The organism is Streptosporangium sp. CA-135522 (assembly GCF_050949235.1).
In the GTDB taxonomy this organism is placed as follows: Bacteria; Actinomycetota; Actinomycetes; order Streptosporangiales; family Streptosporangiaceae; genus Streptosporangium.
In genome coordinates this window covers 8,225,893-8,281,603 of record NZ_CP192026.1, presented here as the reverse complement: position 1 = coordinate 8,281,603, position 55,711 = coordinate 8,225,893, and the positions used below count along the sequence as shown (strand labels likewise).

Genomic DNA, 55,711 nt, shown 5'->3' with positions numbered 1-55,711 from the left:
CCTCGGCCGACGGGCACTCCGGCATGGCCGTTCATACCTGCCATCACCTGTCAGATACGGCGGGCAGTATGAACCCGTGGACACCCTCACGACGCGGCGACTCAACCGCGCGACCCTGGCCCGTCAGATGCTCCTCGCGCGGGAGAAGACCGACGTCGTCACGGCGGTGGAACGGATCGGCGGCATGCAGGCGCAGGAGGCCAGGCACCCGTTCACCGGTCTGTGGGCGCGGGTGGCGGACTTCCGGCGCGAGGACCTGCACCGGGCACTGCACGACCGCGTCATCGTGCGGGCCACCATGATGCGGGCCACCCTGCACCTGATGAGCGCGGCCGACTACACGGCGTTCCGCCCGACGCTGCGGCCGGCGCTCACCGCCGCGGTGTCCGGACGCGCCGACCTGTTCGCCGGCCTGGACCTCGACCGGCTGCTGCCCGTCGCCCGCGCGCTCCTGCGGGAACGCCCCCGCGACTTCACCACGCTGCGCGGCCTCTTGCAACAGGAGTTTCCCGAGGCCAACGATCGCGGGCTCGGCTACGCCGTCCGAACCCAGCTTCCCCTGGTCATGGTCCCCACCGAGGACCGCTGGGGATTCCCGCCGACGGCGGATTTCGCCGCCGCGGACGCATGGCTGGGCTCGGAACCGGCGGGCGAGCCGGTGGAGGAACTGGTGCTGCGCTATCTGGCGGCCTTCGGGCCCGCCACCGCCGCCGACGCGCAGACCTGGTCCGGGATCAAGGGGCTGCGCGCCGTACTGGACGGCCTGCGGCCGAGGCTGCGCGTCTTCCGCGACGAGCGGGGGCGCGAGCTCTTCGACCTTCCCGACGCCCCGCGCCCGGACGAGGACGTCCCGGCCCCCGCCCGCCTCCTGCCGGATTTCGACAGTCTGGTGCTCGCACACGCCGACCGCACCCGGCTGATGGCCGAGGAGTATCGCGGACGCGTCACCACCAAGAACCTCCGCGTACGGGCCACATTCCTCTGGGACGGCTTCGTACGCGGCACCTGGCAGGTGGAGCGCCGGCGCAAGGCCGCCGTCCTGCGGATGACCCCGTTCGAGCCACTCGGCGCAGGCGCCGTCGCCGAGCTGACCCGGGAGGCCGACGCCCTGCTGCGGTTCGCCGAACCGGACGCCGCCACCTGGGACGTCGAGATCGAAGCTCTCTGACGGCGGGGGACACTTCTGCGGCCCCTCCCGGATCCGGGCGTCACCCGTGACAGGGAGGGGCCGCGGGACGGGGTCCGGACGTCCTGCGCGTGCGGTCCGGCCCGCTAGACGTCGTCGCTGAGGTCGCCCTCGCCCGCCGTCGTCTGCTCTTCGGCCCAGTCGAGAAGCCGCTCGGCGGTCTGGAAGCGCCGGTCGGCGCTGGAGTCGCCCAGGAGGACGCCGATCATCAGATGGCCGTCGCGGTCGGCGGCGAATGACAGGCAGTAGCCTGCGGCCCGGGTGTAGCCCGTCTTGACGCCCAGGGCGCCGGGCGCCTTGCCGAGCAGCTTGTTGCTGTTGGTCCAGGTGTGGGCTCGATGCAGGTTCGACTTTCGCACGACGTGGCGCCGGGTGGAGGCGATGGTCCGCAACACCGGATCGCGGAGCGCGACCTCGGCCAGCTTGGCCTGGTCCAGCGCGGTGGAGTAGCCGGGAGTGGGCTTGGGCAACCCGTCGGGGTTGGCGTAACGGGTGCCGGTCAGGCTCAGGGCGCGGGCGGCGGCGTTCATCTTGGCCACGAACCTGCTGTCGCCCGGCCCGTAGACGCGGGCCAGCGCGTGGGTGGCGTCCGCTCCGGAGGGAAGCATCACCCCGTAGAGCAACTCCCTGACGGTCAGGCGTTCACCGGCGCGCAGCCCGGCGGCGGTGCCGTCGTTCGTCGTCGCGTGCCGTACGTCCCCCGCGTTGATCGTCACGACGTCGTCCAGCCCGGCCTCCCGCAGCACGACGTAGGCGGTCATGACCTTCGTGAGACTGGCCACCGGCAGTCGCCGGGTCGCCTGCTTGCTGAAGTGGACCGTTCCGGTGCCGGCGTCGAACAGGTAGGCGGCGCGTTCGGGCACCGCCGGAGCGGCCCGGTGAGCGGTCCGGCGAGCGACCTGGTGAGCGACCTGGTGAGCGACCTGGTGAGCGGTCCGGTCAGTGGCTCGCTGGGCGAGTGCGGTGCCCTGCCGGGCACCCTGCTGGGCATGCGCGGGCGGGATGAATCCCGTGGCCATGGTGACCAGTGCGGCGCAGGTGATGAGGCGGATTCCCCCGATGTGCATGAGAGACATGGTGACAGAGTCGACCGTCGATATGCGGAGGTTGGTGCTTTGGTCATGGAAACGTTGACATCGACGCCGTAGGTCGGAGATCCGGGCTTAAACCGGCCTTACCGGATCTGCCGCCGGACCGCCGGACCGCCGGACCGCCGGGTCGCCGGGTCGCTGGACTGCTGAGCCGCCGAGTCGCTGGACCGCCGGGTCGCTGAGCTGCCGGGCCGCCGGGCCGCGCGGAGAGGAGGTCACACGCTGGTGAACTCGTCCCGCGCGCGCTGTGCGATCCGGCGGCGGCGGCGCCACCGGACGACGGTGACGATCACGACGAGCGCCACCACGGCGACCGTGCCAGCCAGGAGCGGCGACTCGGCGGCCAGCTTCAGCCAGCCCCAGATCACCGAGTAGAGGCCGAAGGAGGTCACCGGAACCCAGGTCAGGCAGCCGAGCGCGCTGGCCGCGGCGTACCAGGGATAGGAGATCCGCAGCACCCCGGCCACCCAGGGCAGTGTGTGCCGCAGGCCGGGCACCCAGAAGCAGGCGTAGACGGCGAGTGCGCCCCACTTCCTGACGGCGTTCTCGACCTTGAGGATGTTCGCCTGGCCGATCTTCCTGCCCAGGCGCGAGGCGTAGATCCTGGGACCCAGCTTGTAGCCGATCCAGTAGTAGACCTGGAACACACCGAACAGCGCGATCCCGCCGAGGAGGACCCAGAGCCACAGCGGCATGCCCAGGACGGAGGCGGACGCGGGATCGGGGATGCCCGCCGCAAAGGATCGCACCTTGAACACCACCGCCACGTCTGTTTGTCTGCTCGCCTTTGATATTAGGCCAGGCTTACCTGATTCGGCACCGTGCCCCTGCAAGCGGTCGTCAAGCAGAGATCAACCGTCGCGGCGTACACCTATGGACAACGAGGAAAGGTGTCTGTCATGAGTCCGCGAAGCAGTCTGGCGCCGGTGGTGGCGAGTGGAACCGCGAGCGCTGTGAAACTGCTGATCGCCACGCTGGCCTTCACCGGCGCCTACGTGGGGGTGGAGGCGTCTCACTCCTCCTCCGTCCAGGCCCCGGCGGATGCGGGCACGCGGACAGGGAGCCTGCCCTCAGAGCCGGCGCAGGTCAGCACGGCGCAGGTCAGTACGGCGCAGGTCAGTACGGCGCAGGTCAGTACGGCGCAGGTCAGTACGGCGCAGGTCAGTACGGCGCAGGCACCGGCCGCCGGCCGGATCGCCGTCAGCGCGCTCACCGCGCCGCGACCGTGCGACAAGCCGTACCTGCTCCGAAGCGTGATCGACAATCCCCGTCCCAAGCGTGCCGTCTCCTACAGTTGGCGTCTGCAGCGCTGGAGCGTCACCGGCCGGAGCTGGCGGACCTACCTCATCGTGAACGCCGGCTTCGCCGGCCCGAGCCAGGCCGCCGAATGGCGGCCGAGCGTGGTCGACAACCCCGGGTGGTACCAGGCCGAGCTGTCCGTCTCCGGCGGCACCCGGCTGCGTAGCGAGCGCTTCCTCGTCAGCTGCTGAGCGAGCGCTGCGCCGCCTCGACCCAGCGTGCCACGCCGACCCGCCGCGCCACCGAGAGCGCCTTCTCGTAGTGGGGTCTCACCGCGTCGGTGAAACCCAGCCGCAGGGCCAGGTCGCCGAGGGTCAGCGCGACCGGCCACAGCGCCACCACGCCGGTGCCGGCCCCCGCGATCCGCTCGGCGAACGGCTTCAGCGTGTCGTAGGCCTCGATCATCCGCTCCCGGTCGTCCAGCAGCATGCCGGCCAGGGCCCGCCAGATCATCGCCAGCTCGTAGAGGAAGTCGGGACGCACCGGGGTCTTCACCGCGATGACCGCCCGCGCGTCGCGCACGTGCCCGGCCGAGGCCAGCGCCACCGCGTAGGCGTCGAGGGTCCACTTGGCCCCGCGCTGGTGGGCCTCGGCCAGGGGCTCCACCATGTCGGCCGCCCGGCCGTTGACCAGGTGCAGGCAGAACGTGGTGATCAGCGGCAGGTCCTGGCGACCCTCCAGCATCCCGGCCCGGGCCGTCAGCCGGGCGGCGTCGCGGTAGGCGCGCTCCGCACCGGCGAAGTCACCGGCGATCATCAGGCGTTGCCCGGCGTACCACGCCCCGACGGCCGCCGGCGCGGGCAGGCCGTACTGCCTGGCGAGCCGTTCGGCGGCGGCGACGTGTGCGTCGGCCTCGGCGAACGCGCCCGAGGCGGCCGCGCACTCCATCAGCACGAGATGGGCCAGCGCCTGGACCGAGACCTGACCGGTCGTCTTGCCGACCTCCAGCAGCTCCCGGCCGATGACCTCGCGCTCACCGACCGGGGTGATGCCGTAGGACTGGCGTAGCCTGCCGCTCAGCGCGGTCGCCAGCAGTGCGGGGTCACCGCTGCGCCGGGCCAGCTCCTCGGCCTCCAGCGAGGCCTGCTCGCCCCGCGGGGTGGCCGACCCCTCCAGCTCCAGCGCGAGCGTGGCCAGCAGGCTCGCCCGCAGTGACTGCTCGGCGGCGGGCAGCTCGACCAACGCCTTCTCGGCGACGTCGACGATCTCCCACGCGGTGCGGGTGAAGTCGCGCGCCATGCCCTTGTGCGGCACCGCCAGCGAGGCCGCCACCCGGGCGGTGAGCTCCAGGTTGCCCAGCGGCAGGGCCGCGTCCATCGCCTCCCGCCGCCGTCTGCGGGCCGCGGCCATGTCGCCGCACAGCGCCAGCGCCTTGATCAGGCTCAGGGTCAGCAGCAGGCGTTCCCTGGTGCTGTCGGGGGTGTGGGTGATGCCGGAACGGTCGAAGGCGGCGATGGCCTGCTCCCACAGCGAGGCGGCCTCACGGTGGGCGAAACGACGCTCGGCCTGCTCGGCGGCCAGCCCGGCGTAATGCACCGCCTTGATGGCCGTCTCCGCGGTGCCCGCCGCGTCGTAGTGGTGGGCGAGCGCGGCCACGTCACCGGGATTCCTGCGCTCGATCACCGCGGCCACCGCGGCGTGCAGCCGGGAACGGCGCAGCCGGGAGGCGTCGGAGTAGAGGGTGTCGCGGACCAGATCGTGGTCGAAGCGGAGCATGCCGGGGCCCGGCTCGGTGACCAGCCCGGCCAGCAGCGCCGCCTCCACCGCGTCCACCACGGCGTCCTCGTCGCCCGTCACGTCCACCAGCACGTCCACGTCGACGTCACGGCCGATCACCGCGGCCTGCAGCAGGATCTGCTGGGCCGCCGCAGGCAGCCGGGAGATGCGCCGCCGCAGCACGTCACGGACGCCGGAGGGCACCCCGGAGATCACCTCGGCGGCCGTCGCGCGGTCGCTGACCGCCTCGGCGTCGAGCAGGCGCACGGTCTCCCGGACGAAGAAGGGATTGCCGCCGGTGCGCTCGACGATGCTGTTGACCGCGTCCTCGTCCACTTCGCGCACGCAGGTCGCCCGGACCAGCTCGGCCACCGCCTTGGGATCGAGGCCGGTCAGGCCCACCCGGACCGGTCCGAGGCGGGCCAGTGCCGCCAGCACGTCGGCCTGCTGGTCGCTGAGCTCGCTGTCACGGCAGGTCACCACCAATAGCACCCGGCTGGTGGCCAGCAGGCTCGGCAGCGCGCGCAGCAGCGCGAGGGTCTGGTCGTCGGCCCAGTGCAGGTCCTCCAGCGTCAGCAGGATCGGGGTGTCCCGGGCGACGGCCGCCAGGTAGCCGCCCACCGCCCGGTGCAGCCGGAAGCCGCCGGAGGCCTGGTCGTCGTCGGGGGCGGGGGCCGCGTCGTCCAGCAGCGGGGCGAGCAGCGGGGCGTACTCCCCGGGCCCGGCCGCGTTCACCAGGGTGCGCAGGATCTCCACCCAGGCCCAGCCGGGCGGGGTGGCGCTGCTGTCGGGGCAGGCGCCGGAGGAGGTGCCCCAGCCGTCGTCGGAGAGTCGTCTGGTGAGCTGGCGCACCAGCGTGGTCTTGCCCGCGCCCGCGTCGCCGCTGATCACCGCGACCGTGAAGCGGCCGGTCCGCGCCGCGGCCGTGGTCAACCGGCTCAGCTCGGCGTCCCGGCCGATGAACGGCTCGGGCTCCAGCGGCGGCAGCTCCACCGGCGCCACCGCGGGCCGGGGCGGCCAGGTGTCGGCGGGCACCGGGGGACGCTGGCGACCGGCCGGCGGGACCGCGAGTTGCAGGCCGGGATCCTGGGCCAGGATGTCGGACTCCAGCTTGCGCAGCGCCGGCCCCGGGTCGATGCCCAGCTCGTCGGCGAGGATCGTGCGGGCCTTGCGCAGCGCGGCCAGCGCGTCGCCCTGCCGTCCGCAGCGGTACAGGCCGAGGGCGAGCAGCCGCCAGCCCTCCTCGCGCAGCGGGTGCTCGGTGGTCAGCGCCTCCAGGTCGGGCACCGCCTCCGACGCCATGCCCAGGCGCAGGCCGCTGTCGGCGTGCCGCTCACGGGCCACCAGGCGCAGCTCGGCCAGCCGGTTGACCTCGGCCTCGGCCCACGGCTGGTCGGCGAAGTCGGAATACGGAGTGCCCCGCCACAGTCCCAGGGCCTTCTCCAGGCGTGTCCGCGCCGAGGCGGGATCGTCGCCCTCCAGATGCTCTCCGGCGGTGCGGACCAGCGACTCGAAGCGCAGGGCGTCCACCTGGTCGGGGGAGACCCGTAGCGCGTAGCCGGAGGCGACCGTCACCAGCAGCCGGTTGGGACCTCCGCGCGGACGGCCCGGTTCGAGGACCCGTCGCAGGCGCGAGATGTAGACCTGCAGGCCCGACTGCGCGCCCTTGGCGGCGTCGTCGGCCCACAGGTCGTAGAGGAGGGAGTCGACGGGCACGACCTGCCCGCGCGCCACCAGCAATCGGGCGAGGACGGCACGCTGCCGTAACCCGCCTAGGTCGAGCTCGTCCTCACCGGAGTGCGCCTCGACTGGACCGAGAACCCGGAACGCCACCATGTCAGCCGCCACGCTATGCGGGCCTTCGAATCGCGCACAAGGTATTTCCCAATCTAGCGGCCGATCGACTCCTTCACGGGGGCCGAGGCGGCGTTCTCACGCCGGCGCAGAAGCGCCCACGCACCGAGCGCCAGGCCGCCGAAGGGGATTTCGATAGTGTAGGTCCAGAAGCCGAAAAGCAGCGCAGCGGCGGTCGCGGAGTCGAGCGGCGCACCGAAGAAGACCAGCGCGCCGACGGTCCCGGCCTCCATGATCCCGGTTCCGCTCGGGGTCACCACGGCGGTGGTCAGCACCCTGGACAGGGCGAACACCGCGATCGTCTGCGCCAGCCCCGGATAGGCGCCGGTGGCCTGCAGGCAGCAGACCAGCAGCAGCCACTGCAGGCCGAGAAAGAAGATCATGCCCAGCGTCATTCCGGGCCAGCGGTGCCGTACGACCTCGGAGGTGTCGGCGCGCAGCTTCTCCAGCGCCCGCGAGAGGGCGTGCTCGGCCGGGCGGACGCCACGGGGGAGCGCCCGCGCGACGGCGTCGAGGGCGCGGCCGAGCAACGCGGCGGCGCGGTCCCAGTAGAGCGCGGCGGCCACCACGGCGACCAGGGCCAGGATGGACAGCGAGCCGACCCAGCCCGCGTTGGTCACCGCCGGGCTGAGCCGCTGCCCGCTGACCAGCAGGGCCACGATGCCCGCGGCGGGCAGGACGAATCGGAAAAGCGTGTTCCAGATGCCGCTGGCGAGGGTGGAGACCACGACGGCCCGCAGGGTGAAGCCCCAGCCCTTGGTCATCGCGATCGTCATCGCCACCCCGGCCGCGCCGCCGAAGGGCAGGAGGTTGCTCACCGCGCTGCCGGCCGCGTTCAGCGTCAGAGCCTGCAGATGGGTGAGTCCGGGCAGGGAGGCGGTCAGCACGAACGTGTAGGCCAGCAGGCTCGCCAGCCAGACGACGGTCATCAGCGCGACCATCTGCCAGCTCAGCTTGGAGAACTGGGCGCCGATCTGCGACCAGGAGACGTGCTTGCCGGTCAGCGCCTCCACGATCTGCGGCAGGAAACGCACGAGCGTGGCGGCCAGCGCCAGCGACGCGACCGACAGCCCGACCTGGACCCATTTGTTCTTCATGTAACCCCCTCGACCCAGTGTGCCGGTCCCCGGCTCATCCTTTGGGAGGAACTGCGAAGGGGTGCCTCAGCCTCGTGCCGGGCGGCAGACCGCGCCGAACGTACCACTCGGTGCCGAAAACGAGACGGTAGAGAGGATGCGGGATCTTGAGCATCGCGCCCAGCGTGCGGGTGTCGGCGCCGGTGGCCTGGGACGCGTGAGCGGTCATGCTCGCCCGCTTCTGACGGGCGAAGCGCCGCACGCCGACCCGGTGGGTGATCACCTCACCCGGAGAGTAGGCCCGCTCGAAGCCCCGCACGTCCAGCTGGGGGTAGAACCTGCGGATCAGGCGTAGCGCTTTGAGCAAGGGGTCGCGGTTGACCGTGGCCTCCAGCACGATCGGGGTGCCGGCGATCTCGGCGGCCCGGCCGCCGACCCGGTGCACCTGGACGTGGTCGGGGTGCCCGTAGCCGCCGGCGGGATCGTACGTCGTCAGCAGGTCGGCCTCCTCCTCGGTGAGGATCGCGGCGAGCCGCCGGGCGGCCTCCTCCGCGTCGGCGTCGATGAACGCGTTGTCCGGCCGGTCCTCGGCCACCCCGCCACCGGGCGCCAGCCCGGAATCTCCGTAGCCGAGGTTCACCACCCGGGCGCAGCCGAGCGCCGCCGCCGACTTGTACAGCTCGGCGATGCGCGCGGCGCCCAGCGCCTCGCCGGGTTCGAGGTCGGCCTGACCGCGTTCCCCGGAGGTCGCCACGACGAGGACCACCCGGTGCCCTTCGGCGGCGAGCATCGCCATGGTGCCCGCGGTCAGCAGGGCTTCGTCATCGGGATGGGCATGGAAGAACACGGCTGTCCTGACGGTCTTGATCGCCCTCACTCCGTTCGCGCGGCTCGGGCCCGCCCCCGCGGGCACGCAGGCATGATCTCACGCGGGGCTACGCTGGCACGGTGAGGATCCTCCACGTCAGTGACTGTTACCTGCCGCGCCTCGGCGGGATCGAGGTGCAGGTCGGCGATCTGATCCGGATGCAGAGGGAAGCGGATCACGAGGTCGAGGTGGCGACCGCGACCCCGGGAGAGCCCCTGCCCGGGGTGCACCGGATCGTCGCGAAACTCCCCTTCGACCTGCCCGTTCATCCCTTCGGGGTGGGTCACCTGCTGCGGTTGATGCGGGCACGGCACCCCGATGTGGTGCACGTGCACACCGGCGCGGTCTCGCCGTTCGCCTGGATGGGCGTCCGCGCCGCCGTGCGCCTGGGACTGCCCGTGGTGGTGACCGTGCACAGCATGTGGGATCCCGTCACCCGGGGGGTCTACCGGGGATTGCGGCTGTTGTTCGAGTGGCATCGCTGGGGCCTGGTGGGCACGGCGGTGAGCGAGGCCGCGGCACTGCCGATCCGGGCGGTGGCCGGCCGCCGGGTGCCGGTGCACGTGGTCTCCAACGGCCTAGACGTCTCCGGCTGGCGTTCCCCGGATCCGGCACGGCAGGAGCCTCGCGGCGGTTCCGGCGGTTCCGGCGGTCCTGACGGGGTTGACGGGGTTGACGGCGGGGCCGTGCACGTCGTGGCGGTGGGACGGCTGGCGCCCCGCAAGCAGCCCGTCCGGCTGCTCAGGCTGCTGAAGGAGGCCCGTGCCCAGGTGCCCCAGGAGACGCCGCTGCGGGCCACCATCGTCGGGGACGGCCCGGCGCGCGCGCAGATGGAGCGCTACCTGCGGGCCAACGGGATGAGCGGCTGGGTCTCGATGCCCGGCCGCTACAGCCGCGAGCGGATCCGCGAGCTGCTCGCCTCGGCGGACGTGTTCGTCGCCCCCGCCCCCCGCGAGTCCTTCGGGCTGGCGGCGCTGGAGGCCAGGGCGGCGGGGGTTCCGGTGGTGGCGCGCGCCCAGAGCGGGGTCGCCGACTTCGTCCGCCCGGGCAAGGAGGGACTGCTCGGACGGAGCTTCGAGGATCTGGTCGCGTCGGTGGCCAGACTGGCCCGCGACCGCGAGCTGCGCGAGTCGATCGCGGCGCACAACCGCGAGACCGAGCCCGTCCGCAGTTCGTGGCCGGCGGTGCTGCAGGGTTTCGAGGAGTGCTACGAACAGGCCCGCGTGGGAAGGGGCTGACCTGCGGGACCGACCGTAATGGCAGGGGTCGCCGGCAGGTCCGCGGGCGGGGCGGACCGTCATGGCACGGGTTGCCGGCAGGTCCGTGGGCGGGGCGACCCGGCCGTCGCCGGACGGGCCTGCGGGGCAGGGGCGCCGCCGTCACGATCCTGCCCGTGTGCCGGGCGGCGGTGCCGAGCGGCGGAGGCGGAAAAGCGACAGGCCCCCGCCGTGCGGTGGCGAGGGCCTGTCGTGGGATGGTCGGCACGGCCGTCGCGCCGCACTGCCCCCCGCAGGCGGAGCGACGGCCGTGCCAGGAGTGTCCCCTCTCCCCAGGGGACACGGGCTCAGCTAAGAGCAGGCGGTCTGGATCTTGACGCCGGCCTCGGTCACCTTCTTGCTGAACTCGGGCACCGCCGCGGCGAGCGCGGACGGGTCCTTGGTGTCGATCTTGAAGTTGCCGATGGAGGTGGCGAAGTCGTTCAGCGCGCCGGCCAGGTCACCGCTGGACTTGGCCGCCAGCGCCTTCAGGTCTTCGCCGAACTTCTGGTTGGCCGCGTTGTACTTGTCCAGGTCGCCGATGTTCGCGGCCGCAGAGCTGCTGTAGTCCGTGATGAGCTTCGCCGCGGCGGCGCAGGACTCCGTGTCGGAGCTGCCACACGCGGTGGTCATCGATATGAGAGCGGTCCCCGCGATGGCGACGGCGATACGGCGGGAGGAGAGGGCGCTGAGCATTTCTGCCTTTCATTGCTTTTGTGACAGATCAAACTGTAGGCACCCATCCTTGCGGATCACTTTCATGCCGCTTACAAAAACGGGCCCATGGGATCAGATTGATCAACGCGCCCAGGTCTGGTAAGGAGGGCGGCGCGCCAAGAGGGGCTCCGGCGGCCTTCGCGGTGGCCGGGCGGGGACGGGACGTCGTCCCGGGGCGTTCTCAGAACGGAAGGGCGCGCCCTGAGGGCGTGCGCAGGTCGAGAGGGGCGGGCTTGCGGGGCGGGCGAGGCCTATGGACGATTCGAACCCTTTTCATCTCTTACTCCCTTTTGTTGGAGTTTGAGAGAGACTACGTCAGCCCACCGACAGTTCCGCACCTCTCCTGACGGACGCGCCGCGTGCCGAGAGCCGCGTGCCGAGAGCCGCGGGTGGCGGGTCATGAGTCGCGAGGAGATCCGGTGACCTCAGCGGCGCAGGACGAACTCCTCCTCGTCGTCGCCGACGCCGACCGACCCCACCGCCCACAGCGTGGTGGTGCCCGGCACCCGGGCGATGCCGATGTGATTGACGTCGTCGGTCTCCTCGTACTGCTGGTCCTCCTCGTGGGCCCGCAGCAGCGGGCCGTACTCGCGGGACCACCGCGCGCCGTCGAAACGGAGGAAGAGCGCCTGCCCCGCGTGGTCGGCGTCGATCCCGCTGATCCACAGGTCGTCCGGCCCGAAGGCGGTGACGCCCCGCAGGGTCCCGAGGCGGACCGGAACCTCCACCCGGCTCCAGCCCGACCCGTCCCGGTGCAGGACCAACGGCCGGCCCGCCCGGTCGTCGGGACCGTTGACGACCTCCCCGACCGCCCACACGTCCGACGGCGAGATCTGCCAGACCCGGTTGAGCCTGCCTCCGGGGATCTCCGGGATCTCGGGGGCCTCCCAGGAGCCCGCGGCGGTGCCGTGCCAGATGAGCGGGGTGCGCTTCTCGCTCGACCCGACCGCCCAGATGTGCCCCTCCTTGGCGGTGACGGCCTTGAAGGCGCCGCCGGTGCTCAACGCGGTGCGAAACTCCTTGCCGTCCCACTCCAGGACGACCGCCTTGGCGGGGGCGTTGGCGGCGAACCACGTCGCGTCACCGGTCGTCGCGACGTCCGCCAGCCGGTAGTCCTCCGCCACCCCGAAGGGCTTCTCCCGCTGCCAGCGCCCTCCGTTCCAGTGAGCGGCGAAGGCGCTCTCGCCGTTGCCCACCACCCATACGTCATCCGGCCCGCCGGCGCTGACCCCCTCCAGGTGGTAGGCGTCGTCTCCTACCGGCGGCGCCTCGCGCCAGCGGTCGCCGTCCCACCGCAGGACGGCGGGCGTGCCCTCCCGGTCCTCTGCGCTGTCTTTGTAGCCGACGGCCCAGGCGTCACGGGGGCCGGTCGCCGCCACGTCGAGCAGCGCGGAACTGCCCGTCAGGTTCGCGTCCGCGGTGGCCGCCCACGCGGCGGAGGCGGTGACCGCCCCGGTGGCCGTCTCGCTCGGCTCGGGGCTCCCGGTCACGGTGGTACGGCCCGGCCCCGGGCTCTGCGACATCACGGGAGGCGCCGTGGAGGGCGCGGTGGGGGAGGGCGCCGTGGGGATGGGCGCCGCCGTACGGCCCGGGCTGCACGCGACCACGAGGGACATCCCGATGAGCGCGACCGCCGCCAGGCGCGGATTTCCCGTCTCAGCCATCCTCCCAGTCTGCCTGCCCGGAGGTCTTTCCCTGCGCGGTCCGGGGCGTGGAGGTGGCGGTCCCGAATAGTACCGCGAGTAGTCCCGCGAGCGCTGGGCACTCCAGACGAGGAGGGGATTTACCGGACATGTGCAGCACGGTGGAGAACGGGACCAGAGGAATTCCTGTCGGTGGTCGTGCTCGGACGAGCCAGGGGTGCGAGACGTGTTCGTGGGGTTTTGGCGGCCATTTGGGTCTATGGCTCATCAGAGTGACTTGTCCCATGTGAGACAGTTACATGGCTGGGAGAGGCCGGGGTAGAAGGTTGATCATGTTCGTGGGGAATGAGCCGGAGTCGGGTTTCAGCGCCACATCCGGCCTGCACGGCACAACGCTCGTGGTGCAGGCCAGTGGTGAGCTGGATCACTATCACATCCCGGTTTTAAGGGCGGAGATGGACAGGGCCTGGAAGGCGCTGAAGTCGCGGACCCTCATCCTCGACCTCTCCGCCCTCACCTTCTGCGACTCCTCGGGGATAGGCGAACTGCTCCAGGCACGCCACCACGGCCAGGCGGAGGGCGTCCGGTTCATCCTCACCGGGATTCAGGGAAACCTGGCGCGACGGCTCAACCTCGCCGGTCTGACCCAGGTGTTCGAGGTGTTCCCCTCCGTCGCAGAGGCGCTCGAGACCGCCTAGCCGGTGGTTCGTCGGCCTGAGGCTGATGCGGTGGTAAGCCGGTGGTGGCAGAGGAAGATCCTGCTGTGCCATGGTGCCACCCATAGCCCCTACCAGGGGCAGGGGCGGATTACCAGGGAAGGGTGCCTTCAACGTCGAAGTAGCCCCCAGTGGGGCCATCAGGGTCCACCTGCGCCATACGCACGATGATCTCGGCGCCCTGCTCGACGGTCTGGACGCCGGTGTTCCCATTCAGCTCGGTCTTGGTGAAGCCTGGTTCCACCGCGTTGATCCGCATGTTCGGAAACGCCTTCGCGTACTGCACGGTGATCATGTTGACCACGGTCTTCGACGCCGGGTAAGCGACGCCCGGGTAGGCGTACGCCGGGGTGTCCGGAGTGGTGACCCGGGTCAGCGAGGCCAGGCCGCTGCTGACGTTGACCACGACCGGTGCGGTGGAACGCTGCAGCAGCGGGAGAAACGCGTGGAGGACGCGCACCGTGCCGAAGACGTTCGTCTCGAACGTCTGCCGCATCACCTCGGCTGTCATGTCCGCAGGGCCGATCACGACGTTGTCGTCACTCATCTCTGCCTGGATGCCGGCGTTGTTGATCAGTACGTCCAGCCCTCCGTCGGCCTCGATGGTCTTGACCGCGGCCTCCACGGACGCGTCGTCGGTGAGGTCGAGCTGGACGACCCGCGCGCCCAACTGCTCGGCGGCCTGGCGCCCGCGCTCGGCGTCCCGGCTTCCGACGTAGACGATGTGACCCGCGACGATGAGCCGGCGAGCGGTCTCGAAACCGAGACCTTTGTTCGCTCCAGTGATCAATGTTGCTGTCATGCCTCCACGCTAGGATTTAAAGCGCGCTCAAGGTCAACACGCACGCCGGTGTCCGGGCCGATGTGAGCACCGCCGAGGCCGCCCGCCGCATCGGGGTCAGCGTGCGCACCCTGCGTTGATACGAACGCGCCGGCCTGGTCGTCACCCCCGTCGACCGCACCCCCGTCGACCGCACCGCCGGCGGCCGATGGCCCGGACCGCCGCCGGGCCCGGGATGATCGGTCGTCGTGTCACCGCCCTCACCATCGCCTTGGGCGTGCTCTCCCTATCGCATGCTCCCCTCGTGATCGCCGTGCTCGAGAGCCTGACGGAAGGGCAGGGCGAGAAGGAGCGCTACCGCGACCAGGGCGCTGCTGGCCCAGACGGGCCCCAGCTCGGCCAACCAGGTGTTCAACGTGGTGGCGGCGATGACGGGACCGGCGGTGGCTCCGACGTTGAGAGCAGCGGTGGCGTAGGAGCCTGCCATGGTCGGCGCTCCTGCGGCCTCATACAGCACACGTGCGATCAGCGTGCTCCCGAGGCCGAAGGAGAGCGCGCCTTGGGTGAACCCAAGGATCAGCAGAGCGATCGGGTCGGATGCGGTGAGGCCGAGGACGACCCAGCCGCCGAGCAGCAACGGCCCGCCGACTGCGACGACGATACCGGGCCGCTGGTCGGACAGTCGCCCGGCGACGGTGACGCCGACGAAGGACCCCGAGCCGAACAGAACCAGCACGGCGGAGACCCACAGCGGATCCAGCTCAGCGACATCGGTGACGATCGGAGCGAGGAAGGTGAAAGTGCCGAACGTCGCAGCGTTCACCAGCGCGCCCAGCAGCAGGACCAAGACCAGTCGCGGACGTTGTAGTTCAGTGAGCTCTCGCCGCAGATCCGGGTCTGCCGGCTCATCCGGTCGTCCTGTATCGGCGGGAACGCCACGCATTACGCCGAGCGCCGAGGGCAGACACAACATCGCCATCCCCCAGAAGGCGGCGCGCCAGTCGAGCAGTGTCCCCAGCAAGGCACCACCGGGGACCCCCGCGATGGTGGCGACCGTGGTGCCCGCCAGCAGGACGGCCAGGGCCCGACCCTTCCGGTCGGAAGGGACCAGTTCAGCGGCTACGGTGAGCGCGACCGCCAGAAAGCCGGCGTTGGCGAGCGCCGCGATGATTCGGGTGGTGAGCAGAACCGTGAAGCTGCCGGTGCAGGCGCCGAGGACGTGTGCGGCCAGGAACAGGCCGAGAAAGCCCAGCAGGCTGGATCGCCGTGGCCACCGGCGCGCAAGTCCCGCCATGAGCGGGGCGCCTATGACCATTCCGATGGCGAAGGCTGATGTGAGCAGTCCCGCCGTCGCAACCGAAACGCCGACGTCTGCGGCGATGTCCGGCAGCAGGCCGGCGAGCATGAATTCCGACGTGCCCATGGCGAAGAGCGCCACGGCAAGCAGATAGAGAGGCAGAGGCATGGAGAGACTCCGAGGTGATGAGAGATCGGATGAGACGTCTCGTCACCGCGGTCAGCGGCCCGACTACTCCTGTCATCTGCCGCCAGCGTGCGGCGGGACAGGATCGTTCAGTGGTTCAGGGGGCTGACGGGTGACCGAAAGCCCCCACCTTGAATGCCTCTGGGCTCGACATGGCAAGCACGATACTCAGCCGAACCACCCTGCGCATGTTGGTTTTCCAGCTACGAGCCACTTGAGCGCGTCACCGACGTTCTGGCCCGCCACATCTAGCCCGAGATCGTGGCCGGCGCGGAACCCGGGGGAGTGGGCTGGACCGGCCCCTCGCCGAAGACGTCCTGATGGGCGATGGACAGGGCGGTGAACAGAGCTCCGTGAAGGATCGCGTTGCCCTCCACGGTGCTCGCGCGGACCTGGGTCGGGACGGGGGAGAGCGAGGCGAGGTGCTCGCCCACCCGTGCGGCCAGCACGTCCCCGCCGGAGCGGCCCGTCTCACCGCCGAGGACGACGAGCCCGGGATCCAGGACCGCGACCGAGACGAAGGCGCCCTCGGCGATCCGGGCCGCCAGGGACTCCTCGTCGAGGCCGTCGATGAACTCGGCGCTCAGCAGGTCGCAGAGGGAGCCGTTCCGCAGGCCGAGGGTGGTGATCTCGCCCGCGCCCCCCGAAGCGCCCCGGCGCAGCCTTCCGTCAAGGGTGACCGCCGCGCCCACCCACTCATCCAGCCAGAGCAGGACGAAGTCCCGGCGCCCCTGGGCGGCTCCGGCGCGGTGCTCGGCGACGGCGGCGAGGTTCACCTCGTTCTCCAGGGTGACCGGGGCGTCGATCCGGTGGCGCAGGGCCTGCAGCAGGTTCGGTCGCCAGCCGGGCACGCCGTTGTCGGTCGCCAGCTCCCCGCTGTGCGGGTCGACCATGCCGGGGGCGCCCACGACGACCGCGTGCAGCCTCCTCGCGCCCGCCGCCTCCCCGACGGCGTCGGCGATGACCTCGACCAGGTCGTCGCCCGATCGCCGGGGGCGGCCGGTCACGCGTGAACGCCCGGTCGCCAGCGGACGCGTGGCGGAACCGACGGTCCGGCCGGTGATGTCGGCGACGGTCACGTTGACCGCGTCGCGCCGTACGTCGACTCCGGCCACGTGAGCGCGGTCGGCCACGATGCCGTAGACGCGGGCGTTGGGCCCCCGCCGGTCCTCGCCGCTCTCGCCGACGACCGTGATCAGCCCGTTCACCCGCAGACGCTCGATGAGGTCCGACACGGTGGGGCGGGACAGGCCGGTGAGCGCCCGGAGCTGGGGGGCGGTCAGGGATCCGTGTTCCAGCAGCAGGTCGAGGGCGAGGCGGTCGTTGATCGCCCGGGCCATCTGTGGGGTCGCGGTCTTCATCCGTCCTCTTTTAATCAGGGAGCCTTCCTGTTAATTTTAAGCCTCGTGCGCAACGACAATCAACGTGCCCGCATCGCGATCACGGCGGTGTTCGCCACTCACGGCGCGGTCTCGGGAAGCATGGCGACCCGCATCCCGTGGTTGCAGGAGCATCTCGAGCTGGGGCCCGCCGCCCTGGGTATAGCCCTGTTCTGCTCTGCCCTCGGCGCCTTCGTCGCCATGCCGATGGCCGGCCGCCTGATCCACCGCTACGGGGGGCGCGCCGCCACACGGGCCCTGCTCGCCCTGTTGTGCGCGGCGCTGGCCCTTCCCACCCTCTCTCCCGGCCTGCCCTGGCTGTGCGCCGCATACTTCGTCTACGGCGCGGCGGCCGGCATGAGCGACGTCACGATGAACGCCCAGGGAGTGATCGTCGAACAGCGCCTGGAGCGCTCGATCATCTCCAGCCTGCACGGCACCTGGAGCGTGGGCTGCCTGGCCGGCGCGGGAATCGGGGTGGTCGCGGCGCAGTTCGGACTCGACGCGCGCGTCCACCACTCCGTGACGGCGCTGGTGACGCTGGTCATCGGCGTCCTGGCCGGCCGCGGCCTGCTCGACACCCGGCCCGAGCCCGGTGAGCAGGCACCGCCCCGTTTCGCCGCGCCTTCACGGGCGGTCCTCGCCATCGGGGCCGTCGGGTTCTGCGCCACCATCGCCGAGGGCGCCAGCGTGAACTGGGCCGCCATCTACGTCAAGGACGTCACCGGCGCCGGTCCCGGCGTCGCCGCCGTCGGCTACGCGACCTTCACCTTGGCCATGGCGGTCGCCCGGCTCGTCGGAGACCTGGTCGTTCGCAGGCTCGGGCCGGTCGTGACCGTTCGCGCCGGCGGTCTGCTCGCCACCGCCGGCGGAGCCGTGATCGTCACGGCTCGGAGCCCGATGCTGGGAATCGCGGGGTTCGCCCTGGTCGGGTTGGGGATAGCGGTGGTCGTGCCGTTGTGCTTCGCCGCCGGGGGCAACGCCACCCCGACGCCCAGCCTGGGGGTGGCGGGGGTCGCGACGATCACTTACCTGGCCGGGCTCATGGCTCCCGCCGTCATCGGCTGGATCGCCGACGCGACCTCGCTGCCCGTCACGTTCGGCCTGATCACGGCCGTCACCCTGGTGGCCGCCCTCCTCGCCGGAGTTCTACGCCCCTCAGCCCCGGCGCCGTCCCGGGACCGGCGGCACCCCGTGGACTGTCTTCCTCCCGGGGTCCGGCCGTGACGGCACCCTCGCCGGGGTGTCCACCCCTACGCGCGGGTCGGGTTTATGGGTAGGCGAAGCCGCGGCCGCCTGCCTATCCTGCCCCTGGGCGCCGGCGTCGAGAGGGGATCACGTGGACGCGATCGATGGGCACAAGCTGGTGGCGGACGCGCACGGTTACCTGCGTGCGGTCACCCTCGGCGTCCCGCGGGAACGATGGGGCAACGGCACTCCCTGCCCCGAGTGGACCGCCAGACAGGTCCTCAACCACGCGCGGATCGCCCAGCTGGCCTATGAGGCCGCCATCACCGGCGGGGACGGACAACCGCCGATCAACCCCTTCGATCCGGCCGACGCGTTCGACCGGGCTCCCGCCGACGAACTCGACGAGGTCCTCGTGAAAGTGTCGGCGGCCTGGTCCACCCTGTCGCCGGACACCGAGACCGCTCCGACGCCGATGGGCCCCATGCCGCTGTGGGTGGGTGCCGGGGCGTGCGCCCTCGACGCGGGCGTGCACGCGTGGGACGTCGCGGTCGCCACCGGCCAGAACCTGCCGTTGCCCGAGGATCTCGCCGAGCGGCTCATCCCGGTCGCCGAGCGGATCGTGGGCCGCATGCGCGAGGAGTGGGGCTTCTTCGGACCCGCCCTCGACGCGTCCGCGGTCACCGGCACGGTCCATGACGCGTCCGCGGTCACCGGCACGGTCCATGACGCGTCCGCGGTCACCGGCCCGGTCCATCCGGTCCATCCGGTCCATGAGGCGTCCGCGGCCACCGGCTCCGCCGCGACGCTGCTGCGCTATCTGGGCCGGGACCCGCGCTGGTCGCCCGCGACCTGACGGCCGAGGACGCTTCCCGGATTGACCAGCGCGGTCACCAGGCAGTAGCCGATCGGCCCCGCGGTGTCGTGCAGCGCGCATTGGCCGGTCGCGATGCCCGCGTCGCTCAGGTGGCCGCTCGACTCCATCCCGACCTCGTCGCCGACCGGCAGCCGGCTGAGGGCGAGCGTGTAGTCGGCGTTGATGTAGTGCAGGCCCGCCGTACCGGAATTGCTCAGCGGGCTGGCGAAGTCGGCGGCCAGCGCGACGCGCACGAACGGTGACATCGTCTCGCCCTCGACCAGCGGGTGGGTCTCCCTGACCCAGGCGCGGTTGGAGCCCCCCTCGTCCCAGTCGGTCAGCCGCCAGAGGTCGAACGGCAGCGACAACGTGTCCGGTGGGGGCGGGCCGAGCTCCGCGGGGGTGGGCGCGTCCCAGGCCGGGGTGGACCACACCTCGCCCGCCGGCGGCTCACTCCGCCGCAGGAGCACGGCACCGGCCCGCGCGACCGCGCCCTGCTCGGTGCGCACGGTGGCGTCGACCACCCGGATCCTGCGTCCCTCCCTGATCCGGGTCGTCTCCACGCTCAGCGGAAGCAACGGGCTGTTGCGGAACAGGTCGATGGTCAGGCGGGCGAAGTGGAAGTCCGGATCGCCGTGCTCCGCCTCGATCGCCCGCGCGGCCAGACCACCGAGGAGCCGGCCGTGCAGCATGTCCGCCGACCAGGGGCTACGGGCCTGCGGAGCGGGGACGAGCTCGCCGTTCTTGAGGGTGAAGAACGCACTGTTATCTGTCACAGAATCGGATTCTAGTGTTTGCGGCACGACGGCCGCCTCGCGGTGCCGTACGGCCGGCAACGACTGAGGATGCCGCTGGGTGAGGGAGCGTGGCACGGGCGGTGGTGGGGGCGTTCACCTGCTCTATGGCGGCCCGGACCATTGGAAGGGGCACCGCCGGCCACCGGGGCCGCGCCTGCCCGTTCGGCGGCATCGATCCCGGCTTCGCGGAATAGTGCGGTGTGGTGTGAGGTTGGCGCGGTTATGGAGCCGATCACGCGTGGACGGGTCCGCATCGAGCGGGCCGCCAAAAGGGTGCGGGTTTTGCTGGGCGGGCGGGTAATCGCCGACACCATCGGTGCGCTGCTGGTGTGGGAGGTGCCCTACTACCCGACGTACTACTTCCCCCGTGGGGACGTCGCGGTGGAGCTGAAGCCGAACGGCCGCACCGCGCACTCGCCCAGCCGGGGAGAGGCGGTGCTCTACGACGTCGAGGGGGCGGCCGACGCCGCGCTGGCCTATCCCGACTCTCCGATCGAGGAGCTACGCGATCATGTGCGGTTCGAATGGGAGGCGATGGACGCCTGGTTCGAAGAGGACGAGGAGGTCTATGTCCATCCCCGTGACCCCTACACCCGGGTGGACGTGCTGCCCTCCTCCCGGCATGTTCGCGTCGAGGTCGACGGCGTGACGGTCGCCGACTCCCGCAGTCCCCGGATCCTGTTCGAGACCGGCCTGCCCCCGCGTTACTACCTGCCCAAGACCGACGTCCGCCTCGACCTGCTCACCCCTACGGACACCGCGACCCGCTGCCCGTACAAGGGGACGGCCGAGTACTGGTCGGTGAACGGTCATGCGGATCTGGCCTGGTCCTACCGGACCCCGCTGGAGGAGAGCCGGCGCATCGCCGGACTGGTCGCCTTCTACGACGAGAAGGTCGACGTCTACGTGGACGACGTCCTGCAGGAGCGTCCCAAGTCGAAGTTCACGTGATCAGCTCAACACGTCGAACGGGTTGACGACGGACACCCCCGTGCCGGCGAAGTCCTTGACGTTCCGGCTGACCAGGGTCCAGCCGGTCCTGTGACTTGACGGCGAGGATCAGCACGTCGTCGCCGCGGAGCCGGACCGGCTCGTCGGTCACCGGGACGGGGAGGGTCTCGGTGGAATCGGGGGTCACCAGGCGCAGGCCGTCGCGCCTGAGCGCGTCGTGATGCGCGCCGCGGGCGACGAGCAGCACCTCGTGCCCGCTCTGGAACAGCCGCCCGCCGATGGTCCCGCCGACCGCTCCTGCCCCCACCACTATGTATCTCATGATCCGAGGCTGCCGTACACCGCGGCGGCCTCGCTCGGGCCGTCAGAAGGGCAGCTGCCTGCCGGACGGGCTCCGCAGGTCGAGGGGCGCCGGCTCACGTGGTGGACGCGGACGTTGAATGACCTGAATCCTCTTCACGGTCCCGCTCCTTTCTAGGCTTGATCACCGGGTGTTACCCATGTGAAGCCCAAGAATCACCTATCTGCGTATCACATGAAGCACACTAGCCACACGTTCCGCAGCTGTGGCGACATCTTCGGCATGTCCGATGCGTCCGGCCCAGGACAGCCAGAACCACCATTCGCCGTCGGCCTCGTGGGCGGCGAGGACGTCTTCTGTCATGGCGGGGACCATCGGGTTGATCACATGGAGCCGCGGGAACAGCCCCGTGGCCGCCTTCAGGCGCACCTGGAAGGAGTGGGCCTCAAGTTGGGCGGCTAGCCGTCGCAGATGGTCGACGGCCTCGCCGTGCTCTGCCGTCATCCGGATCACTCCTGGCGGACGCTGGTGGCTCTCTTCTCTGCAGAGTGAGGTTTCCTGGCAGACCAGGCAATCGGCCCTCTCGCGAAGCGGCGCAGGATCAGTGGAATAGACCGGAAAGCCATCGATGTTCCGTGGAAAACCCGCGAATAAAGGGAATGCAATGCACAGGCACGCTTACGCTGTGGTGCGCTCTCGTTAATCTTGTGTAAACAGCGACCGGGAGGCGCCGTGGCCCGAGGTGAGCATTCCCCCGCATGCGCGCGACGCTGGCGCGAACAGGCCGAAGCTCGCCAGTGGACGCTCTGGCAGACCACCCAGGCCATCCACGGCTGCTGCGGGGTGAGCCTGCTCAAGGCGCACCGACTGGCCCGGGGATGGTCGGCCAGGCAGTCCGTGCAGGAGCTGGAGGAGTTGTGCGGCCGCGAGAACCTCGGTGAGGCGCGGGCCAGCATCGACCTGCTCAACGCGTGGGAGAACAACCGCGCCCGGCCGCGACCGCAGACCATCGACCTGCTGGCCCGGCTCTACCGGGCCAACGCCGTACGGCTCGGCCTGGCGAGCGACTACTGCGAGGACGACGGCGGCGCCAGGGTCGTGGTCGTCTCCGGTGTCGAAGGCCGTCCGCCGTACCAGCCGGAGGAACGGATCGACGACGACATGGAGCGCCGCGCGCTGTTCCACCACGCGTTGCTCGGTTCCCGGTTCGCGATGAGCGGGCGGCTGCTCGCCGAGGTCGAGCGGACCCGCCAGGATCTGGACCGCACGCTCGCCCTCACCACCCTCTCCGAGGAGCAGCTCGACCGGCTCGACGAGCAGGTGCTGCGCTACCGCCGCGAATACATCACCAGCGCCCCGCTGCCGATGCTCTACCGGCTGATGTTGGAGCTGTCGGACGTGCGCACGCTCTCCGCCACCCGGCAGCCCGCGATGGCCCAGCGCCGCCTGCTCAACGCCACGGTGATGCTGGCCCTGCTGTCGGCCGACGCGCTGATGAAGCTCGGTGACACCCGCCAGGCCCACGCCTGGTACGGCACCGCGCGCACCGCCTCCGACGACATGGGAGACCTGCGGCTGCGCGCCCTGGTCCGCGCGCAGCAGGCGATGCTCCCCTACTACTACGGCGATCTCGCCGAGACCGTACGGCTCGCACGCGAGGCCAGGATGCTCGCCGGAAACGCCCCCAGCTCCCCGGCGGCGCTCGGCGCGGCGGCGGAGGCGCGGGCGCTGGCCAGGATGGGAGAGCACAAGGCCGCCAGGATCGCGCTGGCCGAGGCCGAGCGGATCTTCGCCAGGATGCCCCCGGAGGGCCATGACCACCTGGCCTTCCGCTTCTCTGAGCGGCGGCTGCAGTTCTACCGGATCGGCACCCTGATCGAGCTGGGCGAGGAGGTCGACTGGACGCCCGGCCCATCCGGCCCGTACGCCATCGACCCGGTGCTCATCCTGCTCGACCAGGCCACGCACATGATCCGCGACGGAAAGGTCGACGACGCCTGCCATCTGGCACAGAAGGCCCTGCTGCAGGTTCCGCCGGAGCACCGCACCTCCATCGTGCTCAACCGCGCGCGGGCGCTGTTGTCGGAGGTGCCGCCCGCCCGGCACAAAACGGTGGCGGTGCGCCGCCTGACCGAGCTGCTCGCCGACGCCGCGCCGGTCAGCTGATGGGCGGCCCGCTCGCGGAGGAGGCGTTCACCGTCCTGCGCGAGGTCTGCGAGAACCTCGGGATCGACCATCGGGACGCCGAGCTGCTACGGGTGCGCAGCAACGCCGTCTTCAAACTGCGCAGCGAGATCGTGGTCAGGATCGCGACCGCGCCCAACGCGCTGACCCGCCTGCCGCTGGTGCTCGCGGTGGCCCGCTGGCTGGCCCAGCAGGGGTTTCCCGCGGTGCGCCCGGCGGACGAGATCTCCGACCAGCCCGTGGTGCACGAGGGCAGGGTCGTGACGTTCTGGCACTACGTCCCGGCCAGCGGCCGCCCCACCACCACCGAGCTGGGCGAGATCCTGCGCAACCTGCACCTGCTGCCGGTGCCGCCGGTGGCGCTGAACCGCTTCGCCGACCCGCTGGCCGAGATCCGCCGGGCGGTGGACCGGTCCGCCGTGCTCACCGCCTGCCAGCGGGCCTGGCTGCGCGATCGCATCGCGGAGCTGACCGAGCGCTGGTCGGGTCTCGACGTGGACGGCTCCCCGGTGCTGCTGCACGGCGACGCCTGGATCGACAACCTGCTGCGTTGCACCGACGGCCACGTGGTGCTGTGCGACTGGGACGGCGTCGCGGTCGGTCCCCGTGAGTGGGACCTGGTCCATACCTACCACGGTCAGCGCCGTTTCGGCCTGACCGCCGCCGACGTGGACGCCTTCGCCGACGCCTACGGCAGCGACCTGCGCTCATGGCCCGGCTACTCCACCCTCATGGAGGTCCGGGACATGTACGCGGTGGGAATCCACATCCGCAACGCCGGCGCCGACCCCTTCTCCCGCCGCGAGTTGCCCCGGAGGCTCGACTCCCTCACACGAGGTGAGCAACATGCCCGGTGGTACATGGCCGAACCCGTTAGTGTCTCCCAATAAAGATCTTCAAACGGGGGCATACCAGTGCCAAAGGCCACACTTCGTCATACCTTCCATGTCCGTAACACCCCGGCCGCGCTCCAGGCGCACCTGAGCCAGCCACAAAGCTACGTGGGACTCTCTCCGCTGGTCGTCGCGGTCAAGGACGTCCGGCAGGACGGGGAGGTGACCCGCTACACCTCGGTCGAGCGGTTCCGGCTCCTCGGCCTGGTCAAATACGACAACCTGATCAAGGTGACGCTGCGCAGCACGCCGCGGACGGTGGAGGGGGAGGTGGACAGCCCCGGCGGGGTGCGGCTGGACTACCGATTCGCCCTCACCGGCAAGAACGGCGGAACCGAGGTCGAGGACACGCTCGTGGTGCACGCCTGGAACGGCCCGCTGTTGGGCTACGCGGCCAAGAAGGCCCGTGAGGTGCAGCTCGCCCGCGCCGGGATCCTCGCCTCGCGCCTGGGCTGACGGGCGCGGGCGCCGTCCCGGACACCAGAGGGGACGGCCGGAACCCGGCCGTCCCCTCCACGCCTCACCCCGTGTCGTGCCGCATCCGCCGTACGTCCTGTCGCTCGTTCGCGGTGTGCGAGAGCGTCGCCGGAAGCGGGAACGTCAGAAGAGCGGCTTGCCGTCGCGGGTCAGCTTCCAGCCGGCCTCGGCGAACCCGGCGGGGTCGATGACCCCGGTCGCCGTGGCGTAGTCGATCAACGCCTGACGGATCTCCACCTGCGCGTTGTAGACCACCGGCGCGGTCGTGACGTGCGGGAAGCCGCCGCCGCCCGACTGGCGGTAGTTGTTGATCGCGACCACGAACTGCTGGTCGGCGGCGACCGGCCGCCCCTGGTGGGAAAGCCCGGCGATGCGCAGGCCGACCGGCTTGGCCACGTCCACGTCGTAGGTGACGCCGGAGAGCTGGTCGTAGTTGTAGTCGGGGGTGCCGTTGGCGTTGGTCAGCGTGGCCAGGTCGACCGGGGCGTCCGGCGCGAGCTGGTTGTAGTACCTCGCCGAGTATTCCAGGTAGTCCTTCAGCTGGGCCCCGGTGAGCTTCACGGCCATCAGCGTGTTGTCGTAGATGTACAGGCCCGCCATGTCACGCACGCTGACCGGCCCCGCCGGGAAGGTCGCGCTCCTGCTGAACGGCGCGGCGATCGACAGCACCGGCAGTCCGGCGTCCGCCGTACCCTCCAGCGCCTTCTGCACCGTCTCGGTCTGGACCTTCTGGATGTAGTCCAGGATCGGGGTGTCCTTGTAGGGCGACTCGGCCGCCGACAGCTCTTCCCTGGACTGGGCCACCACCGTGTTGACGTATTTGACCGTGGTGTCGTGCTGCTCCTTCATGAGCGCGACGATCTTCGGGTCCTCGTCCACCGTGTTGGTGTTCAGCGTCGTGGAGGACTTGCCGGTGACCGTCCACCTGCCGTGTTTCTTGGCGAGCCGGAAGTCGATCACGCTCAGCCGCTGGCCCCACTTGCCGGGCTCGGTGAGCAGCACCTGCCGGCCGGTCGCCTTGTTGGTGACGAACCGCTGCGCCACCTCGTTGTGCGCGTGCCCGAACAGCACCGCGTCCACGCCCGGCACCTCCTCGGCGACCATGGCCGAGGCGTTCTCGACGGGCAGGTCACCGCCGTAGGAGGACATCCCGCTGTCGCCGGAGTGCGCGGTGACCACGACCACGTCCGCCCCCAGGCCGCGGATGACCGGCACCCACTTCTTGGCGCTCTCGACCAGGTCGGTGAAGCGCAACCTGCCCTCGACGTTGGCCTTGTCCCAGATCGCCACGCCCGGGTTGGTCAGGCCGAGCACGCCGACCCGCACCGGCCTGTCGCCCTTGATTCGCATCGTCTTGATGGTGAACGGCCGGTAGGCGGGCAGACCCGACCTGGCGTGGACGGCGTTGGCGCCGAGCACCGGGGCCTTCATCTGCTTGACCCACGTGGCCAGCAACGGCAGTCCGTAGTTGAACTCATGGTTGCCCAGGGTCACCGCGTCGTATCCGATGGCGTTCATCGCACGGGCCATCGGGTGAAGCTCGCCCGTCTCGTTGACCGGCTCCATCTTGGCGTAGTAGTAGGCCAGCGGCGTGCCCTGGACGGTGTCGCCGGAGTCGAACAGCAGGGTCCGGTCCGCGCCCCGCTCGGCGCGGATCTTGTTCACCAGCGTCGAGACCTTGGCCAGGCCGACGTCGTTGCCCTTGCTGTCGGTGAACTCGGTGTTCTTGAAGTAGTCCCAGTTCAGGGTGTTGCCGTGCAGGTCCGAGGTGCCCATCACGGTCACCGTCACCGAGGTGTCGGGGGAGGCGTGGGCCACGGCCGGGACGGCCAGGGCCGCCAGGGTGGTCACGCCGACGATGGCGAGCTTCTTACTGTGCATGTGACCGAAGGTAACCATCTGAGATCGCCCGGCGGTCACGGCATCCTCACGGGTCGGTGTGACCGCCGGTTCCTCCCTCCCGGGGCGGGAACGCTCACGTGACGGCCTCGTCGGGCCGGACCCGGCCGGCCAGCGGGAGCGTGACCCGCACGCCGTATCCGCCGCCGGGCAGCGGGCCGGCCGACAGCCGTCCGTGGAAGAGCGCGACCCGCTCGCGCATGCCGACCTGCCCGTGCCCGGCCCCGCCCGCCTGCCCGGTACGGCCGGCTCGGGGCCCCTCGTCGAGGATCTCCAGGCCCAGCGCCCGGGGCAGGTAGGAGACCGTCACCCCGGCCACCGTGGGACCCGCATGCCGCAGGGTGTTGGCCAGCGCCTCCTGGACGATCCGGTAGGCCGACAGGTCCAGACCCACGGGGAGCGGCGTCGGCTCGCCCTCGACGCTCAGTCTCACGTCGAGACCGGCCGCGCGCATCTGCTCGACCAGATCGTCCAGCCGGGCCAGGCTCGGCTGCGGCGCCAGACCGTCACGCTCGGGACCGGTATGGAGCAGATCTAGTATGCGGTGCAGCTCCTCCACCGCCTCCCGGCCCGTTTCCTCCACCACGTTCAGCGCCTCGCGCTCGGTGGCCTGATCGGGCCGGAGCATCAGGCGCGCCGCCCCCGCCTGCATGACCATCACGCTGACGCCGTGCGCGACGACGTCGTGCAGCTCACGCGCGATCCTGGTCCGCTCCTCGTTCACCGCCTCCCGGGCGAGCAGCTCGCCACGCTCCTGCGCGTGGATCGCGACCTGCCGATACCGCCGTACGGCGACGCCGGCACCGCCGGCGATGGAGGCCATCACCACGGCCACCGCCACGTCCCCGGCTCCCACGGGCCCCGATGGCGCCGACAGCATGACACCCACGAACACCACCGCCATCACCAGCCCGGCGACGGCCCGGGGGTCGCGCAGACGCACCTCGCCGAGCAAGGTGAACAGCAGCAGCAGGTGGGTGTAGAACTGCCAGGCCGACGCCATCTCGCCGAAATGGACAAACGCCGCGACGGTCGCCACCGAGTAGACGGACATCACCGCGAACGGCGCACGCCTGCGCAGGAGGACCAGCGCCGCGGCGACGATCGCCGCCGCGATCCACCAGCCGGGGTACGGGTGGGCCGGTCCGGCGGCGCGCCCGCCGACCTCCTCGGCGATCGCGAACAGCACCATGGCCGCCGCGATCAGCCGGTCGATCGCGTTGGGGGGCGGGCGATGGCTCATGAAGCGAGACTAGAGGGGGCACTCGGGAGCCGGAATCCGTCTTGAGGCGGATAACGAGCCGAAGACGGGGCCGGCTCCTCGCGCGGTGATCAGCGCTCGACGGAGGACATGTCCGGGTAGCGGTCGCCGTGGGCGGCCCCGGCCGGTACGGCGGCTTCCAGCGCGGCGAGCTGGCCGGGGGTCAGCGTGACGTCTGCCGCCGCCGCGTTCTCCTCCAGATAGCGCAGCCGCTTGGTGCCCGGAATCGGGATGACGTCCTCGCCCCGGGTCAGCAGCCAGGCCAGGGAGAGCTGGGCCGGGGTGCAGCCCACCTCCTCGGCGATCGTGCGGATCTCGTCGACGAGGGTCTCGTTGCGCGACCCGTTCTCCCCGGTGAACCGGGGCATGTGCTTGCGGAAGTCGTCGTCGGGCAGCTGCTCGGCGGGGGCCAGCGTGCCGCCGAGCAGTCCCCGGCTGATCGGCGAGTAGGCCACCAGCGCGATGCCGAGCTCTCGGGCGGTCGGCAGGATCTCCTCCTCCAGCCCCCGGGTGAACAGTGAGTATTCGCTCTGCAGGGCGGCGATCGGGTGCGTGGCGTGCGCCTTCCGCAAGGTCTCGGCGCTCACCTCCGACAGGCCGATCCGGCCGACCTTGCCCTCGGCGACCAGTTCGGCCATCGCGCCGACGGTCTCCTCGATGGGCACGTTCGGGTCGCGCCGGTGCAGGTAGTACAGGTCGATGTGGTCCACGCCGAGCCGCCGGAGCGAGGCGTCGGCGGCCTTCTTCACATAGGCGGGGCTGCCGTCGATGCCGCGCCGGGCCGGGTCGTCGCCCCTGACGATGCCGAACTTGGTGGCCAACACCACCTCGTTCCGGCGGTCCCTGATCGCCCGGCCGACCAGCTCCTCGTTATGGCCTCTGCCGTACATGTCCGCGGTGTCGAGGAAGTCGACTCCGAGGTCGAGAGCGCGATGGATGACCTCGATCGACTGGGTCTCGTCGGCCGTGCCGTAGAACTCCGACATTCCCATGCAGCCGAGTCCGATGGCCGAGACCTCCGGGCCTCCCCGGCCGAGACGGCGCTTGTTCATTGGCTCTCCAGAGCGTTGTAAAAATCGATCTTGTAGTCGAGGACCCCCAGGTCCTCGGTGAGCTGCTTGATCTGTGCCCTGACCCGCTCGCGATGGGCCTCCAGCATCCGGCGCCGCTCGGCGGCGGTCTCCGGCCCCTGCCTGCGCAGCTCGGCGTAGCGGCACATGTCCGCGATCGGCATGCCGGTCGCGCGCAGCTTGGTGAGGAAGTCGAGCCAGTTCAGATCGGGCGCCGCGTAGCTACGGTGCCCGTTCGGTCCCCGGTCCACCTCATGGATGAGCCCGATGCGCTCGTAGTAGCGCAGTGTGTGCGCGCTCAGCCCCGACTTGCGCGAGGCCTCCTGGATGGTGATCCCCATGGACACCACCTTGCTCCCTAGAGTGCGCTCCAAGTCAAACCGGGGTCCCCCCGGACCCCCGACCCTGAGGGGGCGGGCCCTACCATCGGCGGCCTTCACCCAGCTCAGAGCCATGACTTCGGGGTGATCCCCGTAGTGCGGACACCACCTTGCCCCGGGGTTCCTCCGGGATCGTTCAGGGATGACTGGGGATCATTTCCGGTACTCCGGGAACGGGCGCGTCGCCATGGTTGAGCCATGGGGAGTCAGGTTTTCTCGGGATCCAGGATGATCCTCGGCGGCTACGCGGCGATCGGCGCCGGGGCCACGGCGATGCTCGGGCTGCATGTGGCCACGGGCCTCGATCCGGTGCACACCGTGATCAGCGAGTACGCGTTCGAGCCGGACGGCTGGCTGCTGCCCGTCTCGCTGACGCTGTTCGCCGTGGGGGCGACGGTCTTCGGGGCCGCGCTCGCCCGGCGCGGCGACGACCGCAAGGCCGCGCTGCTGGTCGGGATCTGGGGCCTGTGCATGCTCCTGATCGGTGCCTTCCCCACCGACGCGCCCGGAGTGCCGCTGTCGATGTCCGGTGGCATCCACCGGTACGCGGCGTTCGTAGCTTTCCTGACGATGCCGATGGCGGGCCTGATGCTGGCCCGCAGGCACGCCGCCAGCCCCTACGCCCGGTCGGTGCGGCTGCTGAGTCTGGCCTCCCTGGGCGTGCTGGTCCTGGTGGTCCTGCCGTACGTCGTGCGGATGGCCGGTGTCGATCTGGCCAACGACGACATCCCCGCCGGGGTCACCCAGCGGCTGGTGGTGGTCTTCGAGGTGGCGGTGCTGGCCATGCTCGGCATGGTGCTGGCGGCCAGGCGCGAGCGCGACCGCCACCCGGTCTCCGCCGCCGTTCGCGCCCGCGGTCCTCGCGGCGGGCGGCGGCGCCTGACCGGTCCGGCCGGGGGTGCGCGGGCTCGGCGTCTCGCCGCGGTCCGCCGCGGCCACGACCGCGCCGGGCGCGTGCGGATCCGCCGTCATGCCCCGGCCGCCTCGCGGCTGCGGCCGGTTTCCCGCCGTCCGCAGCGGTATGTCCACCGCGGGTTCCCCGATTCCGGAGGCGGCCACGGACGGGTCACGGCCTGACCGTCTCATGGCCTGACCGTCTCGCGGCCTGACCGCCGAAGCGTGATCACCCGTTCGCCGCCGGAGAGGACGAGCGGGTGATCACGCGTCTCCGCTCCACCGCCGGGCCCGCATACGCCCGGTTCGGCAGGATTGCCGCTGATCCCGGTGGGGAAGGGGGCCAGCATGGGGGAGCGCAGCGGCCCCGCCGTCGCGGACGACCGGGGACTGCGGCGAGCGGGTGACACGGCATGGCGGCTGCTCGGGGTCATCGCCCTGACTGCCGTCATCCTGTGGGGCCTGTACGTGGTCCAGACGGTGGCCCTCCCCGTCGTCCTCGGCGTGGCCATCACCACGCTGCTGCTTCCGCCGTACCGGCTGCTCAGGAGTCGGGGGCTGAACCGGGCGCTGGCCACCATCGCGGTGTGCCTCGGGGGTTTCCTCCTCCTCGCCGCGCTCGTCACGCTGCTGGTGCCGCCCACGATCGCCGGTGTGGCCGAGCTGCGGCAGAGTTTCGGCAAGGCGGGCGGCGACCTGCAGTCGCTGGCGTCGGCCTTCGGGATGGACGAGAAACGGGCCGCGGAGCTGCTCGAACAGGCCAAGCGGTATCTGAGCCGGCAGGGCGCCAGCATCGCCAGCGGTGCCCTGGCCGGCGTGCGCACCGTGGGGGAGATCCTGGTCGGCATGGTGCTGGCCATGATCCTGTCCGTTTACTTCGTGCACAGCGGCGACCGGCTCGTCGAGTGGATCATCGACCTCACCCCCGGGGGAGTCCGGCGGACCCTGCGGGAGAGCGGCGCGGTGGTCTTCGACGTCATCAGCCGCTACATCCGCGGGGTGGCGATCGTCGGCCTGGTCGACGGGTTCTTCATCGGGGTCGCGCTGTGGATCCTGGGCGTGCCGATCGCGCTGCCGCTGGCCGTACTGACGTTCGCCGGGGCCTTCCTGCCGGTCGTGGGCGCGTTCACGGCGGGTCTGCTGGCGGCGGTCGTGGCCTTCGTGGCCAAGGGATGGCTGGTGGCGCTGATCGTGGTCGCCGTCACCCTGCTGGTCCAGCAGCTGGAGGGACACGTGCTCGCGCCGCAGATCTACGGCCGGGCGCTCGACCTGCCCAGCGCGGTCATTCTGATCATCATCGCGCTCGGCGGCGTGCTCGGCGGGATCGTCGGCGCCTTCCTGGCCGCCCCGGTGACCTCGGTCGTCGTCGCGTTGATCCGGCATCGTCAGCAGGAGAGTGAGCAGGGGGCGGACGCGCTGCCCGCCTCCCCCGTTCCGACGGCCCTCCCACCGGCCGGTTCGCCCGGTGATGGCCCGGGCCGTTCCGGAACGAGCGGCCGGGATGCGTGATTCACCGCTCGGCCGACCGCCGAACCGCAGTCCAGATCGCTACTTTTCCTGATTTGTCACCCGCCTGCCGTACGCTCCGCGGAAAGTCGATCAACGAAGAGGTGGGGCATGGCGGCGCGCAGCACGTACCTGGAGCTGTCCGAAGACGGCGGAAGCTCGCACAAATTCTACGAGGTCGTGCTCGACGGGCTCCAGGTGACGATCAGCTACGGCCGGATCGGCGAGCCGGGACAGTCCAAGACGTCGGTCTTCGCCACCGAGGAGAAGGCCGGAGCCGCCGCGGCCAAGAAGATCAACGAGAAGGTCCGCAAGGGGTACGCGCCCGCGGTGCGCGGGGTACGCCAGCGCCGTACGGTCACCCGGCGCAGTGTGGAGAGCGCCCGCTCCACCGCCACCCAGGCACCGGTGCTGTGGCGCTTCGCCAGCGGGGCGGCCGCGTTCGGGATCTTCGTCGACTCCGAGCGCTGCTGGGTCGGCAACCAGAACGGCGACGTCTACACCGTCACCCACGGGGGCACCGTCACCGGCCGGTTCCGGCTGCCCGACGGCGTGAAGTGCATCGTCGCCGACGACTTCTGGATCTACGCGGGCGCCGACGACGGCAAGGTCTACGACCTCAGCGGGAAGGTCCCCCGGCTCGCCTACGAGATCGCCGAGGACGTCGACATCTACTGGCTGGACATCCACGACGGCGTGCTGGGCGTCTCCGACCGGGCCGGCCGGATCACCACCATCGACCACGAGGACGAGTTCCAGTGGGCGCGCAACGGACGCGGCGACTCGGCCTGGATGGTCCGCTGCGACGACGAGGCCGTCTACCACGGGCACTCCACCGGGGTGGCCCGCTACGACGCCGCCGACGGCGCGCCGATCTGGGAGACGCGCCTCAACGCCGCGGTGCTCTTCGGCTGGCAGGAGGCGGGTTCGGTCTACGCGGGTACGGCGCGCGGTGCCGTGCACCGGCTCCGCAAGTCCGACGGTGCGACCGAGGCGGTCTACCGCTGCGACGCCACCGTCTTCTCCTGCGCCACCGCGCCCGACGGCCGCTACGTCTTCGCCGGGGACAACCACTCCTCGATCTACTGCTTCGCCCAGAGCGGTGAGCGCCTGTGGAAGCTGGCCACCGGCTGCGGCTCGGCCTTCTCCATGCAGTATCTCGACGACCGCCTCTACATCGTGACCACCGACGGGACTCTGGCCTGCATCGACGCCACGGAGGAGGCGATCAGGGCGGCACAGGGCGGCACCGTCCCCGAGCCGGTGGACGTCAAGGCGGCGGCCGGTCTGGCCGTGGTGGAGCCGACCGCGGCACTGGAGACCGTGACGCTGGCGACCGTCTCCGGCTCCGACGGCGGCGTGGTCGTGGAGTGCTTCCGGGAGGGCGAGCGGCTCCGGGTGCGAGTGATCAGCGACGGCTACGACACGCGGCGCAACGTGCAGTTCCCCAAGGGGGTGCGCGAGGCGGGGGCCCGTTACCTCGTCGAGGGGGTCCGCCTGTCCGAGCGGGGCGGCTTCTACCGGGCCTACGGCGACATCAGGCGCCTGCTCTGACCGGCCCGCTCGGCCGGCGTCGATCCGTGTGACGGTAATGTCAGTTGATCGAATCGTCAGTAGATCAAATCATCTGTCGGATTTGTTATTCTTGGCCGGATGACGCTGACTGAGGACGCGGGCGCGGGCATTGTGAGGATGCCGACCGAGCCCAGGCTCGCCGGTTACACCGGGCATCTGGCGCATCTGGCGTCCCTGCGCGCGGACAGAAGCCTCCTGGCGGCACTTCCGTCCGGACGGAGCCTCCGCGACCTGGACATGTTGGGCGTGCTCGCCGAGCGCCCGCTCTCCCAGGCGCGGCTCGGGAGTCTGCTGGAGGTCAACCGGACGGTCATGATCTCGGTGATCGACGGGCTGGAGACCGCGGGCCTGGTGTGCCGAGAGCGTGACTCCGCCGACCGCCGGCGCTACGCTCTGCGCCTCACCGCCGACGGCGTGACCGCCCTGGGCCGGATGCGCGAGTCGGCACGGAACGCCGACGAGACGCTGACGGCCGCGATGGGCCCGGCCGGGCGCGGGCGCCTGCACGAGCTGCTCCGGCCGATCGTCGCCGATCTGGTCGACGCGCTCCCGGAGCCGATCATCGGCCGGACCGGCTTCCTGCTCGACCGCGTTTCCCGGCGGCTGCGCGGGCGGCGCGAGCAGGCACTGCGCGAGCTGGGCATCGAGCCGCGGTGCGTGCGGATGCTGGCGGCGCTGGACTCCGCACAACCGTGCACCCAGGAGCGGCTGGCGGGTGCCATGGGCGTCACCGGCCCCACGATCGTGCACGCCATCGACGACTACCACGCGGCCGGCCTGATCCTGCGTGACCGCAACCCCGAAGATCGACGCGAGCATGTGCTGCGACTGACCCCGGAGGGCGAGGACTATCTCACCGAGGCCCTGAAGACGGAGGACGGCGTGCAGCGCGACCTCGCCCGCCTGCTCGGCGAGCCGGAGACCATCGAGCTCAACGCGCTCCTGGCCGCCCTCGTCTCCGGCTGACGCCCGGCCGCCGCCGGTGAAGGCGGCGGCCCTACGAGCGCCTACCGGTTGCCGCCGGAGCCGCCGCCGGAACCGTCGAGCCCGGCGCGGCGCAGCGCGTCGGCCATCGCGCCACTCGGTGCGCTGCGCTGCTGGCCTCCGCGGTCCTGCCGCTGGCCGCCTCGTCCCTGCTGGCCGCCGCGTCCCTGCTGCTGGCCCTCACGTCCCTGCTGGCCGCCGCGTCCCTGTTGGCCGTCCCGCTTGCCGCCGCCCTCACGCCGCCCGCCGCCCTGCTGGTCACGCTGGCCGGTGCCCTTGGCCGGCTCGTCCTCCAGCCGGAGGGTGAGCGAGATGCGCTTGCGGGGGATGTCGACGTCGAGCACCTTCACCCGGACGATGTCACCGGGCTTGACCACCTCGCGCGGGTCCTTGACGAAGTTGTGCGACAGGGCCGAGACGTGGACCAGTCCGTCCTGGTGCACGCCGACGTCGACGAACGCGCCGAAGGCCGCCACGTTGGTGACCACGCCCTCCAGCAGCATGCCGGGCTTGAGATCGGAGATCTTCTCCACGCCCTCCTTGAAGGTCGCGGTCTTGAACGCGGGTCGCGGGTCGCGGCCGGGCTTCTCCAGCTCGGACAGGATGTCGGTGACGGTCGGCAGGCCGAAGGTGTCGTCCACGAAGTCGCGGGGCCGCAGGGTCCGCAGCACCGTGCCGTTACCGATCAGCTTCGTGATGTCGCCGTCGGTGGCCGACAGGATCCGGCGCACCACGGGGTAGGCCTCGGGGTGCACGCTGGAGGCGTCGAGCGGGTCGTCGCCGCCCGGGATGCGCAGGAAGCCCGCGCACTGCTCGAAGGCCTTGGGGCCGAGCCTGGCCACGTCCTTCAGCGCCTTGCGGGAGCGGAACGGCCCGTTGGCGTCGCGGTGCTGGACGATGTTCTCGGCGAGACCGGAGCCGATGCCCGACACCCGGGTCAGCAGCGGCGCCGAGGCGGTGTTGACGTCCACCCCGACCGCGTTCACGCAGTCTTCGACCACCGCGTCGAGCGAGCGCGAGAGCTTGGTCTCGGCGAGGTCGTGCTGGTACTGGCCGACGCCGATCGACTTGGGGTCGATCTTGACGAGCTCGGCCAGCGGGTCCTGGAGCCGGCGTGCGATCGACACGGCGCCGCGCAGGGACACGTCCATGCCGGGCAGCTCCTGGGAGGCGAAGGCGGAGGCGGAGTAGACCGACGCGCCGGCCTCCGACACCACGATCTTGGTCAGCCCGGGGACCAGCTTCACCAGCTCGCCGGCGAGCTTGTCGGTCTCCCGCGACGCGGTGCCGTTGCCGATCGAGACCAGCTGCACGTCGTGCTTCTTGGCCAGCGCCGCCAGGGTGGCCAGCGACTGGTCCCACTGGCGGCGCGGCTCATGGGGATAGATCGTGTCGGTGGCCAGCACCTTGCCGGTCGCGTCCACCACCGCGACCTTCACGCCGGTACGCAGGCCGGGGTCGAGGCCCATGGTCGCGCGGGAGCCCGCCGGGGCGGCGAGCAGCAGGTCGCGCAGGTTGGCGGCGAACACGCGCACCGCCTCGTCCTCGGCGGCCTGCCACATGCGCATCCGCAGGTCGATACCGAGGTGGACGAGGATGCGGGTGCGCCAGGCCCAGCGGACGGTGTCGGCCAGCCACTTGTCGGCGGGCCGCCCCTGGTCGGAGATGCCGAAGCGGTGCGCGATGCGTCCCTCGTAGGTGCCGGTGGGCTCCTCTTCCGGCTCCAGGGTGAGGGTGAGGATCTCCTCCTTCTCGCCCCGGAACATCGCCAGGATGCGGTGGGAGGGCAGCTTGGTGAACGGCTCGGCGAAGTCGAAGTAGTCGGAGAACTTGGCCCCCTCCTCCTCCTTGCCCTCGCGGACCGCCGCCATCAGGCGGCCCTTGCCCCACATCCGCTCGCGCAGCTCCCCGACCAGGTCGGCGTCCTCGCCGAACCGCTCGACCAGGATCGCCCGGGCCCCGTCCAGCGCGGCGGCCGCGTCGGCCACCCCCTCGCCGACGAACGCCGCCGCGGCGGCCTGCGGGTCGACCGACGGGTCGGCGAGCAGGCCGTCGGCGAGCGGTTCGAGCCCGGCCTCCCTGGCGATCTGCGCCTTGGTCCGCCGCTTGGGCTTGTAGGGCAGGTAGATGTCTTCCAGCCGGGCCTTGGAGTCGGCCGCCGCGATCTGCGCTTCGAGGGCGTCGTCGAGCTTGCCCTGACCGCGGATCGACTCCAGGATCGCGGTGCGCCGCTCCTCCAGCTCGCGCAGGTAGCGCAGCCGCTCCTCGAGCGTGCGCAGCTGCGCGTCGTCGAGCATCTCGGTGGCTTCCTTGCGGTAGCGGGCGATGAACGGCACGGTCGCCCCGCCGTCGAGCAGCTCCACGGCCGCCTGCACCTGCCGCTCGCGCACACCCAGCTCTTCGGCGATCCGCTGATGAATAGACGTCGTCACGATCTCTCTTCCCTTGTGGTGGGCAGCTGTGATGGGCAGCCGTGGTGAGCAGCCACCAAGCTACCGCCTCCCTCCGACATCGGGCCGGTCGGACAGACAGGTCAGGCGCTCAGGTCAGGGAGCCCGGGGCGAGGAGTCCAAAGCGGGAACCCGAGGCGGGAACCCGAGGGGGAAGGACGCCGCGGGACCGGGGAGGGGCTCAAGACCGGGGGAGGGGCTCGATACGAGGGACGGGGGAGGGGCTCAAGACCGGGGGAGGGGCTCGATACGAGGGACGGGGGAGGGGCTCAAGACCGGGGAGGGGCTCAACGCGAGGGAAAGGTGGGGGTCAGGTGGGTCCACTCGACGGTGGCCGCGGCGGCGTTGCCGCCCGGGGTGCCGACCACCCAGTGTGTGACCTGCGGTCTGTCCCTGCTGTCCTGGATCACCCAGGTCACCCCGGTGTCGGCGCCCTCGCGGAACAGCCGGGCGATCCCGGCGCTGTCCACCCGGACCTTCCAGGTCGCGAGCCGCCCGGCGTCGTGCAGCGCGTAGACCCTCTCCCAGACGGCGGAGCCCTTGCGCATCGTCCAGACCCCGCCCTTCTGGACCGTCAGCATGAGCCGCCGGGCGCCGTTGGCGACCTTCACGCCGAGGCAGACGCCGTGGCCGGTGCGCGGGTCCAGGGCGCTGTCGTCGTCCACCTGCCCCCGGAACTCCAGCGTGAAGTCGCAGCCCCTGGTGACGTCGAGGTCGCAGGAGGCCGCGCACAGCTGGGTGCCGGTGCTTCTGAGCCGAAGCCGGCCGCCGCCGGTCCGTGCGCCGCCACTCAGCCGCCAGCCCCCCGTGAGGAGGTCGCCGTGGTCGAAGGGCCGGGAGAGGTCCAGCCTGGCCACCTTGATGTTGGTCTGGTTGTGCTCCCAGACGACGAAGAACCGGCCGGGTTCGTACTCGTCGGCGCTGGGGTAGACGTCCCAGCCGCGGGCCGCGCCCAGGGTCAGCCGGGCGCCGTCGGCGAAGAGCCGCCCCGGCTCCCACGGTTCGCCGGGCCGCTTGACCTTGTAGTGGAGAACCTCGCGATACTGCTCGGGCTTGCTCGCCGAGGTGCCGGTGAACGGTCCGGCGAACGTGTTATAAATCGCCAGATACCGGCCATCCGCATCCGCGGTGAAGAACGTCTTGACGTAGTAGTTGGGCAGGTCGCCGTCCAGCGTCATCGGTGACCACGTCAGTCCGCCGTCGCCGCTGGTCGCCGTGGCGCAGTGGGCCGCGCTGGTCCGGTAGTGGGCGTCGCGCGCCGCCGCGGAGGTCCCGCCGCGCAGGTCGAGTGTGCGGGTCACCATCACGAGCGTGCCGGGGTCGTCGTGGGAGAGCGCGATCTGCGGCTCCTCGACCGCCACGCCGGGCGGGTTGTCCGCGAGCTCACCGGAGGTCCAGCTCACCAGGTCGGCCGAGCGCAGCACGCCCGCCCTGGTGGTGCCCCCCGACTGGCGCCAGTACGGCACGAGCCAGAATCCGCGGTGTTTCAGTGGCTTGCCGGCGACGACCACGCCCCGGCCGTTGTCCGGGACATCGACGGTGACCGGGAAATCGGTCCAGGTCCGGCCGCCGTCAGTGCTCCTGCTGACCGCCATCGAGGTGGGGAAGCCGTCCACGTCGCCCTCCCGGTCCCGGTCGATCGTGATCCGGCCGAGCAGCGCGTAGAGCGTGCCCGCGTCGTTGAGGAACATCACGTAGTGGTAGCGATGGGTGGCGGTGGCCGCAGCCAGCGTGCCGACCGCCCAGGTCCGGCCGCCGTCATCCGATCTGGCGCACATGATGGCGCCCTGGTCCGTCGGCGCCGGATCCCGTTGGTCGCGCGCCCCGGCCCGCCAGCCGATCACCAGCCGCCGGCGGTCGAGGGCGACGATGTCGGGAACCCGGTTCCCCTCATGGGCGAGCTCGCCGTCGGGGCCCCGCTCGACCGTGCCGTGGACGGTGACGGGACGGCTGACATCCGATCCGACGACGTCGGTTTCCGGCCAGGACATGGTCACAGGCAACAGGCGCGGGATGGCCGGAAGGTTACGTGGGGGTGACGTTCAGGTGGTCGTCGGCCTGCACGGGACGGGACGGCGGTCGTAGCCGGCCGTCGCCGGGCTGATCCGGTCGGCGAGTTCGTGAAGGACCCGGGCGGCCCACCGGCGCGAGGCGCCGGGATGTCTCGGCACGCTGCGCCAGGCCTCCGCCTCGGCGATCATCTCGGCGTGCCGCTGGGAGGAGAGGGTGTAGGCCTGTACGTCGTTCATCGTCGATCTCCTTTGTCGAGGGTGTCACGCGTGCGTGGATGATGGGACGTCGAAGTAGTCGATCATGGAGTCGGAGCCGGGTGTCACGCGTGCGCGCGGAGGATGGAGACGTCGCCTGAGAGGGTCTGGACGTGGATCTCGACCTTCTCGTCGCCGTCGGCGGGCAGTTCCGCGCGATCAAGGGACGAGTCGACCCTGCCGGAGAGCGAGGAGACGTCGAGCCACGCGCTGGTCCCGGTGGCGACGCCGATCTGGATGTCGCCCGACGCGGTGTTGACCGAGACGCCTCCGCGGACGACCGACTCGATCGTGACGGTGGCCGAGGCGCCTTTCACCCGGACGGACTCGCCGGCGGCCCGTATCCGGACGTTTCCGGAGGCCGACTTGACGGTGGTGGCGCCGCCGGTCGCGCCGAGATCGACCTTTCCGGAGGCGGTGACGACCGTCGCCTCGCCGTACACCTCGCGCAGGCTGGTGTCTCCGGACGCGGTCTTCACGTGCACACCGCCCTCGGTGACGTCACATGTGACGTCACCGCTCGCGGTCTTGGCGTCAAGCCGGGTGCAACGGTCGACCCGCACGGCGCCGGAGGCCGTTCGGGCTGAGACCTCGCCCAGCTGTCCGGTCGCGCGGGTGTCGGCCGCTGCGGTGGTGATATCGATCCGGGACCCCTCCGGCAGGCCGACGACGATCTCCAACGCGGGTGTACGGCCCGGTGCCGGCAGCCGTTCGGGTGTCTTGACGAAGACCGTGCCGTCGATGTACTCGACGCTGGTCTGCTCGGCGCACTGCACGTCGGAGGGCCTGGACGGGTCGGCCGGCCGTACCTCGACGACGACGTCTTCGCGCGGTGTGGCGGTGATGTCCAGGACACCCGCGGGGAACTTCACCTGAAGGGCGGCGGGACCTGAGGTCGGGAATGCGGGCATGGCGAGATCTCCCTTGCGGGTCGCGTGCGGGATTGTGGGTGTCTTTACCGGTTGTGGGGGAGGCCGCGGGTCAGCGGGACCAGCCGCTGATGCGCCGTCCGGGAGAGGGCGGCCGGGCCGGCCCGGACCGGCCGGGAGCCTCCGCCAGGGCCGCCGAGACCGCCCGGACGAGCCAGGCGTTGACGGAGACGCCTTCCCGGCCCGCGGCCTCCTCGATCCGGCCCTTGAGCGACTCGGGCAACCGCAGCGTGACGCGCGCGGTGCCCGCGTCGCCCGGAGACGGCGGTTCGGGGAAGCCGGGGGGCGGCGGGGGGAAGGGGGGTGTGGGCGGCATCGAAGGCATGGAAGACATGGACGACGGGGGCGGGCCGGACGGCGTGGAAGGGGCCGGTGGCCCGAAGGCCTCCGCGGCCGGCGGCGGCGTCACCACGAATTCGGGCTCGCGGTTGCGGATCCGCACCTCGACCGAGCCCGGCGCGAGTTCCCTGGTGACCTCGTCGGCCGCCGCGGAGAGCGCGTCGATGAGCGTGAGCCTGACGGCGGAGTCCAGTGCCGTCGTGAGGTTTTCCACGGCGGCCCGGGTCTCGGGATCGGCGACCGCCGCCGATGCGGCCAGCGCACGGCGAAGGTTTTCGACGAAGGGCGTGACGTCCATGAGCATCACTATGACGTCATTTTGACGTCAACGCAACCTCTGAATGACGTCACTGTTGGATCCATGTGACCGTCTTGACGCCCGCCGGTTTGTAAACAAGGCTTACTAATTATTGCCCCGAGCATGTGAGGTCGCCATGAGTCCGACCGTCTTCCCCGGCCTCCTTCGCCGGCGACCCTCAAGGCTCGCCCGGTCGGCGGCGGCCCTGCTGCTGGCGGCCGGCGCCGCCCTGATCGCCACCGGCCCGGCCGTGGCGAGTCCCGGATCCGCCGGTTTGTTTATCGCCGGTCCGCCGGCCGGCGGGGTCCGGGTGGCGGGGACGGTGGCCTCGATGAACGACCTCGTACCGGTGCCGGTCTCGGTACGGCCGGCCGCCGGCGTGGCGCACGTGCTGTCGCGGAACACGGGGATCTTCACCCAGGCCGGTTCGGCTCCGGCCGCCGAGGTCGGCGCCTACCTGGCCGGCGTGTTGCGGCCCCCCACCGGATACGCGCTGCCGGTCGCCCCGGCCGGTTCCGGTGCCCCCGCCTCGGGCGTCTCGCTGCTGCTCACCGGGGCCGATCCGAGCGTCGGATCGCAGGGCTACCAGCTCGACGTGACCGCCGGCACGGTGGTGATCCGGGCGCAGACGGCCGCCGGGCTCTTCAACGGCGTGCAGACGTTGCGCCAGCTCCTGCCGCCGGAGATCGAGAGCGTCACCGTGCGGCCCGGCCCGTGGACGGTGCCCGGCGGGCAGATCGTCGACCACCCCCGCTTCGCCTACCGGGGGGCGATGCTCGACGTCGCCCGGCACTTCCATCCGGTGACGACGGTCAAGCGGTACATCGACCGGATCGCCCTCTACAAGGTCAACCACCTCCATCTGCACCTGTCCGACGACCAGGGCTGGCGCATCGCCGTCGACAGCCGGCCGAGGCTGACAACCTACGGTGGCAGCACCCAGGTCGGCGGTGGAGCGGGCGGCTACTACACCAAGGCCCAGTACCGGGACATCGTCGCCTACGCGGCGCAGCGGTACGTCACGATCGTGCCCGAGATCGACCTGCCCGGCCACACCAACGCCGCGCTGGCCTCCTATGCGGAGCTGAACTGCAACGGGGTCGCCCCGCCGCTCTACACTGGCACCGACGTGGGGTTCAGCTCGCTGTGCACCTCCAAGGAGTCCACGTACGCGTTCGTCAAGGACGTCCTCACCGAGATCGCGGCGCTGACCCCCGGCCCTTACCTGCACATCGGCGGCGACGAGGCGGACGCCACCTCGCCCGCCCAGTACGCGACGTTCATGAACCGGGTCCAACCGGATACCGTCGCCACGGGCAAGACGGTCATGGGCTGGCACCAGATGGGAGCGTCGGCGGTGCAGCACTCACCCGGCCGCGTCGTGCAGTACTGGGGCTTGGAAACCTCCGACTCGCTGGTGAGCGGCGCCGTGGCGCGGGGGGCACGGGTGCTCATGTCGCCGGCGAACAAGACCTACCTCGACATGAAGTACAACCGTCTGACCACGCCGGGCCAGGACTGGGCCGGCTACATCGAAGTGCGGACGGCCTATGAGTGGAACCCGGGCACCTATCTGAGCGGCGTGCCGGCCTCGGCCGTCCTCGGGGTCGAGGCGCCCCTGTGGACGGAGACGATCTCCACCGAGGACCAGATCGAGCGCATGGCGTTCCCGCGGCTGCCGGCCATCGCCGAACTCGGCTGGTCGCCGTGGGCGACGCACGACTGGAACGCCTTCCGGACCCGTCTGGGCGCGCAGGGTCCACGCTGGACGGTGATGGGCATCGACTTCTACCGTTCCGGGCAGGTGCCGTGGGTCACCGCCGCTCCGGGGGACCGTTACGAGGCCGAGAACGCGGAGATCTCGGGCGGCGCGGTGGAGTCCGACCATGCCGGCTTCTCCGGCACGGGGTTCGTCAACTACGACAACGTGGCCGGCTCCCGTGTCCAGTGGACGGTCGACGCCCCCGTCGCCGGGCCGGTGACGCTGCGGCTGCGATACGCCAACGGCACGACCACCGACCGGCCGATGGACATCACGGTCAACGGTTCCCCTGCCGCCGGCGCGTCGCCCTTCGCCGGCACCGGCGCCTGGACCGCCTGGCAGACCACGACGCTGACGGCGAACCTCACCGCCGGGGCCAACGTCATCCGGGCGACCGCGACCACCGCCGGTGGCGGGCCCAACGTCGACTACCTGGAGGTACGGCGGTAGGCCTGTAGCCGGGGTGTGGTGGTAGGTCCGCCGGGGCCCGAGCCGATGCCCGAGGCTCGGCGGGCTTTGGTCCGGCCGGCCCGTGTCCGGCGGGCTCGTGTCCGGCGGTTTCGGGTTCGGCGGGCTCGTGTCCGGCGGTTTCGGGTTCGGTGCGCCTCGATTCGACGTGTCTCTATTCGGTGTGCATCGATTCGGTGAGTCCAGGTCTGGTGTGCCCACATCGAGGCCGTGCGCGTCCGGCGGGGGCGTGCCCGTTTTGGGTCTTGTCGCCATGGAGGGACAGGTTTACGATCCGCGTAATTGTTAGGAAACTTTCCTTTAAGAAAGAGTTCCCGCATGCGCCGAACCGCCGCTGTGCTGTTGGTTCTCGTACTGGCGACCGCCCTCGCCGCCATCAGCGCTCCCGCCAATGCCGCCGCCCGTCTGACGGCCGCCTTCACCCTGACCGGCAATCAGGGCAAGTTCGTGGTGAGCAATCCTGGAACCACCGCGGTCACCGGTTGGTCGATCACTTTCGACCTGCCGGCCGGGGTCACCGTGAGCGGCGCCCAGAACGCCACCACCACGCAGAGCGGAACGCGGGTCAAGCTGACGCCCGCCTTCTACATCAACACCGTGCGCGCGAACGGCAACACCGAGCCGTACAGCCCCACCTTCACCCTCAGCTCGGCGGCCCAGCCGACGAGCTGCACGATCAACAACGCCAACTGCGACGGCAGCGGCGACCCGCCGCCCCCGGATGCGCCCGTCACCGCCACCTACTCCGGTAGCGGGACGCAGGGCAGGTTCGTGGTCAACAACAACACCGACGCCGCGCTCAACGGCTGGTCGATCACATTCGACCTGCCGGCCGGGGTCACCGCGAGCGGCGCCGAGAACGCGTCGCTGAGCCAGAGCGGGCGCCAGGTCACGCTGAGCCCGGCCCACTACAACACGACGGTGGCGGCGCACGGATCCACCGAGCCCTACAGCCCCGCCTTCCGGCTGAGCGCGTCGGCCGAGCCGGAGAACTGCCGGGTCAACGACGTGAGATGCGACGGCGCGGCCGACACGCCGCCCGCCGCACCGGGGAACCTGCGCTCACCGGTCAAGACCACCAAGACCGTGTCCCTGGCGTGGGACGCCGCGACGCCGGGAAGCCTCCCGATCGTCGGCTACCAGGTCTACGACGGCGCCACCCTCGCCACGACGGTCACCGGCACGACCGCGACCCTCGGCGGCCTGACCCCGAACACCGAATACACCTTCACCGTCAAGACCAAGGACCGTAAGGGAACTCTCTCCCCGGCCAGTGCGGCGTTGAAGGTGACGACCAACAACGCCGGCGACGACACCCAGCCGCCCACCGCGCCCACCGGCCTGCGCAGCACCGGCAAGAGCTCCTCCAGCGTCTCCCTCGCGTGGGGGGCCTCGACCGACAACAAGGGCATCGCCGGATACGAGGTGTACGCCGGAACGACCCTGGCCGCGACGGTCACCGACACCTCGGCCACGGTGAACGGGCTGTCGCCGTCGACCGAGTACACCTTCACGGTCAAGGCCCGCGATCTGTACGACAACGTCTCGGCCGCCGGCAATGCGCTGAAGGTGAGCACCGACGACATCGTCGGCAGCGGCTACGCCAGGGTCGGCTACTTCGTGCAGTGGGGCATCTACGGTCGTCAGTACTTCGTGCGCAACCTCGACACGACCGGAGTCGCGGCCAAGCTGACCCACCTCAACTACGCCTTCGGCAACATCGACCCGGTCAACCTGACCTGCCTGCACGGCGTCACCAAGGGCACCACGGCCAACCCCCAGGACCCGAACCAGGGTGACGGCGCGGGCGACGCGGACGCCGACTACGGCAGGCCGATGAGCGCCGGACAGTCGGTGGACGGCGTGGCCGACACCGGCTGGGAGAAGCTGCGCGGCAACTACAACCAGCTTCGCAAGCTCAAGGCGAAGTATCCGAACCTGAAGGTGCTGATCTCGCTCGGCGGCTGGACCTACTCCAAGTACTTCTCCGACGTGGCGGCCACCGACGCCTCCCGGAAGAAGTTCGTGAGCTCCTGCATCGACATGTACATCAAGGGAAACCTGCCGGTGTACAACGCCGCGGGTGGTCCGGGCAGCGCCGCCGGGATCTTCGACGGCATCGACCTCGACTGGGAGTGGCCGGGTTCCGACGGTCACGCGGGCAACCACATCGGCGCCAACGACAAGGCGAACAACACGCTGCTGATCGCCGAGTTCCGCAGGCAGCTCGACGCGCTGACCCAGGAGACCGGCAAGCGCTACCAGCTCACCGCGTTCACCCCGGCCGACCCGGCGAAGATCGCCGCCGGCTGGGACCTGCCGGAGGTCGCCAAGTCCCTGGACATCTTCAACGTCCAGGGCTACGACTTCCACGGTGCGGGCAGCGACAACTCATGGGAGCCGAACCGGACCGGGCACCAGGGCAACCTGTACGCCGACACCGACGACCCCTACTCCTTCCACTTCAGCGTCGAGAACGCGGTCAACGTCTACCTGCAGGCCGGGGTGAACCCGCGCAAGATCACCGTCGGTCTCGCCTACTACGGGCGCGGCTGGCAGGGAGTCGCCGACGGAGGGAAATCCGGGGAGTGGCAGTCGGCCACCGGCGCCGCACCGGGACAGTTCCAGGACGAGGCGGGCACCCGGGGGTATGCGAACCTGGTGGCCGGCGTGCCGGGGTGCACCGTCAAACACGACGAGCAGGCGGTCGCGACCTACTGCTACACCGGCAACGGCGGCCAGTGGTGGACCTTCGACGACACGTGGTCGATCGGGAAGAAGACCGCCTGGCTACGGAGCAAGGGCCTGCTCGGCGTGATGATCTGGGAGATGTCCGGTGACCCGGGCTCCCTGACCAGCGCCGTGGATGCCGGTCTGAAGTGACCCTTTCGGCGGCAGGGTAGCGGGTGCGGGAATCGAACCCGCCCTGAGCGGCTTATGAAACCGCCGGGCACACCAGCGCCCTCACCCGCCGAGAATGCGAAAGGCCGTCCCGGATGTCATCCGGGACGGCCCGCACGCGACGTCACCGACCGTCACATGCGAGCCTCGTCGCGCATGCTCATTCGCTCGTTCATGTGCGTTCTCCTCACACGGTTCGAATGAGTCGAGGATGGCGAACCCGGCGGGAGGGGCGCAACGGGTTTTCGGTGCCCCGCCGCCCCCGTCGTGCCGGCCTGCGACCGTGGAAGCCCAGGTCGGGGCGTACGGATCGGTCACCGGGACGATGGGCGGAAATAAGATCGTCCGGTCGGGAATGTCGTAGCAATGAAAACGGTTGTCGATGGCGTCGTGCGATCCGTCAACCGAAGAGGACCCGAAATTGGCCAGGAACGAGCTACGCCCCGTGACCAGACTGCGGTCGACCGCGGGCACCGGCTACACCTACGTGACCCGTAAGAGCCGGCGCAACGACCCGGACCGTCTCACGCTCATCAAGTACGACCCGATCATCCGCAAGCACGTGACGTTCCGAGAGGACCGATAGCCATGAAGCAGGGCATCCACCCCGACTACCGTCCGGTCGTCTTCCGCGACCCGAGTGCGGACTTCGCCTTTCTCACCCGCTCGACCGCGACCAGCGACCGGAGCGTCGAGTGGGAGGACGGCAACGTCTACCCGGTGGTGGACGTGGACGTCTCGTCCGCGAGCCACCCCTTCTACACCGGCCGCGGCAGGGTGCTCGACACCGCCGGTCGCGTCGAGCGCTTCAGGCAGCGCTACGGGAAGCGCTGACGTCCGCCTCCCGCCGGTCCGCCGGGGCCGCACCGGGCCTCCCGCCGGTCCGCCGGGGCCAGGCCGGGCCTCCGGCGAGCGCGCCCCGCACTCACCGGAGACCGGCGGGCCAGGCGCCGGTTCGGCACCCGGGCCCGCCCCGGCGCCTGGCCGCAGGTGACCTGGGTGAACGCGGGAGGAGCGGTGGCGGCGTACCCGCTCCCCGGGTTTCCCGTCGGTTCGGACATCTCGCGGCGGGCGGTCCCGCGTCCGGCCTGTTACCGGCCCTCTGCCGCGGCGAGTTTTTCGAGCGCCGATCCGGTGAGCCGGTACATGACCCATTCGTCGAGCGACTCCGCGCCGAGAGAGCGGTAGAACTCGATGGACGGGGTGTTCCAGTCGAGAACCGACCATTCGAACCGGCCGTAACCGCGCTCCACGCAGATGCGGGCGAGCTCGACGAGCAGCTGCTTGCCGTACCCGCTTCCCCGGTGGTCGGGATGGACGAAGAGGTCTTCGAGGTGTATCCCGTGCTTGCCCAGCCAGGTGGAGTAGGACACGAACCAGAGCGCGAACCCCGTCACCGTCTCTCCGTCGGTGGCGATGTGGCAGAACACGGCGGGCTCGGCTCCGAAGAGGGCGTCGTGGAGCTGCTCGGCCGTGGTCTCGACCTTGTCGAGCGCCTTCTCGTACTCCGCGAGCCCACGGATCATGTCGATGATCGCCGGGACGTCGTCTGGTGTTGCGGGACGAATCATGGTGGAAGTCTAGGCAACGGGGTGTACGAACCAGCACCGCAAAGCGCCTGTTTGATGACTAAAGGCGCCAATTGCGACGATGTGGCCATGCGGGCGGGAACTCCCGTAGGTTGTCTGATGATCGAACGCGGGACGTTCGCAGGTCGTCGAGAAAGGCGGATCACCATGTCGACAGAGCCCACCGGTGAGCGGTTGGCGGAGCTGAAGCAGGCGTTCGCCGCCATCGACGCCGATGGCGACGGCTTCATCACGGAGAAGGAGTTCGGCGCGCACTTCCCCGACCTGCCCGCGGAGGCCATCGGATCGCTGAATCGGGACGCCGACTCCGACGGCGACGGGCGGTTCTCCTTCGAGGAGTTCGTCCGGATCGTGTCCCAGGACTGACCAGGACTGCTCGGCTCCGGCCGGATCGGCTCCGCCCGGCATGCCCCGGCCCGGACCGAGCCGCCCCGGATGACCTGATCCGGATCGAGCCGGACCGGCATGCCCCGGCCTGAACCGAGCCGGACCCGGATGACCTGGTCCGGACCGTCCCGGTGCGCGGGTGAGGGCTGCTCCGGGAGAGCCCCTTCTCCCGCCCCGCGGGCGGCTGCTACCCGCCGGCCAGGGCGAAGCCGAGCAGAGCCACGTCGTCGCGGTTGTCGTCCTCATCGACCAAGGCGAGCAGAGACTCCAACTGGGCGTCGAGGTCGAGCCCGGCCGCCTTCGTCATCGCGGTGCGGAGCCTGTCCATGCCGGCCACGATGTCCGCGGACCGCTTCTCGACGATGCCATCGGTGTAGAGGAGCAGCCGGTCCCCCCGCTCCAGCTTGGTCTCGGCCGTGGCGAAGATCGTGGACGGCACGGCGCCGATCAGCGGGGCGAGTGCGCCGCCGAGGTAGTCGGCCCCTCCGTCCGCCTTGCAGATCAGGACGGGCGGATGCCCCGCGCTGGAGTAGCGCAGGCGCCCGGTCGACAGTGACAGCCGCACGCACAGGACGGTTCCGTGCATGCGGTCGTAGCGACCGGTCGTCATCCGGTTGAGCCGGTCGAGGGTACGGCCCGGGTCGGGATCCTCCAGAGCGTAGGCCCTGAGCGCGTTGCGCATCTGGCCCATGGAGGCGGCGGCCTTGACCCCCTTGCCGACGATGTCGCCGATCACCAGCACCACTTCGTCGTCGGAGACGCGGATGACGTCGTACCAGTCACCGCCGACGCTGGACTCGTCGTTGCCCGGGAGGTAGCGGCCGACGATCTCCACGCCGTCGATGTCGGGGACCTCGGGCAGCAGGGCGAGTTGCAGCGTGGTCGCGATCCGGTGCTCCAGCTCCAGCCGCTCCAGATTCTCCAGCCGCGCCACGGTGAGCTCGGCCAGCTGCCGGAGCACCGTGTCGTCGGCGTTGTCTCCGGGGTTGTCCTTGGCGTCGTCTCCGGCGCCGTCGCCGGCGGCAACGGAGACGACGGCATCCGGCGGCTCGACCCGGAGGCCGTTGCCCGGGGTGAGGGTCACCGTCGCTCCGGGAGAGTCGGCCAGCAGCCGGCCGTACTTCTCCATGACGGCCAGCACGTCCTGCGCCGACGAGGCCTCGTTGATCGCCAGCGCGGCCTCGGTGAGCTCCCGCAACTGGCGGTTGTGCCGCGACCGCGCGGCGGCCAGCCGCAGCACGCCGCGCACCCGGGTGAGCAGCTCCCGGGCGGAGAACGGCTTCACCAGGTATTCGTCGGCTCCGGCGGCGAGCCCCGTCAGTGACTCCTCCTCGCCGGCCCTCGCCGACAGCAGCATGATCGACACGCTCCGGGTGCCGGGGTCGGCGCGTAACCTGCGCACCAGCTCCAGCCCGTCCATGCCGGGCATCATCACATCGGCGATGACCAGATCGGGGGTTCGCTCCGTGGCCGACTCCAGCGCGGCGGCGCCGTCGGCCACCGCCGTCACCGCCCAGTGCGGGCTGAGCAGGCGCAGGAGATAGTCCCGCAGGTCGGCGTTGTCGTCGGCCACGAGGATCCGCTCGGGAACGGGACCGGTGAAGGACTCCGCCCGGCTCTCGCCGTCCGGGCCCCGGCTCGCCGGCTCGTCCGGGACCGGTGCCCACCGTGCTTCGCCCGCGCCCGGCTCGTCCGGGACCGGCGGCCATCGTGCTTCGCCCGCGCCCGGCTCGTCCGGCGCCGCCGCGTCGTCGACCTGGTCCTGGGGCAGGTGCGCCGAGCCGTACGGCAGAGTGATCGTGAAGGTCGTTCCCTCGCCGACGCGACTGCCGGCCTCGATCCGGCCGCCGTGCAGGGCGACCAGCTCGTGCACGAGCGCCAGGCCGATACCCGTCCCCTCGTGGCTGCGCGACCGCGAGCCGCCGACCCGGTGGAAGCGTTCGAAGAGATGGGGAATCTCATGGTCGGGAATGCCGACCCCGGTGTCGGAGACCGTGATCACGGCATGACCCTCACCCGGCCGGACGCCGATCGTCACGCCGCCCGCGAAGGTGTGCTTCAACGCGTTGGAGAGCAGGTTGAAGACGACCCGCTCCCACATCCGCCGGTCGACGTGGACGGGCTCCGGCAGTGCTTCACCCTCCAGTCCCAGGGTGAGCCCGACGTTCTCCATCGACGAGCGGAAAGCGCCGGTCAGCTCGGCGGTCTGCGCGGTCAGGTCGGTCGGCTGGTAGCGGGCGCGGGTCCGGCCGGAGTCGACGCTGGTGAAGTCGAGCACATCGTTGACCAGCATGAGCAGCCGCATCGCGTTGCGGCGGGCCGTGCGGAGGGCGGCGTGCTGCTCGGCGCCGAGAGAGTCGTCTTCGAGCAGTTCCTGAAGCGGGCCCAGGATCAACGCCAGCGGGGTGCGCAACTCATGGCTGATGTCGGCGAAGAACGCGGTCTTGACGTCGTCGAGCTCCGTGAGCGCCCGCGTCCGGCGGCGTTCCTGCTCGTTGGCCTCGGCGGTGGACAACGCACGTGACACGCTCGCCGCCAGGACCTCGAAGAACTCCTGGTAGGGGCCACGCGAGTGCAGCGACGGGTTCACGCCGCACACGAGCACCCCCAGGGCGCCGGTTCCCGAGGTGAGCGGCAGGACGACCACCGGACCGGACACGCCGAAACGCTCACCGGTGACCCCCGTGACGGTGCCCTCCCCGCTCGCGGGCCGCAGCAGGTCGTCGTCCGCGCCGATTCGCGCCGGAGCGCCGTCGTGCGGCACGGCGGCCCGCAGGCTTCCGTCCTCGTCGAGGAGATACAGGAGGGCGAACGGCACGTCGTCACGTGCCTCGCCGAGGATCGCGATGACGGTCTGCGCGACCTCCTGCCGGGTGGCGACCCCGCTGGTCGCCACGGCGATCCGGCTCAAAGCGCGTAACCTGCGCTCGCCGAGCACCCGGCCGGTCGTCTCGCTGACCAGGCACAGCACCCCACCGACGGTTCCGTCGGCCAGCCGTACGGGGCTGTAGGAGACGTCGAAGTAGGTCTGTTCGAGAAAGCCGTGCCGTACCAGCAGGAAGGGATGGTCCCAGGCCCAGAAGGGCCGGCCCGTCTCGCGAACCCGGTCGAGCAGCGGGCGCAGGACGTCCCACGTCTCCAGCCAGTTCTCCACGGCGGGGCGGCCGAGCGCGGCCGGATGCTTCGCACCGATGGTGGGGATGTAGGAGTCGTTGTAGAGAGGGATGTATTCGGGTCCCCAGAACAGGGTGATCTGCATGCCGGAGGAGAGCATGATGTCGACGGCGTTTCCGAGGGGGGCGGGCCATCGGTCCATCGGGCCCAGGGGAGTGGCCGCCCAGTCGTGCGCGCGAATCCGCTCGCCCATCTCTCCGCCGCCGAAGAACATCTCACTCCCCGCGTATCCGGTAATCTGACGATACCCGGTTATCGATGGCTCTCCCCGGTGTGAGGACATGGGCATTCGCCTTGAAAGACGGATGGATCCCGACGGTTCGCACGTGCTCGTTCCCGTCGGCGACCTTGACCGAGATGCGGTCGAGACACTGGCCGTCGCGGTGAACGAAAGCCTCGCCCGTCCGCTCGGGAGGCTGGTGATCCAGATGACGCACGTGCGGTTCTGCGACTCCTCCGGGATCGTCACCCTGCTCGACGCCCACACCGACGCGGACCGCCGGGGCGCGGAGCTCGTCCTGACCGACGTCAGCGAGCACCTGCGGGCCCTCTTCCGGATCTCCGCGCTGGATCAGATCGTCCCGATCGTCGGAGCGTCTCATGGCTGAGGCGACCCCGGACGGCGTGGGGGCGGCCGGGGACGGGATCCGGAAGGTGTCCTTCCCGATCGTCGGTGATCTCGCCGGGCTCCGGAGGCTGGCGCGCGAGTTCCTGGCGCCGGAGGCGTTCGACGAGATGCGGGAGATGAACTTCATCCTCGCCATCAGCGAGGCCGCCAACAACGTGCTCGACCACGCCGGCACGACCGGCACCGTCACCCTGCGGCGCGGAGACGGCCAGGTCGTCGCGGAGGTCAGCGATCGGGCAGGACTGCTCACCGACCCCGAGGCCGGCATGACACCGCCGCTGGTCGGGTCCCGCCGCGGTTACGGGCTCTGGTTGATGCGCCAGATGTGCGACAGGGTGGAGATTCTCCGGGATCAGGCCGGTTCCACGGTCCGGCTCACCGTCCTGCGCGCCTGACGCCCGGCTACGCCTCGGTCATCGGATCCTGCCGCAGGCTGATGCGGGTCGCGCACCTGCGGATCTGCGCTTCCTCGAACTGCTGGATCCCGGGAAGCTGCAACAGGGCCGCCCGCAGGGCCGCGTACACCTCCTCGACCGGTTCGCCGCCATGCGAGGCTTCGACCCGTTGCACCACCTGGGTGGCCCGGGCGTCGAACAGCGGTTTCTTCTCCGCGGCGGTGCGCATGGCCACATCGCGCAGGGCGGCGTTGTCCATGGTGATACGGATGCGGGACATCCTCGATTTCCCCCCGAAAATCGTCATACCTGTTCGATCAGATTAGGAGGTGCGAAGTAGCTGGTCACGCACCTGCCGGGGTCGTGTTCCCGGTCGCGGCGGGTGAGCGGCACGGTGGAGCTCGTCAGGCCGGCGAAGCCGGCCGCGCAAGCCCGCGCGTACGCGAACCGAGCCGAGGGTGATCCGGGGAAGAGGGGCGGTCTTGCTATTGATATCGAACATCGAAGATGTTCAAATGAACTACATGGACTTTCGAAATGATGTGGTCGGCCGATCCGGCTTCCACTGGACGGGGTGCCGGTCGGGGTCTTGGGGCCGTCCACGCCCGAGACGGCCGTCCTCCTCGGGCCGACCTCCACGAAAGCCTGTGACCGCTTTCAATCGACCGACTCGGGAGAGCCTGTGACCACCTGGATGCTGCTGGACTACGGCGAGGTGATCTCCCTGCCGCAGCCGGTCGGGGCGGTGACCGCCATGGCCGACCTCGCCGGCCGCGACCCCGCGGACTTCCACGACCGTTACTGGCGCCACCGCGATCCCTACGACCGCGGCCAGGCCTCCCACCTCTACTGGAGCAACGTCCTGGGCCGGGAGCTGGCCGCCGGTGATCCCCTCCTGGCCGAGCTCGACGCGGCCGATGTGGCGAGCTGGTCCCATCTCGACCCCGCCGGCCTGGACATGCTCGGGAAGCTCGCCGGCAGCCACCGGCTCGCGCTGCTGTCCAACGCCCCGGAGTCGCTGGCGGCGGCCATCGACGACGCCCCCTGGGCCGAGGTGTTCGCCCACCGCTTCTACAGCTGCCGCCTGGGCCTGGCCAAACCCGACGCCGCCATCTTCGAGAAGGTCCTCCACCGGCTCGGCGCGGATCCCGGCGAGGTCACCTTCTTCGACGACCGGGACGTCAATGTTCGCGCCGCGGCGGCGCTCGGTATCACGGCGGTCCTCTATCGTCCCTAGCCACGTCCGCCCCCGGGGCGGCGTCCGGCGCCCGTGTCCACCTGTGCCCGAGTCCACACCTGCCTGTGCTCGGCGTCTTCCCCCGAAGAAAGGGGTGAACGCCCATCGGACTCGGGCCGGGGGAGGGGCGGCCGGGCTCACGGCAGGGCTGGAACGCTCCCCTCGAAGGCTCGTCGCAGGGACTCGGGCACGTCGGAGTCGATGGGGAACGCCGCGCCCAACCGGGTCAACTCCAGAAGGCGGCCGAGGAAGCCGTGCACACCGGCGAGGCGGAGCCAGCCGTTCTGCTCGTAGGCGCGCCGCATGGTCGTCAGAAGCGTCCAGACGCCCGTGGAGTCGCAGAATTCCAGGTTCGCCGTGTCGACGATGATGCGGACGTGTCCTCGCGTCAGCAACTCCGCGACCGCTTCCTCGAACTGTGGAACCGTTAGCTTGTCTAGATCACCGGTGAGCGAGACCACCGAGTATTGAGGGTGTCCGCTCACCGTGACGGAAAGTCGAGTCATGATGCCCCGCTGTCTACGACTGTTGGAGACAGCGCCCTCATCGGGAGCCGTGCAAGGACGGAAACCGCTATCACCACCGTACGCCCGCGGCTTGAGGCAGTTCAACGGGTCGGCATGGGCGCCTGGGACAGGGGAGCTCACGGGACCGGGCGTCGGTGGCCGGCGTCGGCGGGGAGGTCCCGCGGCGGGAGCTTGCGGTGCGGCCGCGTCGCGGCGTGCCGTTTGTCCCGCGCCACCGGGGGCAACCGGAGAGCATGGGAACCACCGACCCGGCGGTGCTCACCGTCAACGCGGGATCATCGAGTCTGCAGCTTCACCTCGTCCAGAACGGTCGGGTCCTGCGCGTCGAGCACGGCGAGAAGAGCCCCGACCCGGCGGGCGCCGAACGGACGGTCTCGGACTTCCTCGACGCCGCGCCCGAGTGTGAGCTCGTGGCCGTCGGCCATCGTCTGGTGCACGGCGGCGACGCCGTAGGGAAGCCGACGATCGTCGACGACGACGTGCTGGCCGCGGTGCGTGAGTGTGCCGACCTGGCCCCGTTGCACGTGCCGCCCGCGCTTTCGCTCGTCGAGGCCTGCCGACGCCGGCTGCCCGGGCTGCCGCACGTGCTCTGCCCGGACACCGCCTTCCACGCCGACCTGCCCGAGCCGGCCGCGACCTACGCGCTGCCCCCGGAGTGGAGGAGCCGGTACGGCCTGCGCCGTTACGGCTTTCACGGGCTGTCCTACGCCTGGACCCTGCGGCGGGCGGCGGAACTGCTGGGCCGGCCCGCCGAGAGCCTGCACCTGGTCCTCACCCACCTCGGCGGAGGGTCCTCGGTGTGCGCGGTGCGCGAGGGCCGCAGCGTGGACACCTCCATGGGTTTCACACCGCTTGAGGGCGTTCCGATGAGCAAGCGGTCGGGCAGCGTCGATCCGGGGATGCTGCTGTGGCTGCTCTCCGACTCCCGGCTGACCCTTGAGGAGTTGCGCGACGGCCTGGAGCACCGGTCCGGGCTGCTCGGGCTGTCGGACGGCAGGTCCGGGGACACGAGAGACCTGGTGGACTCCGGCGACCGCGCCGGCGCGCTGGCGCTGGAGGTGTTCACGCACCGGGTGAGCCGGGAGATCGCCGCCGCGGCGACGAGCCTGGACCGGCTGGACGCGCTGGTGTTCACCGGGGAGATCGGCTGGGATCAGCCGGAGGTCCGCGAGGCCGTCTGCCGCAGGCTCGGCCTGCTCGGCGTCGAACCGCCGGCGCATGCCGACCCGGAGGCCGACGGGGCGGTGAGCCCGCCGGGCGCGACGGTGCCCGTGCTGGTGGTGCGGCCGCGCGAGGAGCTGCAGCTCGCTCGCGACACCCTTGGCGCGCTCGCAAGCACCCGTAGGGATATTCCGACAAACGGGTAGAAATATCCATATAAGGGGTGTGATTTGTGATGCGTAACCTGGTGAACGGAGCCGTCGGCGGAGTGCTCGCCACCGCGGCGATGAGCGGGGTCATGCGCGCCGGAAGCAGGGCGGGCCTGATGTCGGACCAGCCGCCCAAGCGGATCGCGCGTGCCTTCCTCCCCGGTCACAGGCACCGGCCCAAGAGCGGTGAGGGAGTACTGGGGGCGATCACCCACTTCGGCTTCGGCGCGGCCTGTGGTGCCCTGTTCGCGCTGGCCTGTGGGCGACGACGCGCGCCGGTGGCCCTCGGCGTCGGCTACGGGCTGGCCATCTGGCTGGTCAGCTACGAGGGCTGGGTGCCGCGCCTGGGCATCCTGCCGCCGATCTCCGGCGACCGGCCGGGGCGCCCGGCGGTGATGGCGACCGGCCATGTGGTGTACGGAGCGGCGCTCGCTCTGGCGGTGAACCGTCTCGGCGGTGCCGGCCGGAGGGCATGAGCGGTGCCGGCCGGAGGTGAGCGGTGTCGGCCGGAGGGCATGAGCGGTGCCGGCCGGACGTTGAGGGGGGAGACCGTCTCGGCGAATGGCGATCGTGAAGACGGCGGAACTCTGTCCCGCGACACGGCCCGCCGGGCCGCAGACGGTTGCCGTGCCGCGCGGTGGGTGTCGTGACTACACGGCGGGTGCCGCGACGCTCTCGCCCGCCGGATCCTGTCGGACCATCGGGTTCA

Annotated in this window: 51 protein-coding genes and 1 tRNA gene (1 of these 52 cut by a window edge); 23 read left to right on the top strand and 29 right to left on the bottom strand. The window is 70.8% G+C overall.

The features are described 5' to 3' along the window. Nucleotides 1-76: 76 nt before the first annotated feature. Entirely contained in the window at nt 77-1,168 is a 1,092-nt protein-coding gene (locus ACQPYK_RS39030; protein WP_433242971.1) for a winged helix DNA-binding domain-containing protein, read from the top strand. Nucleotides 1,169-1,272: 104 nt separating this feature from the next. Here the strand turns inward: ACQPYK_RS39030 and ACQPYK_RS39025 are convergent, their stop codons facing one another. From ACQPYK_RS39025 to ACQPYK_RS39000, 6 genes are all read right to left on the bottom strand, one after another. Continuing rightward, nucleotides 1,273-2,253, bottom strand: coding sequence for a D-alanyl-D-alanine carboxypeptidase family protein (locus ACQPYK_RS39025; protein WP_433242968.1), 981 nt, complete (start codon nt 2,251-2,253; stop codon nt 1,273-1,275). A 239-nt stretch (nt 2,254-2,492) separates the two neighbouring features. Then, on the bottom strand, nt 2,493-3,026 hold the full coding sequence (locus ACQPYK_RS39020) for a DedA family protein (protein WP_433242965.1): 534 nt from the start codon (nt 3,024-3,026) through the stop codon (nt 2,493-2,495). A gap of 321 nt (nt 3,027-3,347) precedes the next feature. Then, the gene (locus ACQPYK_RS39015; protein WP_433259047.1) at nt 3,348-3,407 is read right to left on the bottom strand and encodes a hypothetical protein; all 60 of its coding nucleotides are present in this window, start codon (nt 3,405-3,407) and stop codon (nt 3,348-3,350) included. Between the two features lie 349 nt (nt 3,408-3,756). Beyond that, nucleotides 3,757-7,140, bottom strand: coding sequence for a BTAD domain-containing putative transcriptional regulator (locus ACQPYK_RS39010; protein WP_433242962.1), 3,384 nt, complete (start codon nt 7,138-7,140; stop codon nt 3,757-3,759). Between the two features lie 41 nt (nt 7,141-7,181). Next, on the bottom strand, nt 7,182-8,243 hold the full coding sequence (locus tag ACQPYK_RS39005; RefSeq protein WP_433242959.1) for a lysylphosphatidylglycerol synthase transmembrane domain-containing protein: 1,062 nt from the start codon (nt 8,241-8,243) through the stop codon (nt 7,182-7,184). 34 nt (nt 8,244-8,277) lie between these two features. Then, nucleotides 8,278-9,135 (bottom strand): PIG-L family deacetylase, encoded by an 858-nt coding sequence (locus ACQPYK_RS39000; protein WP_433242956.1) that lies wholly within the window; start codon nt 9,133-9,135, stop codon nt 8,278-8,280. Between the two features lie 35 nt (nt 9,136-9,170). Between ACQPYK_RS39000 and ACQPYK_RS38995 the strand changes: the two genes are divergently transcribed. Continuing rightward, entirely contained in the window at nt 9,171-10,328 is a 1,158-nt protein-coding gene (locus tag ACQPYK_RS38995) for a glycosyltransferase family 4 protein (RefSeq protein ID WP_433242953.1), read from the top strand. Nucleotides 10,329-10,658: 330 nt separating this feature from the next. Here ACQPYK_RS38995 and ACQPYK_RS38990 read toward each other — a convergent pair whose 3' ends face one another. After that, nucleotides 10,659-11,042 (bottom strand): hypothetical protein, encoded by a 384-nt coding sequence (locus ACQPYK_RS38990; RefSeq protein ID WP_433242950.1) that lies wholly within the window; start codon nt 11,040-11,042, stop codon nt 10,659-10,661. A gap of 446 nt (nt 11,043-11,488) precedes the next feature. Further along, nucleotides 11,489-12,727 carry a hypothetical protein gene (locus ACQPYK_RS38985; protein WP_433242947.1) on the bottom strand — a complete coding sequence of 413 codons (1,239 nt, stop codon included), beginning with the start codon at nt 12,725-12,727 and terminating at the stop codon, nt 11,489-11,491. 311 nt (nt 12,728-13,038) lie between these two features. Between ACQPYK_RS38985 and ACQPYK_RS38980 the strand changes: the two genes are divergently transcribed. Further along, nucleotides 13,039-13,404, top strand: a complete 366-nt coding sequence (locus tag ACQPYK_RS38980; protein WP_433242945.1) for an STAS domain-containing protein — start codon at nt 13,039-13,041, stop codon at nt 13,402-13,404. Between the two features lie 109 nt (nt 13,405-13,513). On the opposite strand, the gene ACQPYK_RS38975 is transcribed toward ACQPYK_RS38980, so the two are convergent. The 3 genes from ACQPYK_RS38975 to ACQPYK_RS38965 all read right to left on the bottom strand — a co-directional run bounded on the left by ACQPYK_RS38975 (nt 13,514) and on the right by ACQPYK_RS38965 (nt 17,047). Next, nucleotides 13,514-14,224: an SDR family oxidoreductase gene (locus ACQPYK_RS38975; RefSeq protein ID WP_433242942.1), complete on the bottom strand. Its 711-nt coding sequence runs from the start codon at nt 14,222-14,224 to the stop codon at nt 13,514-13,516. 265 nt (nt 14,225-14,489) lie between these two features. Further along, nucleotides 14,490-15,668, bottom strand: a complete 1,179-nt coding sequence (locus ACQPYK_RS38970) for a Cmx/CmrA family chloramphenicol efflux MFS transporter (RefSeq protein ID WP_433242939.1) — start codon at nt 15,666-15,668, stop codon at nt 14,490-14,492. 266 nt (nt 15,669-15,934) lie between these two features. Further along, a complete protein-coding gene (locus ACQPYK_RS38965; protein ID WP_433242936.1) occupies nt 15,935-17,047 on the bottom strand; it encodes an ROK family transcriptional regulator in 1,113 nt (370 codons plus the stop codon). 45 nt (nt 17,048-17,092) lie between these two features. On the opposite strand from ACQPYK_RS38965, the gene ACQPYK_RS38960 reads away from it, so the two are divergent. Together ACQPYK_RS38960 and ACQPYK_RS38955 are read left to right on the top strand one after the other, a co-directional pair. Next, nucleotides 17,093-18,292 carry an MFS transporter gene (locus ACQPYK_RS38960; protein ID WP_433242933.1) on the top strand — a complete coding sequence of 400 codons (1,200 nt, stop codon included), beginning with the start codon at nt 17,093-17,095 and terminating at the stop codon, nt 18,290-18,292. 112 nt (nt 18,293-18,404) lie between these two features. Further along, nucleotides 18,405-19,109 carry a TIGR03086 family metal-binding protein gene (locus ACQPYK_RS38955; protein ID WP_433242930.1) on the top strand — a complete coding sequence of 235 codons (705 nt, stop codon included), beginning with the start codon at nt 18,405-18,407 and terminating at the stop codon, nt 19,107-19,109. Here the strand turns inward: ACQPYK_RS38955 and ACQPYK_RS38950 are convergent. Next, a complete protein-coding gene (locus tag ACQPYK_RS38950) occupies nt 19,070-19,885 on the bottom strand; it encodes an acyl-CoA thioesterase domain-containing protein (RefSeq protein ID WP_433242927.1) in 816 nt (271 codons plus the stop codon). The two genes, ACQPYK_RS38955 and ACQPYK_RS38950, sit on opposite strands and share 40 nt — an antisense overlap. 243 nt (nt 19,886-20,128) lie before the next feature. On the opposite strand from ACQPYK_RS38950, the gene ACQPYK_RS38945 reads away from it, so the two are divergent. Continuing rightward, on the top strand, nt 20,129-20,857 hold the full coding sequence (locus ACQPYK_RS38945; RefSeq protein WP_433242924.1) for a DUF427 domain-containing protein: 729 nt from the start codon (nt 20,129-20,131) through the stop codon (nt 20,855-20,857). Here the strand turns inward: ACQPYK_RS38945 and ACQPYK_RS38940 are convergent. Both ACQPYK_RS38940 and ACQPYK_RS38935 read right to left on the bottom strand, forming a co-directional pair. After that, nucleotides 20,850-21,179: a ketopantoate reductase family protein gene (locus ACQPYK_RS38940; protein WP_433242921.1), complete on the bottom strand. Its 330-nt coding sequence runs from the start codon at nt 21,177-21,179 to the stop codon at nt 20,850-20,852. The two genes, ACQPYK_RS38945 and ACQPYK_RS38940, sit on opposite strands and share 8 nt — an antisense overlap. Before the next feature lie 198 nt (nt 21,180-21,377). Next, nucleotides 21,378-21,662 carry a hypothetical protein gene (locus ACQPYK_RS38935; protein ID WP_433242918.1) on the bottom strand — a complete coding sequence of 95 codons (285 nt, stop codon included), beginning with the start codon at nt 21,660-21,662 and terminating at the stop codon, nt 21,378-21,380. A 228-nt stretch (nt 21,663-21,890) separates the two neighbouring features. Here ACQPYK_RS38935 and ACQPYK_RS38930 point away from each other — a divergent pair, with 228 nt between their 5' ends. From ACQPYK_RS38930 to ACQPYK_RS38920, 3 genes are all read left to right on the top strand, one after another. Beyond that, nucleotides 21,891-23,324, top strand: coding sequence for a helix-turn-helix domain-containing protein (locus ACQPYK_RS38930; RefSeq protein WP_433242915.1), 1,434 nt, complete (start codon nt 21,891-21,893; stop codon nt 23,322-23,324). Then, nucleotides 23,324-24,232, top strand: coding sequence for a phosphotransferase enzyme family protein (locus ACQPYK_RS38925; protein ID WP_433242912.1), 909 nt, complete (start codon nt 23,324-23,326; stop codon nt 24,230-24,232). The genes ACQPYK_RS38930 and ACQPYK_RS38925 overlap by 1 nt, the downstream gene beginning before the upstream one ends. A gap of 111 nt (nt 24,233-24,343) precedes the next feature. Next, nucleotides 24,344-24,691, top strand: coding sequence for an SRPBCC family protein (locus ACQPYK_RS38920; RefSeq protein ID WP_433242909.1), 348 nt, complete (start codon nt 24,344-24,346; stop codon nt 24,689-24,691). A 144-nt stretch (nt 24,692-24,835) separates the two neighbouring features. Here ACQPYK_RS38920 and ACQPYK_RS38915 read toward each other — a convergent pair whose 3' ends face one another. The 4 genes from ACQPYK_RS38915 to ACQPYK_RS38900 all read right to left on the bottom strand — a co-directional run bounded on the left by ACQPYK_RS38915 (nt 24,836) and on the right by ACQPYK_RS38900 (nt 29,283). Next, on the bottom strand, nt 24,836-26,593 hold the full coding sequence (locus ACQPYK_RS38915; RefSeq protein ID WP_433242906.1) for a bifunctional metallophosphatase/5'-nucleotidase: 1,758 nt from the start codon (nt 26,591-26,593) through the stop codon (nt 24,836-24,838). Nucleotides 26,594-26,687: 94 nt separating this feature from the next. Next, nucleotides 26,688-27,854 (bottom strand): sensor histidine kinase, encoded by a 1,167-nt coding sequence (locus ACQPYK_RS38910; RefSeq protein ID WP_433242903.1) that lies wholly within the window; start codon nt 27,852-27,854, stop codon nt 26,688-26,690. An 89-nt stretch (nt 27,855-27,943) separates the two neighbouring features. Next, nucleotides 27,944-28,924 (bottom strand): aldo/keto reductase, encoded by a 981-nt coding sequence (locus ACQPYK_RS38905; protein ID WP_433242900.1) that lies wholly within the window; start codon nt 28,922-28,924, stop codon nt 27,944-27,946. Next, a complete protein-coding gene (locus ACQPYK_RS38900; protein ID WP_433242897.1) occupies nt 28,921-29,283 on the bottom strand; it encodes a MerR family transcriptional regulator in 363 nt (120 codons plus the stop codon). Before ACQPYK_RS38900 ends, ACQPYK_RS38905 begins: the two co-directional genes overlap by 4 nt. 237 nt (nt 29,284-29,520) lie before the next feature. On the opposite strand from ACQPYK_RS38900, the gene ACQPYK_RS38895 reads away from it, so the two are divergent. From ACQPYK_RS38895 to ACQPYK_RS38880, 4 genes are all read left to right on the top strand, one after another. Then, the gene (locus ACQPYK_RS38895; protein ID WP_433242894.1) at nt 29,521-30,399 is read left to right on the top strand and encodes a DUF998 domain-containing protein; all 879 of its coding nucleotides are present in this window, start codon (nt 29,521-29,523) and stop codon (nt 30,397-30,399) included. A 165-nt stretch (nt 30,400-30,564) separates the two neighbouring features. Continuing rightward, nucleotides 30,565-31,725: an AI-2E family transporter gene (locus ACQPYK_RS38890; protein ID WP_433242891.1), complete on the top strand. Its 1,161-nt coding sequence runs from the start codon at nt 30,565-30,567 to the stop codon at nt 31,723-31,725. 108 nt (nt 31,726-31,833) lie between these two features. Continuing rightward, nucleotides 31,834-33,276, top strand: a complete 1,443-nt coding sequence (locus ACQPYK_RS38885) for a WGR domain-containing protein (protein WP_433242889.1) — start codon at nt 31,834-31,836, stop codon at nt 33,274-33,276. A gap of 99 nt (nt 33,277-33,375) precedes the next feature. Continuing rightward, nucleotides 33,376-34,263, top strand: coding sequence for a MarR family winged helix-turn-helix transcriptional regulator (locus tag ACQPYK_RS38880; protein WP_433242886.1), 888 nt, complete (start codon nt 33,376-33,378; stop codon nt 34,261-34,263). 41 nt (nt 34,264-34,304) lie between these two features. On the opposite strand, the gene ACQPYK_RS38875 is transcribed toward ACQPYK_RS38880, so the two are convergent. The 5 genes from ACQPYK_RS38875 to ACQPYK_RS38855 form a co-directional block, all read right to left on the bottom strand. Further along, nucleotides 34,305-36,713, bottom strand: coding sequence for a Tex family protein (locus tag ACQPYK_RS38875; protein WP_433242883.1), 2,409 nt, complete (start codon nt 36,711-36,713; stop codon nt 34,305-34,307). A 305-nt stretch (nt 36,714-37,018) separates the two neighbouring features. Further along, nucleotides 37,019-38,722, bottom strand: a complete 1,704-nt coding sequence (locus tag ACQPYK_RS38870; RefSeq protein WP_433242880.1) for a sialidase family protein — start codon at nt 38,720-38,722, stop codon at nt 37,019-37,021. Between the two features lie 51 nt (nt 38,723-38,773). Continuing rightward, nucleotides 38,774-38,980 carry a hypothetical protein gene (locus ACQPYK_RS38865; protein ID WP_433242877.1) on the bottom strand — a complete coding sequence of 69 codons (207 nt, stop codon included), beginning with the start codon at nt 38,978-38,980 and terminating at the stop codon, nt 38,774-38,776. Nucleotides 38,981-39,063: 83 nt separating this feature from the next. After that, a complete protein-coding gene (locus tag ACQPYK_RS38860) occupies nt 39,064-39,909 on the bottom strand; it encodes a DUF4097 family beta strand repeat-containing protein (protein ID WP_433242874.1) in 846 nt (281 codons plus the stop codon). Between the two features lie 70 nt (nt 39,910-39,979). Then, nucleotides 39,980-40,564 (bottom strand): hypothetical protein, encoded by a 585-nt coding sequence (locus ACQPYK_RS38855; RefSeq protein ID WP_433242871.1) that lies wholly within the window; start codon nt 40,562-40,564, stop codon nt 39,980-39,982. Between the two features lie 136 nt (nt 40,565-40,700). Between ACQPYK_RS38855 and ACQPYK_RS38850 the strand changes: the two genes are divergently transcribed. Together ACQPYK_RS38850 and ACQPYK_RS38845 are read left to right on the top strand one after the other, a co-directional pair. Beyond that, entirely contained in the window at nt 40,701-42,776 is a 2,076-nt protein-coding gene (locus tag ACQPYK_RS38850; protein WP_433242868.1) for a family 20 glycosylhydrolase, read from the top strand. 336 nt (nt 42,777-43,112) lie between these two features. After that, on the top strand, nt 43,113-45,677 hold the full coding sequence (locus ACQPYK_RS38845) for a glycosyl hydrolase family 18 protein (protein ID WP_433242865.1): 2,565 nt from the start codon (nt 43,113-43,115) through the stop codon (nt 45,675-45,677). A 17-nt stretch (nt 45,678-45,694) separates the two neighbouring features. Here ACQPYK_RS38845 and ACQPYK_RS38840 read toward each other — a convergent pair. Beyond that, nucleotides 45,695-45,767 (bottom strand) — tRNA-Met (locus ACQPYK_RS38840). Between the two features lie 349 nt (nt 45,768-46,116). Between ACQPYK_RS38840 and rpmG the strand changes: the two genes are divergently transcribed. Beyond that, nucleotides 46,117-46,281 carry a 50S ribosomal protein L33 gene (gene rpmG / locus ACQPYK_RS38835; RefSeq protein WP_433242862.1) on the top strand — a complete coding sequence of 55 codons (165 nt, stop codon included), beginning with the start codon at nt 46,117-46,119 and terminating at the stop codon, nt 46,279-46,281. Between the two features lie 2 nt (nt 46,282-46,283). Then, complete coding sequence (locus tag ACQPYK_RS38830) at nt 46,284-46,529, top strand: type B 50S ribosomal protein L31 (RefSeq protein WP_433242859.1); 246 nt, start codon at nt 46,284-46,286, stop codon at nt 46,527-46,529. Between the two features lie 257 nt (nt 46,530-46,786). Here ACQPYK_RS38830 and ACQPYK_RS38825 read toward each other — a convergent pair whose 3' ends face one another. Continuing rightward, a complete protein-coding gene (locus ACQPYK_RS38825) occupies nt 46,787-47,266 on the bottom strand; it encodes an N-acetyltransferase family protein (RefSeq protein WP_433242856.1) in 480 nt (159 codons plus the stop codon). Between the two features lie 165 nt (nt 47,267-47,431). On the opposite strand from ACQPYK_RS38825, the gene ACQPYK_RS38820 reads away from it, so the two are divergent. After that, nucleotides 47,432-47,650, top strand: a complete 219-nt coding sequence (locus ACQPYK_RS38820; protein ID WP_433242854.1) for an EF-hand domain-containing protein — start codon at nt 47,432-47,434, stop codon at nt 47,648-47,650. Nucleotides 47,651-47,858: 208 nt separating this feature from the next. On the opposite strand, the gene ACQPYK_RS38815 is transcribed toward ACQPYK_RS38820, so the two are convergent. Next, nucleotides 47,859-51,059 carry a SpoIIE family protein phosphatase gene (locus ACQPYK_RS38815; protein WP_433242851.1) on the bottom strand — a complete coding sequence of 1,067 codons (3,201 nt, stop codon included), beginning with the start codon at nt 51,057-51,059 and terminating at the stop codon, nt 47,859-47,861. A gap of 112 nt (nt 51,060-51,171) precedes the next feature. Between ACQPYK_RS38815 and ACQPYK_RS38810 the strand changes: the two genes are divergently transcribed. Then, nucleotides 51,172-51,453, top strand: coding sequence for an STAS domain-containing protein (locus ACQPYK_RS38810; protein ID WP_433242848.1), 282 nt, complete (start codon nt 51,172-51,174; stop codon nt 51,451-51,453). Beyond that, nucleotides 51,446-51,868, top strand: a complete 423-nt coding sequence (locus tag ACQPYK_RS38805) for an ATP-binding protein (protein ID WP_433242845.1) — start codon at nt 51,446-51,448, stop codon at nt 51,866-51,868. The genes ACQPYK_RS38810 and ACQPYK_RS38805 overlap by 8 nt, the downstream gene beginning before the upstream one ends. 7 nt (nt 51,869-51,875) lie before the next feature. Here ACQPYK_RS38805 and ACQPYK_RS38800 read toward each other — a convergent pair whose 3' ends face one another. After that, nucleotides 51,876-52,148 carry a hypothetical protein gene (locus tag ACQPYK_RS38800; RefSeq protein ID WP_433242842.1) on the bottom strand — a complete coding sequence of 91 codons (273 nt, stop codon included), beginning with the start codon at nt 52,146-52,148 and terminating at the stop codon, nt 51,876-51,878. A 402-nt stretch (nt 52,149-52,550) separates the two neighbouring features. On the opposite strand from ACQPYK_RS38800, the gene ACQPYK_RS38795 reads away from it, so the two are divergent. After that, complete coding sequence (locus tag ACQPYK_RS38795; protein WP_433242839.1) at nt 52,551-53,105, top strand: HAD-IA family hydrolase; 555 nt, start codon at nt 52,551-52,553, stop codon at nt 53,103-53,105. A gap of 137 nt (nt 53,106-53,242) precedes the next feature. Here the strand turns inward: ACQPYK_RS38795 and ACQPYK_RS38790 are convergent, their stop codons facing one another. Then, entirely contained in the window at nt 53,243-53,611 is a 369-nt protein-coding gene (locus ACQPYK_RS38790; RefSeq protein ID WP_433242836.1) for an STAS domain-containing protein, read from the bottom strand. A 254-nt stretch (nt 53,612-53,865) separates the two neighbouring features. Here ACQPYK_RS38790 and ACQPYK_RS38785 point away from each other — a divergent pair, with 254 nt between their 5' ends. Both ACQPYK_RS38785 and ACQPYK_RS38780 read left to right on the top strand, forming a co-directional pair. Next, nucleotides 53,866-54,999: an acetate/propionate family kinase gene (locus tag ACQPYK_RS38785; protein WP_433242833.1), complete on the top strand. Its 1,134-nt coding sequence runs from the start codon at nt 53,866-53,868 to the stop codon at nt 54,997-54,999. Between the two features lie 29 nt (nt 55,000-55,028). Further along, complete coding sequence (locus ACQPYK_RS38780; protein ID WP_433242830.1) at nt 55,029-55,478, top strand: DUF6789 family protein; 450 nt, start codon at nt 55,029-55,031, stop codon at nt 55,476-55,478. Nucleotides 55,479-55,652: 174 nt separating this feature from the next. Here the strand turns inward: ACQPYK_RS38780 and ACQPYK_RS38775 are convergent, their stop codons facing one another. Next, nucleotides 55,653-55,711: the end of an isoamylase early set domain-containing protein gene (locus ACQPYK_RS38775; protein WP_433242827.1), read on the bottom strand. The gene runs 271 nt beyond the window's last position; only the last 59 of its 330 coding nucleotides appear in the window; its start codon lies beyond the right edge, outside the window; the stop codon is at nt 55,653-55,655.

Excerpts from the sequence above, each read along its gene's own strand:
- ACQPYK_RS38830 (WP_433242859.1), top strand. The coding sequence starts at position 46,284 with ATGAAGCAGGGCATCCACCCCGACTACCGTCCGGTCGTCTTCCGCGAC.
- ACQPYK_RS38870 (WP_433242880.1), bottom strand. The coding sequence starts at position 38,722 with ATGTCCTGGCCGGAAACCGACGTCGTCGGATCGGATGTCAGCCGTCCC.
- ACQPYK_RS38825 (WP_433242856.1), bottom strand. The coding sequence starts at position 47,266 with ATGATTCGTCCCGCAACACCAGACGACGTCCCGGCGATCATCGACATG.
- ACQPYK_RS38910 (WP_433242903.1), bottom strand. The coding sequence starts at position 27,854 with ATGAGCCATCGCCCGCCCCCCAACGCGATCGACCGGCTGATCGCGGCG.
- ACQPYK_RS38800 (WP_433242842.1), bottom strand. The coding sequence starts at position 52,148 with ATGTCCCGCATCCGTATCACCATGGACAACGCCGCCCTGCGCGATGTG.
- ACQPYK_RS38975 (WP_433242942.1), bottom strand. The coding sequence starts at position 14,224 with ATGACAGCAACATTGATCACTGGAGCGAACAAAGGTCTCGGTTTCGAG.
- ACQPYK_RS38980 (WP_433242945.1), top strand. The coding sequence starts at position 13,039 with ATGTTCGTGGGGAATGAGCCGGAGTCGGGTTTCAGCGCCACATCCGGC.
- ACQPYK_RS39025 (WP_433242968.1), bottom strand. The coding sequence starts at position 2,253 with ATGCACATCGGGGGAATCCGCCTCATCACCTGCGCCGCACTGGTCACC.
- ACQPYK_RS38905 (WP_433242900.1), bottom strand. The coding sequence starts at position 28,924 with ATGAACAAGCGCCGTCTCGGCCGGGGAGGCCCGGAGGTCTCGGCCATC.
- ACQPYK_RS38970 (WP_433242939.1), bottom strand. The coding sequence starts at position 15,668 with ATGCCTCTGCCTCTCTATCTGCTTGCCGTGGCGCTCTTCGCCATGGGC.
- ACQPYK_RS38945 (WP_433242924.1), top strand. The coding sequence starts at position 20,129 with ATGGAGCCGATCACGCGTGGACGGGTCCGCATCGAGCGGGCCGCCAAA.
- ACQPYK_RS38915 (WP_433242906.1), bottom strand. The coding sequence starts at position 26,593 with ATGCACAGTAAGAAGCTCGCCATCGTCGGCGTGACCACCCTGGCGGCC.
- ACQPYK_RS38935 (WP_433242918.1), bottom strand. The coding sequence starts at position 21,662 with ATGACGGCAGAGCACGGCGAGGCCGTCGACCATCTGCGACGGCTAGCC.
- ACQPYK_RS38940 (WP_433242921.1), bottom strand. The coding sequence starts at position 21,179 with ATGAGATACATAGTGGTGGGGGCAGGAGCGGTCGGCGGGACCATCGGC.
- ACQPYK_RS39005 (WP_433242959.1), bottom strand. The coding sequence starts at position 8,243 with ATGAAGAACAAATGGGTCCAGGTCGGGCTGTCGGTCGCGTCGCTGGCG.
- ACQPYK_RS38855 (WP_433242871.1), bottom strand. The coding sequence starts at position 40,564 with ATGGACGTCACGCCCTTCGTCGAAAACCTTCGCCGTGCGCTGGCCGCA.
- ACQPYK_RS38990 (WP_433242950.1), bottom strand. The coding sequence starts at position 11,042 with ATGCTCAGCGCCCTCTCCTCCCGCCGTATCGCCGTCGCCATCGCGGGG.
- ACQPYK_RS38865 (WP_433242877.1), bottom strand. The coding sequence starts at position 38,980 with ATGAACGACGTACAGGCCTACACCCTCTCCTCCCAGCGGCACGCCGAG.
- ACQPYK_RS38985 (WP_433242947.1), bottom strand. The coding sequence starts at position 12,727 with ATGGCTGAGACGGGAAATCCGCGCCTGGCGGCGGTCGCGCTCATCGGG.
- ACQPYK_RS38805 (WP_433242845.1), top strand. The coding sequence starts at position 51,446 with ATGGCTGAGGCGACCCCGGACGGCGTGGGGGCGGCCGGGGACGGGATC.
- ACQPYK_RS38790 (WP_433242836.1), bottom strand. The coding sequence starts at position 53,611 with ATGACTCGACTTTCCGTCACGGTGAGCGGACACCCTCAATACTCGGTG.
- ACQPYK_RS38850 (WP_433242868.1), top strand. The coding sequence starts at position 40,701 with ATGAGTCCGACCGTCTTCCCCGGCCTCCTTCGCCGGCGACCCTCAAGG.
- ACQPYK_RS38965 (WP_433242936.1), bottom strand. The coding sequence starts at position 17,047 with ATGAAGACCGCGACCCCACAGATGGCCCGGGCGATCAACGACCGCCTC.
- ACQPYK_RS38845 (WP_433242865.1), top strand. The coding sequence starts at position 43,113 with ATGCGCCGAACCGCCGCTGTGCTGTTGGTTCTCGTACTGGCGACCGCC.
- ACQPYK_RS38890 (WP_433242891.1), top strand. The coding sequence starts at position 30,565 with ATGGGGGAGCGCAGCGGCCCCGCCGTCGCGGACGACCGGGGACTGCGG.
- ACQPYK_RS38885 (WP_433242889.1), top strand. The coding sequence starts at position 31,834 with ATGGCGGCGCGCAGCACGTACCTGGAGCTGTCCGAAGACGGCGGAAGC.
- ACQPYK_RS38925 (WP_433242912.1), top strand. The coding sequence starts at position 23,324 with ATGGGCGGCCCGCTCGCGGAGGAGGCGTTCACCGTCCTGCGCGAGGTC.
- ACQPYK_RS38895 (WP_433242894.1), top strand. The coding sequence starts at position 29,521 with ATGGGGAGTCAGGTTTTCTCGGGATCCAGGATGATCCTCGGCGGCTAC.
- ACQPYK_RS38780 (WP_433242830.1), top strand. The coding sequence starts at position 55,029 with ATGCGTAACCTGGTGAACGGAGCCGTCGGCGGAGTGCTCGCCACCGCG.
- ACQPYK_RS38815 (WP_433242851.1), bottom strand. The coding sequence starts at position 51,059 with ATGTTCTTCGGCGGCGGAGAGATGGGCGAGCGGATTCGCGCGCACGAC.
- ACQPYK_RS38900 (WP_433242897.1), bottom strand. The coding sequence starts at position 29,283 with ATGGGGATCACCATCCAGGAGGCCTCGCGCAAGTCGGGGCTGAGCGCG.
- ACQPYK_RS38785 (WP_433242833.1), top strand. The coding sequence starts at position 53,866 with ATGGGAACCACCGACCCGGCGGTGCTCACCGTCAACGCGGGATCATCG.
- ACQPYK_RS38860 (WP_433242874.1), bottom strand. The coding sequence starts at position 39,909 with ATGCCCGCATTCCCGACCTCAGGTCCCGCCGCCCTTCAGGTGAAGTTC.
- ACQPYK_RS38820 (WP_433242854.1), top strand. The coding sequence starts at position 47,432 with ATGTCGACAGAGCCCACCGGTGAGCGGTTGGCGGAGCTGAAGCAGGCG.
- ACQPYK_RS38880 (WP_433242886.1), top strand. The coding sequence starts at position 33,376 with ATGACGCTGACTGAGGACGCGGGCGCGGGCATTGTGAGGATGCCGACC.